This window comes from Kribbella sp. (assembly GCF_035687465.1).
In the GTDB taxonomy this organism is placed as follows: domain Bacteria; phylum Actinomycetota; class Actinomycetes; order Propionibacteriales; family Kribbellaceae; genus Kribbella.
The window spans coordinates 1-51,811 of the sequence record NZ_DASRXP010000704.1 but is presented as its reverse complement, the minus strand read 5'-3'; the positions used below and the strand labels follow the sequence as shown (position 1 = coordinate 51,811).

Below are 51,811 nucleotides of genomic sequence, written 5' to 3'. Positions count from 1 at the left end.
CACGCCAGTTTTGACCCCACATGGCTGGGTACCAATCAAGGACCTAGTCCGTGGTTGTCAGGTAATCGGCAGAGACGGGCGGCCGACCACGGTCACAGGCGTCTATCCACAAGGACAACGGCCCGCGTACCGGCTGCACATCAGTGATGGCACGTCGATCCTGTGCGATCCAGATCATCTGTGGACTGTTCGTCCGAAGATCAGGGCGGATAAGAAACACCCCGAGATGTGGCGGACCTGGACAACGCAGCAGATGCGAGACCGCGGGCTCACACGGGCGAGCGGAGGTGCCAAGTATTACCTACCTCTTGTCGAGCCGGTGCGGTTCGAAGGGGTACTCCCGCCGGGTCGGGCAACTGACTCGACAACGGTCGCCGATGGCTTGGATACCAAACTCAGTGGACCAGTAGACCCATTGCCCATTGATCCGTATCTGCTGGGCGTACTTCTCGGCGACGGGTGCATCCGTCGAGGATCAATTGTCGTAACGACTGCCGAGCCGAGGGATCTCTTTCGGCTTCTTCGCCCTCTTCTGCCCGATGGTGTCGAGCCAAGGCAGAAGAGTGGCAGAGAATACGACTGGTACTTGACATCAGGGCTATCTGGTCCACGCAATCCACTTCCGGCACTGCTTCGCCGCATCGGACTGATGGGCTGTTCGTCTCTGACCAAGTTCGTCCCGGCGGAGTATTTGCTGGCGGACGTTGCATCACGTCGATCCCTTCTTGCAGGGCTACTTGACACTGATGGGTCCATCGACGCGAAGGGCATTGTCGAGTTCTCCAGCTCATCGCCTCAGCTGTCCGATGACTTCCGGTTCCTAGTGCAGTCCCTGGGTGGCACCGTCACCACCACACGGCGCGAGACGCTGCATGCGCCGTCGTACCGGTCCAACGTCCGTATGCCGGTCGAGGCGCCAGGGCCATTCCGGCTACCTCGCAAGAGTCAGCGGTGGGAAGATGCAGTGCTGCGAAGGCGCAGCGCCAGACCCGTCCGCGCCATCAAGGCGATCGAGCCGGAAGGTGAGATGGAGATGGTCTGCATCTCGGTTGCAGCAGCTGATGGACTGTTTGTCACCGACGAGTTCATCGTTACTCACAACACGACGTCTCGTGCGGTGCCCGCGATCTTGGATGCGCCGGGGGCGGTGATTGCTACTTCTAATAAGCGGGACATTGTGGATGCCACGCGGGATCCGCGGGCGGCGTACGGGCCGGTTTGGGTGTTTGACCCGCAGGAGGTCTGCGATGAGGAGCCGGAGTGGTGGTGGAACCCGCTCAGCTACGTCATTGATGAGGTGAAGGCGCGGCAGTTGGCTGAGCACTTCGTTGCGTCGCAGCGGTCCGAGGGTGCTCGCACGGATGCCTTTTTCGATGCCGCCGGCACCGATCTGCTGGCTGGTCTGCTGCTTGCCGCCGCGGTGGCTAAGCGCCCGATCACGCAGGTCTACAGCTGGTTGGCCGACCAACGGAACGACGAGCCCGAACGGATCCTGCGGAACACCCCTGGTCTCCAGCTGTCCGCGGACGCCCTGGCCGGTGTCATCAATGCGCCGGACAAGCAGCGGGCCGGCGTCTACGGCACCGCGCAGCAGAGCGCGCAGTTCCTGATCAACCGCAAGGTCACCCGCTGGGTCACCCCGCAGGCGCAGAACGACAACCGACCGCAGTTCAATCCGCACAAGTTCGTCCGCGAGGGCGGCACGCTGTACAGCCTGTCCAAGGAGGGCGCCGGTACTGCGGGCCCGCTGGTCACCGCTTTGACGGTGGCCGTGGTCGAAGCGGCCGAGGACTACGCGAGGACCTGCCCGCTCGGGCGGATGCCGAGCCCACTCGTCGGCGTACTGGACGAGGCGGCGAACGTCTGCCGCTGGAAGGACCTGCCGGACCTCTACAGCCACTTCGGCTCGCGCGGCATCGTGCTGATGACGATCCTGCAGTCGTGGGCCCAGGGGATGGAGTGCTGGGGCGAGCGCGGGATGGAGAAGCTCTGGTCCGCGGCGAACATCCGCGTGTACGGCGGTGGCGTGTCCGACGCGAACTTCCTCGAGCGGCTGAGCAAGCTGATCGGCGACTACGACATCACCTCGAACTCGGTGTCGTACAACAAGGGCGAGCGCGGTACCAGCAAGCAGACCCAGCGGCACCACATCATGGAGGTCTCGGACCTCGCCGCGCTGCCGCCCGGCAGGGCGGTCATCTTCCCGTCCGGCATCCCTGCGACGATGATCAAGACCGTGCCGTGGATGGCTCGCCCGGATGCGCACACGGTGAAGGCATCCTTCGCGCGGCACGATCCAGGGGCCGCCCAGTCGACCACGCCGCAAGGCGCGAACGCCTGGATCGCGGCCGGCCGGCCGCAGCCCGGCGTCCCGCCGGCACCGCCTCAGACCACCCCGGTCTGGGAGCAGAACAACAACGAGGAGCAACGTCGTGGATGGTGAGCAGGAGCTGTTCTATCCGCACGTCGCGGCCTTCGTCGAGGACCGGCTGGTCTACCTGTACAGCCGGCGCATCGGGCAGCAGTTCGTCTGGTGCCCGGAGTGGTACCGGCACGCCGAGGCGCTCAGCCGGCTCGACTCGATCTGGCGCGCCTGGGAGCACCTGCGGCTCGATCCCGCGACGGGGATGTCGGTCTGGTGGCGCGACCACGCGGACCCGCACATGATGGCGCTGCTCGATCCGGACGGGACGTTCGCGGCCTGCCGCGGGCAGCACAGTGAGTACCCCATCCCGCCGCTGCCGGTGGAGGAACCACCGTCCGGCCTCTTCTTCGACCAACGCCAGCCCAACCTCCGCGGAATCTGATCCGCCTACTTCGGTGCCTGGAAGCCGCCGATCTTCTGCTCGAGCAGTTCGGCCAGCCGCAGCGGGGTGCGGTCCTCGAACATCGGACCGATGAGCTGTACCCCCACCGGCAGGCCCTCGGGGGACCGACCCGCGGGTATGGCGGTGGCGGGCAGGCCGGGCATGGTGGCCAGGCCGGCCCAGACGAGCTGGTCGAGGTACGGGTACTCGACGCCGTCGATGTCGATGCGCCGTTCCATCAGATTGGGGTGGTGGTCGTGCGGGAACGCGGGCGTTGGCGTGATCGGGCACACCACGGCGTCGAACTCGGCGAACAGCTGCCGCCAGCCGTGGCGGTGGAGTTCGCGACGGTTGTTCGTCTCCATCCATTCCCCGTGGCTGAACACCATGGCGCGCAGCCGCGCAGCGTCCAGGCTCTGGTCGTCCGCGCGCAGTCCAGCGACGCGGTTCCGCAGCTGCTCGTGCGATTCGATCGGAAAACGCGCAGGGGTGCTCGAGATCAGCAGTTGCGTGTAGAGCGTCGCGGCCTCGGTCAGGTCGGGCAGCAGCCGACTGTGCCGTTCGACGCGGGCGCCGCCGTCGACAAGCGCGGCGGCCACCCGGTTCACGCCCGCCCGCACGGCGGACCCGGTCGGAATGAGCGGATGCTCGTCGAGGACCAAGACCCGGAAGTCGCGGAGCCGCTCGTGGCGCGCGGGAGGCAGCGTCACGTCGTACGCGACGCCGAGCGTCAGCGGGTCCGGCCCGGCCATGACGTCGAGCAGGAGCGTGAGGTCGCGGGCGGTGCGCGCCATCGGACCGACGACGGCGAGGTCGAGGTCGGACGGCAGTGCCGGCGCGGTCGGCGGGACCATGCCGCGGTTGGCCGCCAGCCCGAGGGTCGGCTTGTGTGCGTAGACGCCGCAGAAATGCGCGGGGGTGCGCAGCGAGCTGGCGATGTCGGTACCGATGGACAGCGCGCCGAACCCGCACGCCAGGGCCGCCGCCGACCCGCCGGAGGACCCGCCCGCCGTGCGGCCGTGATCCCACGGGTTGTTGGTGGTGCCGTAGATCTCGTTGAAGCTCTGGATATCTTGCAGCCCCAACGGCACATTGGTCTTACCGAGCACCACCGCGCCGGCAGCCTTGAGCCGCGACACCTGTACCGCGTCCTCGGGCGGCACATAGTTCCGGTACTGCGGCATGCCCCAGGTCGTGGGCAGCCTGGCAATGTTGTAGGACTCCTTGACCGTCACCGGAATACCGAGCAGAGGCCGGTCCTCGCCGCGGGCGCGCGCCTGGTCGGCACGGTGTGCGGCGGCCCGCGCACGGTCGAAGTCCGGCACACAGATCGCGTTGATCACCTTGTCGTCCCGCTCGATACGAGCGATCGCCTCGTCGGTCAGTTCCACCGAGGTCACTTCACCGGCACGCAACGCGGTCGCAAGCTCTTCGGCCGTCTGAAACTCTCTCTCCATGAACATGAATCCGACGCTATCGGCCTGCCTCAGAGGACATAAAATGCCGTTGCGCACAACGGGAAAGTCGAACGTGCCACCTTCATTGGCAAAGTCACTCGGCCTGCAAGCTCAGGAGACCTTCATCGGACGCCCGCGCGTACTTCGCGAGGCGCGTGGCTAGTGCCCCGTTGGAATCCGTTGGGGTTGCGCGCACTAGTCGCCGAGGCCGTAGTCCCTTAGTTCCTTGGTCTTGCGGCGTCGGAAGCGGAGGTTCTTCCGAGCGCGGGGCGCTGGCTTGGGAGGATTAAGCACCGCCTCGACGGCAGGCGGCTGTTCGGGTTCTTGAACCTGGGCGGCCTCCAGCCGGCGCTCGCGGGCGTCGGCGCTGTAGGTGTCGGCGGTGGCGTCGTCACGGTTCGCCCGATTGGTCTCGATGATCGCGGACGCCCGGTAGCGGTCGGCCTTGTTGCGGTCCGCGTCCGCCGCCGGGTCGTCCCGGCCGGCGGTTCCGGCGCGCAGTCTCACCTCGCGCGCAGTGTCTTGCCGCGAGAGCTGGGCTTCGCGCCGCGCTTCGCCCCGGTAACGGGCCCGGGTCTGGTCATCCGCGTGGGCCAACCGCAAGGCCTCCGCGACCTCAGCATCGGCGAGGTTCACGTCGTGGCGGCGGCGGGTGTCCTGGCGCTCCCGCTCGGCAAGGGCGTCCTGCTCGAGTTCGCCGCGGACGCGCAGTTCCTCCTCGGCCTCACGGATCGCCTCGTCGTTGGTGTCGGCCATGCCGCTCCTTCCGGTCGCGCTCAACCATGCCGCAAAACTGGGTCATTGCCGAGAGCCGGCCGCGGTCTCAGCGGACGGCGCCGGTGACCAGCCAATCGTCGCGGCGTTCCCGGGTCAGTAGGGTCAGCAGCCGCAGCAGCATGAACCCGCCGAACGCCCACCAGAGCGCGACCACCCCGCCATCGAACCACAGCACGCTGAGCGCCAGCGGCACGTACAGCACCAATGCGATCACGCCCGCGACCGCCAGGTACGGCCCGTCACCCGCGCCGATCAGTACGCCGTCCAGCACGAACACCACACCGTTGACGGGCTGCCAGATCGCAGCGATCAGCAGTACTGCGGCCAGCGTGCTGCGCACCTCTGGGTCAGTGGTGAACAAGGGCACGTAGAGATCCCGCAGACCCCACAATGCGAGCCCTCCAACGAATCCCGAGACCAGGCCCCACCACATCATCCGCCGGGTGATCGCCCTGGTCCCCTCTACATCACCCGCACCCAGCGCGCGACCCGTCAACGCCTGTGCGGCAATGGCGATCGCGTCCAGCGCAAGGGCGAGGAACGACCAGAGGGTGAAGGCGACCTGGTGCGCCGCGACGGACGTAGTACCGAGGGAGGTGGCTACGAAGGTCGCGAGAATGATTGCCACGCGCAACGTCAGGGTGCGGACGACCAGCGGTATGCCGGACTGTGCCGAGGCAAGGATGCCCGGGCGGTCGGGGCGCAGCTTGGCACCGTCTCGCCTTGCGCCGCGAACCACTACGACGACCAGGGCGATACCTGCTGCTGTCTGGGCGAGCACAGTGCCCAGTGCGGAGCCGGCGATGTTCAGATCGAGGCCGTAGACCAGGAAGAGGTTCAGCGCGATGTTGACCAGGTTCGCGGAGATCGCCACCACCATGGGGGTCTTGGTGTCCTGCAGACCACGCAGTACGCCGGTAGCCGCCAGCAGTAGGAGCATCGACGGGATGCCGAGGCAGGAGATGCGCAGGTAGGTGACGGCATAGTCCGCAACGTCCGGCGACGGGTCGAACGCGGCAATAGCCTGCGGAGCCAGTAGTAACCCGGCAATAGCCAGTACTACGCCCAGCAGCAGAGCCAGCCAGAGTCCGTCGATGCCCTGCGCGAGTGCTCCCCTGTGGTCACCAGCACCGATTCGCCGGGCCACGGCAGAGGTCGTCCCGTACGCCAGGAACACGCAGATCCCCACCAGCGTCTGCAGGATGGTCCCGGCGACCCCGAGCGCGGCTAGTTGCGGCGTACCGAGGTGGCCGACGATCGCCGAGTCGGCCAGCAGCATCAACGGCTCGGACACGAGCGCGAAGAACGCCGGCACCGCGAGCCGGAGAATCTCCCGGTCTTGCGCGTACCGGTCCCGGCCGCTCACGCGGCGGTTGTCGCCAGGTGAGGGCGCGGTCTGGCGCGGAGGCCGGGCGCCGGCCGGCTGGTCCTGAGCATGGGCCTCATTGTGCCTGGCAACCCCTGTGCACAGTCCACCGGACCTGGGGGTATCGAATCTTTTTCTTCTCCACAGTTGTGCGTAGACAAAACCGCAGGTCAGAGCGGGGTTGTGGAAGTTGGTCCACAGATATCCACAGGGATATACCCAACCTGTGCACACCCGATCACGGGGTTTCCCACAGGTGGTCCACACCCCCTGTGGACGACCGGCTACCGGGGTTCGGCGGGAGGGGCGTACGGTCGCGTGACTGACACCGTCCGCCCGCAGTCTCGGGGGCGAGTCCGCCTGCGGATGCTGCCAGCGAGAACTGTCGGTGAGTCCGTTTACGCTTCGAACAGGTGTTCGAACGCGGCCGGGGTCAGCGGTTGCGGGTGAATGCTGGTCAGCGGCGGACGAGGGAGGTCGGACGAGTGAGCGTTGCGGAGTTCCGCGGGGGGCAGGGCGGCGGCAACGAAGAGCGCAACCCGGAGATGGGCTTCGACCGCACGCCACCGCAGGATCTGGCGGCCGAGCAGTGTGTGCTCGGCGCGATGATGCTCAGCAAGGACGCGATCGCGGACGTCATCGAGACCCTGCGGGCCACGGACTTCTACCGGCCGGCGCACGAGGTCGTCTTCGACGCGATCACCGATCTGTACGCCCGCGGTGAGCCCGCCGACGCGATCACGGTCGCGGCCGAGCTCACCAAGCGTGGCGAGATGGCGCGGATCGGCGGCGCGCCGTACGTGCACACCCTGGTCGCCTCCGTCCCGCTGGCGGCGAACGCCGGGTACTACGCGCACATCGTCCGGGAGAAGGCGATCCTGCGCCGCCTGGTCGAGGCCGGCACCAAGATCGTCCAGATCGGCTACGCCGGCGAAGGCGACGTCGACGACGTGGTCGACCAGGCCCAGGCCGAGATCTACCAGGTCACCGAGAAGCGCGCCACCGAGGACTACGCCCCCCTGAAAGACATTATGGAGGGCGCCCTCGACGAGATCGAGGCCATCGACTCCCGCGGCGACGCCATGGTCGGCGTCCCCACCGGCTTCACCGACCTAGACGAACTGACCAACGGCCTCCACCCCGGCCAAATGATCATCATCGCGGCCAGGCCGGCTATGGGAAAGTCGACGCTGGGGCTGGATTTTGCTCGGTCGGCTTCGATCAAGCATGGGTTGACTTCTTGCATCTTCTCGCTGGAGATGAGCCGGAACGAGATCACCATGCGGTTGTTGTCGGCCGAGGCGAAGGTGCCGCTGCACCACATGCGCAACGGCAAGATGACGGACGAGGACTGGGCCCGGTTGGCCCGCAAGATGGGCGAGGTGTCGGAGGCACCGCTGTTCATCGACGACTCACCGAACCTCACCATGATGGAGATCCGAGCGAAGGCCCGCCGCCTCAAGCAGCGCCACGACCTCCGGCTGATCGTGATCGACTACCTCCAGCTGATGACGTCAGGCAAGAAGGTCGAATCCCGCCAACTCGAGGTCTCCGAGTTCTCCCGCTCCATCAAACTCCTCGCCAAAGAACTAGAGCTCCCCGTAGTAGCCATCTGCCAGCTGAACCGAGGCTCCGAACAACGCTCCGACAAACGCCCGATGGCCTCAGACCTTCGCGAATCGGGCTCGCTGGAGCAAGATGCTGACGTTGTTTTGCTGTTGCATCGGGAGGATGCGTACGAGCGGGAGTCGACTCGGCCGGGGGAGGCGGACTTCATTGTGGCCAAGCACCGCAACGGTCCTACGGCCGACGTGGTTGTTGCGTTCCAGGGGCATTACTCGCGGTTTGTTGACATGGCACATGACGGGTGAGTTGGTAGCCGCCGGCGGTCAGCTGAGAAGTCGCCTCTCGTCGAGGACAGAAGGTGGCCGCGGGTGTTCGTAGGTTGACCGCGCAGGTTCAACCGACGTTCATCGGAGGAAGCATGGAACATCGCCCGTTCTCGATCGAGCTGCCCCAGCGGGATCTCGACGATCTCAGGGGTCGGCTGGGCAGCACGCGGTGGCCGAACGAGCTGAAGCCGCGCGGCTGGGCGAGTGGGACCGAGCTGGGGTTCATGCAGGAGTTGACGCGCTACTGGCTCGACGAGTACGACTGGCGCGCGGTCGAGAAGAACCTGAATCGGTTCTCGCATTTCATCGCGAAGGCCCAGGGTCTCGACCTCCATTTCCTGCAGGAGAAGGCGGCGGGCGAGGGTGCGGTGCCGATCGTTCTGCTGCACGGCTGGTCGGACTCGTTCTACCGTTACGCGCATCTGATCGAGCGTCTGACCACCGGTACGGACGACGGCGGGGTCGTGTTCGATGTGGTCGTCCCGTCGTTGCCGGGATTCGACTTTTCGGCGCAACCGGGCGAAGGCCAGATCAGTGCGGGGTTCGCTGCCGCGAGCATCGCCGAGCTGATGGCGAGCCTCGGCTACGAGCGGTACCTTGTGCACGGTGGCGACTGGGGAAGCGCGGTGGCGCAGGAGATCGCCCGGAACCATCCGGACCGGGTGATGGGTCTGCACCTGACCGATGTGCCCTTCGGCAACATGTTCACGATCGACAAGGCCGAGGCGTCCGAGGCCGAGGTTGCGTTTATCGACGCGGTGGAGGCGTGGAGCAGCAAGGATGCCGCGTATGTCGCCATCCAGTCCACCAAACCGTTGACGTTGTCGTACGGGTTGAGCGACTCGCCGGTCGGTTTGGCCGCTTGGCTGATCGAGCACTTCGAGCGGTTGTCGGAGCGGCTGCCGGCGAGGGAGGACCTGGTCACGAACGTGATGCTCTACTGGTTCGGCAACACCATCCGCTCGTCGATCCGCTATTACAGCGAGGGCATGGACGGCGACTGGAGCGCGGGCGACGACGCGGACTGGGATGGGGCCGGCGATGCCGGTTCAACCGATGGCGACGGTACGGCGTGGGACGCGGCGGGTGCCGAGTGGCAGCAGCAGATCGCCGTGCCGACGGCATTCGCCTTGTTTCCCAAGGACATCGCGACTCCGCCGCGTGAGTACGCCGAACGGTTCTTCACCGTCACCAGGTTCACCGAGCTGGAGCACGGCGGCCACTTCGCGGCGCTCGAGGTTCCCGACCTGCTGGCTGCCGATCTGCGCGCCTTCGCGGCCGGGCTGAACTAGTCTGCAAGGTTCCCGCGGCCGGCCGGCCGCGGGAACCTGATCGAGTCCGCCCGCCACCGAGAGGACGCCGGAGTAGATGCCGATCATCGCCAGTCGCGCGCTCGGACGCGCCACCCTGGCTCGTCAGTCGTTGTTGGAGCGAGTCGCCACGGGACCCACGGAGATGGTCACCCAGCTGGTCGGACTGCAGGGGCAGGATCCCGATCCGCCCTACATCGGCCTCTGGAACCGGCTGGAAGGATTCCGGATCGAGGATCTGCAGGAGCGGCTGAACGACCGGACCATTGTCCGGGCGACCTTGTTCCGGGGCACCCAGCATCTGGTCACCGCGGCCGATTACCAGTGGCTGCACCCAGTACTACGCCCGATGCTGGAGCGGTGGCAGCGAACCAGTTTCGGGCGGGCGATTCCCGGCGTGGACGCCGCCGAGCTGGCGGCGACGGCCGAGGCGCTGCTGCGGGACAAGACCGTGACCCGGCCGGAGTTGGGGCGAGCCCTCGCCGAGAAATGGCCGCAAGGTGAGGTGGTCGCCCTGGCTCGTGCCGTCCAGGGCTTGGTGCCGGTGGTTCATCCGCCCCCTGATGGGCTGTGGCGCCGGCACGGGCCGTCCCATCTGAGGCTGGCCGGCGACTGGATCGGGTACTCAGGGCAACCTTCCGCGGGTGCGGACACCCTGTTGGTGCGGTACCTCGCCGCGTTCGGACCCGCTTCGGGTCGCGACCTCCAGGCCTGGAGTGGGCTGACCCGGCTGCGCGAGGTCGTCGACGGCCTTCGAGCCGAGCTGGTGTCGTTCACCAGCGCCGGCGGTGAGGAACTGTTCGACCTGCCCGACGCACCGCGTCCGGGCCCGGATGTCCCTTCCCCCGTGAGGTTTCTGCCGCCACTCGACAACGTGGTTCTCGCACACGTCGACCGCTCCCGGTTTGTCGAGGATCGGCTGCGGGGACGCCTTGTCACGGATGCACCCGTGCTGGTCGACGGCCTCATCCGGGGATTCTGGAAGGCGAAACGTCAGCAGAACCGGGTATGCCTGACGGTCGATGCTCCTGGCCGGTTCACCTCGGCTGAAAAGGAGCTGGTCGTGGCGGAGGGGGAGCGGCTGCTCGGCTTCACCGATCCCGAGGCGGAGAGTCAGGCCGTCGAGCTTCGTCTGTCCAGAGACTGATTGGCTGACCGCCGGTTGCGCGGGCGAGTCGGCCCGCGAGGACTCTGGCCCGTTCGATCAGTTCGGGTGGCTCGTGGATCGTGAACTCGAACCCGAAGGCCGCGATCCAGACGGCGAGATGGTCCAGGTCGTCCGAGCCGATCCACAGCCGGCAGGTTGAGTCGTCGATGGCCTCGACCCGTCCCAGCGAGGGCGGTACCTCGGCGACGACGTCCTCGGCCGTACCGACCATGGTCAGGACCGCCGCGTACCGGAACGAGCCGGATCCGACCCGGCGGCCGACGTACGCCGCGATGTCGTCGGACGGCAGCGGACGCGCCACGAATCGTTGCCCGATGACCCTTTCTGTGCCGATCCGGTCGGCCCGGAAGGTCCGCCAGTCCTGCCGCGCCAGATCCCAGCCCAGCAAGTACCAGCGGCGTCCACGATGGATCAGCCGGTAGGGCTCGACCTCACGCCGGGACTCGGTGCCGTCGACGACGTACCCGAAGCGGAGCCGGCGGAGATCGCGGATCGCGCCGGCGATCTCGGCCAGAGCCGCCGGGTCCACCGTCGGACCTGGGACCGGCGCGGACACGACGGCGTCGAAGGGCCGGAGCCGGTGCCGTAGTCGTGAGGGCATCAGCTGGTCGAGTTTGGCCAAGGCCCGCAGCGCTGTTTCGGCGATGTCGGTGGTGGCCGAGGCGGTCGCCGTCCGGAGGCTGATGGCCACGGCGACGGCTTCGTCGTCGTCCAGCAGCATCGGGGGAACGGTCGAGCAGGCGGCCAGGAGGTAGCCGCCACCGAGGCCGCCGAACGACTCGATCCGGTAGTCCAGCGTGCGGAGCTTGTCGATGTCACGCCGCAACGTCCGTGGGCTCACGCCCAGCTTGGCGGCGAGTTCGGTCCCAGGCCATCCGCGCCCCGACTGCAGCAACCCCAGCAGCCGAAGGAGCCGCGCCGAGGTTTCCAACATGCCGCCACCCTGGCAGGAGTCGCGGTCAGCTGCTGACCGCGACCTCTCTGCGGATCCGGCTCACCTTGGCTGCATCTCGACATTGGTGTAGAACACCGCCGCTGTTCATGTCGGCTCACTCTCGTCGGAGGTTAGAAGCTGTCGGCCGTGGAGCCAGAAGAGCAGCAGGAACGACGGCGTCACCACGACGAAGGCGAACACCGCCAGCACGACCAACGTGTCGAGCGTCGCGGTCGGTGCGCCGTTGCTGATGGTGAGGCTGGTTCCGGGAAGCATCGTCGGGTACTGCGCTATGCCCCATCCCCACACAACGGCGGCGACTCCGAGCCAGGCGACCTCACGCAGTCCGCGCAAACGCCGGGTGATGAGCATGCCAAGGGCAAGCACTCCGCAGACTCCGGCCAGGATCACCAGCGGCAGCGCTCGTCCGGTCAACCTATCGAACAGCAAACCGTTCGCGTCGCGCAGATGAACCAGCGTGGCCACGGAGACCAGGCCCGTGGCGGTGCCGGCGACCTGAGCCCGGTGGACGAAGTAGGTCTGGAGTTCCAGGTCGTGCCGCCGCCCGGCCTCCCAGACCAAGTAGACGGCCGCAAGGTAAGCACAAGCCCCGACAAACAAGATTCCGCAGAGAATCGACGTGGCACTGGTCCAGCTAGCCGGGTCGGAGCTAGTCGCATCGGCCTGTACTGCGCCCGTCGCGATACCGCCAACGACACATCCCATGAAGAACGGCGTCAGCACAGAACTCAAGGCGAAGGTCGCTCCCAGCGCCCGGCGCCCGCCCAGACCGAGCGTCTCCTTGGAGAAGGCGAACGCGGCTCCCCGGAGCACGATGCCGAGAGCGGCGAGCCACAGCGGCACGGCATCGGCCGACATGACCGCGGAGAAGGCCTTCGGGTACCCGGTCCAGAAGAGGACCAGCGCGAAGATCAGCCAGACGTGATTCGACTCCCAGACAGGGGTGATGGAGTCTTCGATCAGTTTCCGCGGCCGTTGTCCCGCGACATCACCGCCGGCCAGGAGATTCCAGAATCCGGCGCCGAAGTCCGCGCCGCCGAAGGTCGCGTAGGCCGTGATGACCGCCAGCAGTACACAGCCCACCACAGTCGCGATCATCGGCGTCGCCTCCAGACCGGTTGAAGGGCTCGCTCAGCCACCGGACCGCGGATGTCGGGGCTGTCCGCAGCTCTCCACCGCCGGGACATCGCACGCAGCAGCATGATCGCGCCGATGCCCAGGCCGGCGTAGACGATCACGATCGCGGTGAGAGCCGGCGTGACGTTGTTGGCGGTCACCGCGTCCGCGGTCTTCAAGTACCCGTAGACGACCCAGGGTTGGCGCCCGATCTCCGTGACGATCCAGCCGCATTCCATCGCGAGTACTGCGGCCGGCCCGCCAAGTAGTCCGAGCCGCCAGAAGAGCCGGGTGTTCGGCAGTGTTCGACGGCGCCAGTACGCCACGAGAAACCACAGAGCCAGTAGCAACAACAGACTCCCGATCCCGACCATGGCGTCGAAGCAGAGATGGAGCAGCGTCACCGCCGGTGGACGGAGCTCGGCCGGAACACTCTCCCAGCCGATCACCTTGGTGCCCGGCGAGAATCCGACCAGCAACGAGTCCATGCTCGGGATCCGGAGAGCTCCGTACACGTGGCCGTTGACGTAGATGCCACCCAGGTACTCCGGTACGTGGGTGCCGGTGGTCTCGACGTACTCGATGGCGGCGAACTTCGTCGGCTGGTCAGCGGCAACCGCCCGGGCGGCTGTGTCACCGACGATCAGTTGCACAGGAGTGAGGACCGCCGCCACGGCGAAGGGGATCGCGAAGCCGGTGAAGTGGTAGCGGTCCCGCCGTCCCCGCAGGATGCCCGCCGCATAGATCGAGGCCGCGAGGAACCCGGAGACCATGTAGGCGGCGAGAATCATGTGCGGGGTCTCGTACGCCGAGGCGTGGTTGAAGAAGACCTGCCACGGTTCGATCTGTGTGACCTGGCCATTGACGACCTGGAAGCCTTCCGGCTGGTTCATCCAGGCGTTGACGGCGACGACCGACATCGCGCCACCGATGCCACTGACCGCGATCGGTACGCCGGTCCAGAAGTGCTTCCAGCCGCTGAGGCGTCCCCAGCCGTAGATGTAGATCGCGGTGAACACCGCCTCCAGCAGGAAGAAGACACCCTCGAACCCGAACGGCATCCCGAGGACGGCGCCGTACTCGCGCATCAGACCGGGCCACAGCAGCCCCATCTCGAAGGACAGCACGGTGCCGGTGACCGTCCCGACCGCGACGAGGACGCCGAGTGCCCGGGACCACCGCTGGGCAAGTAGCAAGGCCACAGAGTTGTGCCGCTTCAAGCCGATGTACTCCGCGAGCAACACGATCGTCGGCATCGCGATCCCGATGCAGGCGAGGATGATGTGGAAGCCGAGCGTCGCGCCCATCTGCACCCGCGCGGGTGCATCACCCCCGGACGCAGTCAGCAGCGCCGAGCCCGCGACACTCACGTCTACTGGTCCGGGGAGGTCGGCCTGACCGGCGCCATTTCCTCCAGTACCCGATAGAGGACTGCGATGTCGCGGTGTTCGTACCCCGCGGCGCGGGCGGCATCGAGCAGGTGGTCGGCGAGAGTTGTTGAGGGCAACGGCGACCGCAGTTCGGTCCCGAGATCGAGGGCGAGCCGGAGATCCTTCTGCATCAGGCCGACGTCGAACCAGGCCTCGTCCGGCAGGTCAAGGACGAACTGTTCGCGGGCCTTCAGTGCCGGGGAGCCGATCCCGCTCTGCACCATCAGATCCGCTGCGAGCTTCTGGTCGATGCCGGCGCGGGCTGCCAGCTGCAGGCCCTCGGAGAACGCCACGAGCTGCGCGGCCAGGTTGATGTTGATCGCGAGTTTGAGTGCCAGTCCCAGCCCGTGGTCGCCGACGTAGGCCGGGGTGCCGAACTCACGCAGTACTGCGTCGACGTGGGCGAAGGCGCTCTCGTCACCGCCGACCAGGATCATCAGCGTTCCCGCCTGTGCCTGCGGAAAGCTGCCGGAGACCGGAGCATCGAGCATGGCCGCTTCCAGTGCCTCCGCCTGGGCAGCGAGCCGGCGGTTCACCCGCGGGCTGACCGTGCTCATCTCGATCCAGATCTTCCCGGCGCCGAGCCCGGCCAGGATCCCGTCGGGACCTGAGGCGATCTCGTTGAGGACGTCGTCATCGGGGACGGAGGTGATGACGATCTCGCTGGCTTCGGCAACCTCCCTCGGCGTCTGGTGCCAGGGCAGACCGTCGAGGGCGTCCGAACGCGCGCGCTCCTTGTTCCTGGCCAGGCCGTGGACGTGATGTCCGGCATCGAGCAGACGGGCTGCCATCGGGCCACCCATGTGCCCAAGGCCGATGAAGCCGATCTTCTTCCTTGTCGTGGCCGCCATCTCGTCTCCTCATTTCGGACTGCTCAGGTCAGGGGGCGCTGACGGCACGCATCAGGTCGAGGGCGCGGGTCAGGTCGTTGAGGCCGATCCGGCCGTCGACGGAGGTGGTGCGGGCCCAGAACTCGAGGTCCGCGGCGGCCGCGATAACAGCCATCCGGCTGGCCAGCTCCGGGGTCAACTCCTGCTCGGCGTCCATGGTGCTGATCCTTCGTAGAGGGGTTCAGGTAGGAGTCCAGCGTCGCGCGCCGCGCAGGGACAGACATCGCTGGTAGTGGTGGTCCTGCCCGGCGGCTGACTGCAGGCAGAGATACCTGCTGGCAGGGTGGCGGAGCGCGAAACCCCGGTCGGCGCATCGGCCTCATCACTGCCTGACCAGTACTACGAACGCGGCCGGCCCGGGTCGATCCGCGGGTACCCGGTGGTCCGGAGTACCTCGGTGATGTCGTAGAGCGACGTCGGCCCGGCGTCGGCGTACCCGGAGAGATCGAGCTGGTTGCTGCGGGCCCCTAATGTGGCAGCCAGTGCGTCCCGGACGGGGAGCGGGCTCGGCATCCAAGCGGCGACCGCGTTCCAGCGGCGGAATCCGGGCCCGAACTCGACTGCCTTCTCGAGAATCCCCAGCACGTCCTGCACCGCGATCGTGGCCAGGCTGCAGAACGGAACGTCGATCCGGCCAAGCGCTTCCGCGGAGACGGATGGGGTTCCTTCGGGCACGACGACGCCGAGGCGGAGTACCGTCATCGCGAGGTCGGGATCGAGTCGCTGGAGGTAGGCGCAGACCTCCTCCATCATGGCCTTCGACAGCCCGTACGCGTCGCGGGCGTCGCACGGATGGTCGGCCGGGATCGGGAGTTGCCGCGGTACGAACTCAGGTGACAGGCATCCGGTCGCCGCGATCGAACTGGCGACGACGAACCGCCTCACCCCGCGGTCCACGAGGTACCGCAGCAGCCGCCGCGTACCGACCACATTCACAGCCAGCCCGGCCTCCTCCGTGGTCCCACCGGTCACGGCAGCCAGATGCACGACGGCATCGATCGGATACCCGTCCAACCGCGCAAGGTCGTCGACCGAGGTGAAGTCGCCCTGGACCTCCGAAATCCCAGGCAATGCATCACCACTCGGCGCTCGCCGGGCAAGGGCGATCACCTTGTGCTGCTCGGAGAGCCGACGGATCAGGCGTGATCCGACGAACCCTGAAGCGCCGGTGACCAGAATGGCCGCCATCTCAGCTCCCGTCGTCCGTCAGCTTGAAGACTAGCCATGTGATCTAGCCCTCACCCGGTGGTCTGCCGCAGTGCGACGACACAGGGTGGAGCCATGAACAAGGAACACCTCGCCCTGTGCTCTTCCGAAGGATGGATGACCTATCTCGGCACCCAGGTGGTGCCCTGGGCGATGGAACGGGTACCGCTCGGAGGTGAGCTGCTCGAGGTCGGTCCCGGTCCGGGCGCCGCGACCCGGGTACTGCGCGACCACTTCAGCGTGACCGCGATCGAGTACGACCCGGATCTCGCCGCGAAACTGATGGACGCGTACGCCGGCGACCCCGCAGTACGGGTCCGGCAAGGGGATGCGACGCAGCTCGACGAACCGGATGCGAAGTACGACGCGGCGGCGTGTTTCACGATGCTGCACCACATCCCGTCGCAGGCCGAGCAGGATCAGGTGTTCGCCGAGGTGGCTCGCGTACTGCGGCCGGGTGGCGTCTTCTTCGGCGTCGACAGCCTCGCCGGACCGGGGTTCTACCGCCTGCACGAGGGTGACATCTGCGTACCGGTCGACCCCGCGACCCTGGCCGAACGCCTGGAGGCAGCGGGTTTCGTCGATGTGGAGATCGCCGTCCGTGCCGAGGGGGTGCACTGGGTCTGCTCGACGCCGGAGCCGAACGGCGCGCGGGTGCAGGTGAAGCAGCCGTTCCTCAACACCTATGACACCGACGACTTCCGGCAGGGCATCGTCAACGACTGGGTTCCGCAACTGCTCGAGGTGACCGGGCTCGGGGACGATCCGCTGCACCTCGACGCCGGACCGACCGATGCCGCGGCGCCTTTGCGTGCTGCGGCCCCCCGGTTGACCATCGCGCAGTTCGACCCGACGTTCACGCCGGAGATCGCCGCGCGCTTCGCGGACAACGCCGCGGTCGAGGTGCTCGATGTCGATCCGACCTACCTGCCGTTCCCGGACGACCGCTTCAGCGCGGCGACGATCTTTCTCTCCTTGATGCACCTGCGCTCCACCCGCACCCAGGACGCCGTACTGCGTGAGTTGGTGCGCGTGCTCCGGCCAGGTGCGACCTTCGTCGGGCTGAATGCGATCGACGGCGGTCACTTCCGCGGCATGAACGCCCACGACCGGGCGGTCCCGATCGACCCGCTCACCTTCGCCGCCCGGCTGGAGCGGGCCGGCTTCGTCAACCCACGGATCGACTACTGGTCGTTCCCCCGCTTCTCAGCGCAAGCCCCACTCACAAGGCAGCGGTGACATCGATCTCCACGAGCTGCCCGGGAAAGCCGAGCTGCGCGACCCCGAGCAACGTACTGGCGGTCGTGAAGGCCGGTGCTAGCGGCGACTCGTTCAACTGCGTCCAGACCGCACTGAGCTCCTCGCGATCAGCGCTCACCACATAGATGACAGTCCGCACCACGTCCTCCGGCCGAGCCTGAGCCGATCCCAGCGCGACCAGGATGTTCCGGATCACCTGACTGGTCTGCCCCTCCAGCCCTCCAGCAGCCAGGTCCCCAGCCGAATCCAGCGGACATTGCCCGGCAAGAAAAACCAACTGATCGAAGGCCTCGACCTTCGTCACATGGTGATACCCAGGCGTCTCATGCAAACTCGAAGGATTACTACGCTCAACAATCACCCCCCGAGCCAACGCCACCACCGCACCCGGGTCAATCGGGTTTCTCGTTGTTCCACATCCGGAAGAGGATGCAGCGGCCGCTCTGGTCGAACGTCACCGTCCACAGGTTGGTGAACGTGCCGAGCTCCTTGTAGACACCGGTACCGCCGATCGCCGCGGTGTCGCCGGTGATCATCAGGATCGACCAGTCGAAGTCCCAGCCGCCCTGCTGCCAGTCCTGCCGGCTGAGCCAGCCCTCGACGATCGCGTCCCGCCCGATCCAGTCGGTCCGGTAAGGCCACTCGTGGTACTCGGCCTTGGGTGCGAACAGCGGCTTGATGTCCTTCGCCGCACCGGTCCGCCAAGCGTGCACGTAGCCCTCGACCCATTCCTTGACCTGCTGCTCGGTGACCATGCCGCTCACCCCTGCACCGTCGGACGGATCACGATCTCGTTCACGTCGACCTCCAGCGGCTGGGTGATCGCGTAGTTGATCGCGTCGGCGATGGCCTCCGGCGGGATCGCCACCTTCATCTGTTCCTCGACCGCCGCTCGGACGTCAGGGTCGCTGATGCCATCGCTCAGCTCGCTGCGGGTCAGCCCCGGGGTCACCACCGTGACCCGCAGGTCGCGGCTCTCCTGCCGGAGTCCCTCGGAGAGTGCGCGGACGGCGAACTTGGTGGCGCTGTAGACGGCCGCGGTCGGATCGACCCGCAGCCCGGACACGGACGAGATGTTCACGATGTGACCCGCGCCCTGCTGCCGCATGATCGGCAGCACCGCCGCGATCCCGTACAGCACGCCGCGCAGGTTCACGTCGATCATCTGGTTCCACTCGTCGACCTTCAGATCCCCTAGCGGCGACAGCGGCATCACGCCCGCGTTGTTGACCAGCACATCGACCCGCCCGTACTGCGCGTGCGCTGCCGCGACGAAGTCGGTCATGCTCTCCAGGCTCGTCACATCCAGCACCTGGTGGCCGGTACCGAGTTCCTTGCCGAGGGCAGCGATCCGGTCGATCCGCCGGGCACCGAGGAAGACCTGGTGGCCCGCAGCGGTCAGCCGGCGGGCCGTTGCTTCACCGATCCCGCTGCTCGCGCCGGTGATCAAGACAACCTTGTTGTTCATGACACCGAGCATGCTGCGCCGCCCTCCGCTGTGGCAGGCCGAGTCTTCCTGGGTGCAGCACACCTAGGATCAAAGGGTTCTTCCTAGGGTTGCGGCACCTAGGATCGATGATGTGACTGATGAGCTGGGCGAGTTCCTGAGGGCGCGGCGGTCGCAGCTGAGCCCGGGGGAGGTGGGCATCCGGAGTGCGGGTGCGCGCCGGGTGACCGGACTGCGCCGCGAAGAGGTCGCCGTACTCGCCGGGGTCAGCGTGGACTACTACACCCGCCTCGAGCAGGGCCGGGAGCGGAATCCGTCGGGCCAGGTCGTCGACGCGATCGCGCGGGCCCTCCAGTTCGACGACGACGCTCGTTTGCACGCCTACCGTCTCGCCGGGCTGTTGCCCAAGCCGATAGCCGCGAAGGATGAGATCGACCCTGCTCTGCTGCAGTTGATGGACGCCTTCCCCACAGCCGTTGCCTACGTCATCAACCGACGCCTCGAGGTACTGGCCGCGAACCCGCTGGCGGACGCGCTGCTCTCCTCACTCGTGGATCCACGCAACATGCTGCAGACGCTCTTCCATGATCCCGCCGCTCGGGAACTGTTCGCGGACTGGCCGGACGTAGCCCGTGATTCGGTCGAGGCGTTGCGGCTGGCCTCGGGGGAGGACCCGGACGTCACCGCGATGGTCGAGGAACTCCTTGCCAGCAGCAAGGAATTCGCCGACCTCTGGCAGCAGCACGGGGTCAGCAACCTGGGCAGCCGGTCGAAGACCTTCAACCACCCGGAGGTCGGCCGGATCACCCTGACCTACCAGAACTTCGACGTCCAGGGCACCCCCGGCCAGTACCTCCTGGTCGGAACCGCGGCTCCCGGCAGTACTGATGCGGATTCTCTTGCCCTCCTGGGATCCCTGCACGCGCAAGGTGTGAAGCGAAGTACCTGAAGAACCACCGCGGCCCTGGGACGAAGGATCGTCTCAGGGCCGGGTGCGCAGTACGCGTCGAGCCGCGTGGCCGTACTGCGGGTAGTGCACGACAGGTGCGTCGTACGGGTCAGGCGACGAGTCGCTCCTCCGTGGAGGTGGAGAAGAGGTGGAGCTTGTCCGCGTCGGGGGCGAGATGCACGACCCCGCCCTTCTCGCTGTGCAGCCGGGTGCCGATCCGGGCGATGATCTGCTGGTTCACGCTCGTGTGCTCCGCGTTGCCGTAGAGATAGGCATCGGAACCGAGTTCCTCGATCACGGAGACCTTGACCGGCAGGCCTTCGTCGGCCAGGTGGAACGCCTCTGGCCGGATGCCGAGCATGAGGGTGTTGTCGTCGCCCGCCTTGGCGAGGATGTCACGCGCGATCGGCACCACGTAGTCGCCGATCTTGGCGCCACCGTCGACGATCTCCGCCTCGATCAGGTTCATCGCCGGTGAGCCGATGAAGCCGGCCACGAACAGGTTCTTCGGGCCGTCGTACAGATTCAGCGGGGTGTCGACCTGCTGCAGCAGACCGTCCTTCAGCACGGCGACCCGGTCGCCCATCGTCATGGCCTCGATCTGGTCGTGCGTGACATAGACCGTGGTGACGCCCAGCCGGTGCTGCAGCTCGGCGATCTGGGTGCGGGTCTGGACCCGGAGCTTGGCGTCGAGGTTCGACAGTGGTTCGTCCATCAGGAAGACCTGCGGGTCACGGACGATCGCGCGGCCCATCGCGACGCGCTGACGCTGACCACCGGACAGCGCCTTCGGCTTGCGGTCGAGGTACTCCTCGAGACCGAGCAGCTTGGCGGCGTCCTGGACGCGCTTGGCCCGCTCTTCCTTGTGCAGTCCCTGCATCTTCAGTGCGAAGCCCATGTTGTCCGCGACCGACATGTGCGGGTAGAGGGCGTAGTTCTGGAACACCATCGCGATGTCGCGCTCTTTCGGCGGACGGTGCGTGACGTCCTTCTCACCGATGTAGATGGATCCCTCGTTGACCTCTTCGAGGCCGGCCAGCATCCGCAGCGCGGTCGACTTGCCGGAGCCCGACGGGCCGACCAGCACCATGAACTCGCCGTCTTCGATGTCCAGGTCGAGCTTGTCGACAGCTGGCGCCTCGGTTCCGGGATACACCCGGGTGGCTCCCTTGAACGAAACAGTGGCCATCTCGTACTCCCTTTCCTCCGCCGGCAGGAACGTGCCGGACGATCCGTAGCAAAGGCTCCCAGGGTTTGGGTGTCTGGACCGATCGTACTTCGCTTTGGTGATGCATCAACAAAGGTTGCCGTGGCAGCAATCGGCCCGCACTAGTAATAGGCGCCGTCGGCGTGGATGGCATCCATCATCAGGTCGAGCAGGGCTGACACCGCCCGGCTCGGCAGCTTGCCACTCAAGGTGATCGCGGACAGCGTCCAGGTCAGCTCGGGACTGGTGAGCCGCAACGTGGTCACGCCCTCCAGCTTCTGCTCATCCAGCGTCGGTACTACGGCAACGCCCAACCCCGCGCGAACGTAGTCCGGCACTGTGGGCAGATCGGGGACCTCCACCTGCACCCGGCGTGGTTTCCCGGCGTTGTCGAAAGCGCGATCCACCTCGGTCCGGTTGCCGAATCCGCGCAGCAGGTCCACGAACCTCTCCCCGGCCAACTCGGTCAGCCTGACCTCTGACCGCCCGGCCAGTCGATGGTTCGACGGCACCATCACGACGAACGGCACGCTCGCGAGTTCCCTCGCCTCCAGGCCGCTCAGCTCTCCCCGGCTCAGCCCGACGAGAGCCACGTCGAGCCGGCCGTGCCGGACATCGTCCGCCAGCCCGCTCGACCCGGTCGGCGACGTGGTCACCTGGACCTCGACCAATGGGTACCGCTGGTGGAACGCACCGACCAGTACAGCCAGATCCAGCAGACCGAGCCGTGCCAGGGTGCCGATCCGCAGATTGCCGCGCAGGCCGGTCGAGGTCTCCTCGACCACGGCCCGGGCCCGGTCGAGCGCCTCGAGGGCGGCCTTCGCCTCGGGCAGGAGAGCTTCCCCGGCGGCGGACAGACTCACCTGGCGGGTGGACCGGTCGAACAGTGTCGTTTTCAGATCCGCCTCCAGGGCCCGGATCGCGGCCGAGATGGTCGACTGGACGGTGAACATCCGCTGGGCCGCGCGGGTGAAGCTCAGCTCCTCGGCCACCGCGACGAAGTACTCCAGCTGTCTCGTGTCCATGGCGGCAATTATCGATCCTCTCGATAAGACAACTCAAGAACATTCGTTGGACTCGATGGATCTCCACAGCCAAGCTGGACGTATGACAACAGCGACGGAGCTTCGGACAGTCCAGGCCGCCGGCTCCCGGGTACGGTTCACGCACGGCGCGGGCTTCTGGGTGATCGCCGCGGCCTTCCTCATCACGATGGCGTTCTCCACCGTGCCGACCCCGCTCTACGCGCTCTATCAGCAGCGCGACGGTTTCTCGGCGTTCATGATCACGGTCGTCTTCGCCACCTACGCGGTCGGCGTGATGGCCAGCCTGTACCTCGCGGGCCACATCAGCGACTGGCTCGGCCGTCGCCGGGTCGCCTTGCTAGCAGTGCTCGTTGAGGCGATCTCTGCGGTGATCTTCCTGGTCTGGAAGGACATCCCCGGGCTGCTGCTGGCGCGCTTCGTCTGTGGTGTCGGGATCGGCATGCTGACCGCGACCGCGACGGCTCACCTCTCCGAGTTGCGGCGGATCGCCCGGCCCGCGGAGGACGGCAGCCGGTCCGCGCTCATCTCGAGCATGGTGAACCTCGGTGGGCTCGCGTTCGGACCACTTGTCGGCGGGTTGCTGGCGCAGTACGGATCGCTGCCGTTGGATCGGCCGTACGAGGTGTTCCTGGTGCTGTTGCTGCTGAGCGCGATCGGGATCGCGCTGGTGCCGGAGACTGTGGAGCGCGCCGAGGAGCGTCCGGCGTACCGGCCGCAGCGAGTCGCGCTGCCGGCTGCCGCCAAGCCACTGTTCTTCGCCTCCGCCGGCGGCGCGTTTGGCGCCTTCGCGATCTTCGGTCTGTTCACTTCGCTGGCTCCGACGTTCCTGGCCGGCACGCTGCACGAGACGTCGCGGTTGGTTGCCGGGGTGGTGACGTTCGTGGTGTTCGCCGCAGGTGCGGTGAGCCAGGCGCTGTTCGTGCGCCTGAGTCGACAGCGCCAGTTGGGGCTTGGCATCGCGCTGATGTCGGTCGGTCTGGTCGCAGTAGCTGTCGGCGGCCTGCTGCCGAACCTGTGGTTGTTCGTCCTTGGTGGGGTGGCGGCGGGGGCCGGCGTCGGTCTGGTCTTCCGTGCCGCTGTCGCGACCGTCGCTTCCCTGGCCGACGCCGGTTCGCGAGGCGAGGTGCTCGCCGCACTCTTCCTCACCGCGTACGCCGGACTCGCGGTACCGGTCCTCGCCATCGGAGTCGGGATCATCCTGATCCCGGACCAGCTGGCGCTGCTCATCTTCTCCGCCATCATCCTGGTCCTGGTCAACATCGCCGGCTTCCGGATGCTGCACGCAAACGCCCGCTAGGCCGGCGAGGCGGGCGCGGCCATGCACCTCGAGGTCGGACCGTACTCCGGGGTGTGGGCGTGCGAGGGCGGGCGGCTCTACTTCGACAGCACCTCGGGGTGCTACTGGGCGATCGACCGCAATCACCCGCCGGGCTGGTACTTCATCATCTACTCGTAGGCGACCCGCGCGGGTTAGGCGGCCGCGGCGCGGCGGTGGGCGGTGGGGCTGGTGCCGCGGACTCGTTTGAAGGCGACGCTGAGGGCGAAGGCGTTCGCGTAGCCGACCCGGCGGGCGATCGTCTCGACCGTGTCGGTGGTCTCGCGGAGCAGGTCCGCCGCCAGAGTGATCCGCCAACCGGTGAGGTACGACATCGGGGCTTCGCCAACCAGGGCAGTGAAGCGGCGGGCCAGGCTTGCTCGCGATACCCGGGTGCGATCGGCCAGTTCGACAACGCTCCACGGATGCGCCGGATCTTCGTGCAGCAGGCGCAATGCGAGACCGACGACCGGATCACTCTGTGCCTGGTACCAGCCCGGGGCGTGCGACTCGGGCCGGGCGAACCAGGCGCGCAACGTGGTGATCAGCGCCAGGTCGAGCCACCGGTCGAGCACGCTCTGCTGGCCCGGCTCGTCGCGCTGGATCTCCCCCAGCACGATCTCCATCACCGGCCCGGCCACGTCCGCAGCCGGCACCACCAGCACCGGGGGCAATGCTGTCAGCAGTCGCCGGCTGACGTCGCCCTCCAGCTGATAGGTGCCGCTGACAACCATCGCCTCACCGTCCGGACGGGCGCCATAGGTGCGGACGCCGAGCCGGGCGCTGTAGTCGATAGGCGCCCCAGGCAACGGTTCGCAGATGCCGCCAGGGTGGATCCGCAAAATGGGTTCGGTTCCCGGTGCGTCCGCGACGACGTACGGCTCGGCTCCGCGGAGGACGGCGACGTCACCCTGCTCCATCCGGGCCGGCTCGAGGCCGTCCCGGAGGATCCACGCGGAGCCGCGGACCAGGGTCGCGAGCGCCAGCGGCGCCTCGTCGACGATGTGCACGCCCCAGGGCGGATCCAGGATGGTCAGGTTGAACACGCCGCCACGCGCGCGGGTGCCGGCCAGCAGGTCATCGAGGACGTCCATATCCGTCACTCTACCCCGGTGAGACGTTCGAACATGGAACTGCGGCGGACAACCATGGTTTGTCTCATTCGTTCACGGTGAACTAGAGCCATGACAACGACACCGATTCTCATCCTGGGTGGTAAGGGCAAGACCGGACGCCGAGTGGTCGAGCAGCTCGACGCTCGCGGGATCCCGGTCCGGCTGGCTTCGCGATCGAGCGAGCAGCGATTCGACTGGTACGACGAGGGCAGCTGGGACGGCGCGGTCGCCGGGATCGACACGGCGTACCTGGCTCCGCCGGTCGGACCGACCGGACTCGAGCAGGCCGGCAAGTTCATCAAGCAGGCGGCGGCTGAGGGTCTTCGCCGGGTGGTCCTGCTGTCCGGCCGCGGCGTCGGCAGCCCGGACCGCGAGTTCGCCGTCTACGAGAGCAGCGTCGCGCTGGAGCACGCGGTCCAGGACAGCGGCGCCGACTGGACCATCATCCGGCCCGCGTGGTTCATGCAGGGATTCAGCGAGGACTGGCTCCACGACCACGTCATGGCCGGCGAGCTCCGCTTGTCCGCCGCTGACGGCGGCGAGGCCTGGATCGACACCAACGACATCGGCGACGTGATGACAGCCGCACTGCTGGACGAGAAGCACACCGGCGAGATCTACTCGCTCTCCGGCCCGCGCCTGCTGACCCTGTCCGATGTCGCCGACGAACTCTCGGCCGTCACCGGCCGCCCGATCCGGTACGTCGACCTCGAGCCCGAGCAGCACGTCGCCGAGTTGGTCGAGTACGGCCAGACTCTGGAGGACTCGGAATCCGTCCGGGACCTGTTCGCGGTGATCCGCAACCACAAGTCGGAGTACCTGTCCGACGGCATCCACCAGGTCCTCGGCCGGGAGCCCCGCGACTTCAGCGACTGGGCTCGCGCGACGGCGAAGACCGGGGTGTGGTCGGCATGACGCTCACCAGAGTCCTCGTTTTCGCCGGCCTGACCGGCACCGCGCTGATGGGTGGCGTGTGTTTCGCCTTCGGCACCGCGGTGATGAGCGCTCTGGAGCGGATGTCACCCGGTCAGGGTGCGACCGCGATGAACCTCATCAACGTCCGGATCCAGAACCCGCTCTTCCTGCTGCTCTTCGTGGGGACAGCCCTGGTCTGTCTGACGCTGGCGGTGCTGGTGTTCGTCCAGGACACTTCAGGCAAGTGGTGGGTGCTGGCCGGTTCGCTGCTCTACCTCGTCGGCATGGTGGTCGTGAGCTTCGCGATCAACATCCCGCTGAATGACCAGCTCGCCACACTCGACCCGAACTCCGCGGCAGGCGCCGCCGAGTGGCAGAACTACCTGGCCAGGTGGACTCCGGCGAACAACCTCCGGGCGGCAGCCTGTGCCCTGGGCGTGATCGCCTTCGGCCTCGGCCTTGCCAGTGGATCCGCCTCCGCGGCCCATGCGAAGAACCAGCCCCCGGTTCCGACGTACCAGGCAGCCGTCTTCCACGGCACCCCGCAGAGGTGACCGTGAGAGGGCTCCGTCAGGCACTCGCCTGGCGGAGCCCTTGACGACGGTTACCGTGTCGTTTCCGCGAACTGAAGGGTCACCGTGATGGAGCAGATGGTGAAGGTGAACGGGGTCGAGTTGTGTGTGGAGACCTTCGGGGATCCCGCGGCGCCGCCGATCCTGCTGATCCACGGGGCGTCCGCGTCGATGGACTACTGGGAAACCCCGTTCTGCGAACGTCTCGCCGCCGGGCCGCGCTCTGTGATCCGGTACGACCACCGCGACACCGGCCGGTCGGTCCACTACGAGGCCGGCAAACCGGAGTACAGCGGGGACGAGCTGGTCAGCGATCCGCTCGGGATCCTGGACGCGCTCGGCATCGAACGGGCACACCTCGTCGGACTCTCGATGGGCGGGGGGATCGCGCAATCACTGGTGCTCGACCACCCCGACCGGGTCGCGTCCGTCACCCTCGCCGCCACCAGCCCGGGCGGACCCGGCGGCCCGTCGAATCCCGATCTGCCGCCGGCGTCCGACCGCCTCAAGGCCGCCTTCTCCACGGACGCACCGCCGACCGACTGGTCCGACCCAGTGGCTGCCCTGGACGCGCTGGTCGCGGACGAACGGCTCTTCGCCGGCACTCTCCCGTACGACGCCGAGGCGCGGCGCGCGTTCATCCTGGCCGTGATGAACCGGACGAACGACCTCGCGGCGGCGATGACGAATCACTGGATCCTCGACAGTTCCGGTGCACCGACCAGGCCGCGGCTGGGGCAGATCGCAGTACCGGCGCTGGTCCTGCACGGGACCGAGGATCCGCTGTTCCCGCCCGGGCACGCGGAGGCGATGGCGCGGGAGGTTCCGGGTGCGCGGCTCGTGCTGCTGGAAGGCGCCGGCCACGAGTTGCCCGAGCCGACCTGGGACGTGGTGATCCCCGAGATCCTCGCGATCACCAGCGCCTGAGTTTCCTCGATCGGACCCTGTCCGCCCGGTACGGTGGCCAAGGTGATCACCATCGAGCGTGTAGTCACCGTGGACCGACCCGTCGAGACCGTTTTCGCCTACTTGTCCGACTTCGAGACCACGGTCGAATGGGAGCCTGGCACCGTCTCGACGGTGAAGGTGTCGGGTGACGGGGGCGTGGGCACGAAGTACGCGAACACCTCGTCGCTCGCCGGGCGGCAGACGGAACTCGAGTACGTCGTACAGCGGTTCGAGCCGGCGCAGCTCTTCCAGGTGCGCGGCGAGAACAGGTCGGTGAACGCGCTCGGCACCTTGACGCTCCGGCCGACCGGAGACGGCACCGAGGTGACCTACCGGGCCGAGGTCGAGTTCAAGGGCGTGACCAGGCTGCTCGAACCGCTGTTGAAGCCCCAGCTCAAGAAGCTCGCCGACGACACTCAGCAGGGCATGCACAAGGCGCTGCAGAATCTCTGAAGGCTCTTGGTAGAGCAGGCTCTACTGCAGGGCCGGGCCACAGCAGGATGGTCCGGGAGTTCGGATCCGGAAAGGGTAGGAATCACCTGATTCCGACCTTCCCGGAGGATCTCGATGAAACGCCACGGTCGGCTCCCCGCCGCCTTGATCACCACGGCCGCCCTCGCCGCCGCAGCCCTCTTCACCGTGCCCCACTCTGCTGCCGCAGCTCCTCCCGCCCCGCAGGCAACGGTTGCTGTGAGCAAGGATCCGGTGCCGGCGCTGACCCGGGCCGCCTCTCCGTTGCGGTCGACCGAACCTGGTGGCGATCTTCGGGATCTGCGGCCGCTTGCGTCGATGGTTGGCGCCGCCTCTGTGGTCGGGGTGGGGGAGGCGACCCACAACTCGCATGACTTCTTCACGCTGAAGCACCGGATCTTCCAGGCGCTCGTCGAGCAGAAGGGCTTCACCACCTTCGCGCTCGAGGCGAGCTGGAGCACCGGCCTCAGCCTCGACCGGTACGTGGTCAGCGGCGTCGGCGATCCGCGCGAGATCATGCGGCGCGAGTTCCAGGACTCCTACCTGTTCTGGAACGTGCAGGAGTACCTCGACCTGATCGAGTGGATGCGCAGTTACAACCAGACCCACGCACGCAAGCTGCACTTCGTCGGTGACGACCTCGGCTACGTCGGGCCCGAGACGATCGGCCGCGTGACGGACTACGTCCGCAAGACCCGGCCGGCACTGCTGCCCGGGATCACCCGCCTGTACTCCGGGATTCCCGTCGAAACCGAGGTGGCTCCCTGGACCGCCGCCTACTTTGCGAAGGGGGTGCCCGAGCGGCTGAAGATCGAGGCGGCCGCGCGACAGGCCGTAGTACTGGTGGAGTCGTTGCCTGCGAGTCCGGAGCGGACGTGGGCGTTGCAGCATGCGCGGGCCGTCTGGCAGGTGGCGAAGCTGTACTCCTTCGATGTCGAGGACCCGGCGGCGGTGTTGCCCCAGGCGATGCTGTTCCGCGACCAGGTGATGGCGGAGAACGTCACGTGGTGGACCAGAACAACCGGGGGCAAGGTCGTGCTGTCCGCGCACAACGGGCATGTCACGGTGAAGTCGACGATGCCGGCGGAGTATCCGAAAGCGCAGGGCGAGTTCCTGCGTGAGGAACTCGGCCGGCGCTACGTGAGTGTCGGGCTGAGCTTCGACCACGGCTCCTTCAACGCGCGCGACACCGAGGATCCGCAGGGCGCGACGCGGACGTTCACGCTCGGCCCGGCGGCGGAGGGGAACAACGAGTACACGCTGGACAAGGTGCCCTACGACGACTACCTGGTCGACCTCCGCACCCTGCCCCGCAGTACGCGCTCGTGGTTGCAGGTCGCTCGTTCCACTCGCGACATCGGCACCGGCTACCCCATGCCGGATATCCCGGTCGCCCTCGCCACGTCGTACGACCTCCTCATCCACCTCAACCACGTCACAGCCGCCGACCTCCTCTCCTGACAACGCGTTGCGTCCGAAGAACTGGAGGGACGTCGCTCCAGTTCTTCGGACGCAAGCAGTCAGGTCAGCGGGAGAGTCAGTCGGCGGAGCGGAGCATGGTGCGGATGCCGACGAAGAGGCCGAGGGCGGCGGTGACGAAGGCGGCCACCCAGCCCCACAGCACCGCGCTCGACACCACCTCGCCGGCGAACAGCGTGCGCTCGGCCTCGACCAGGTACGACAGCGGGTTGAACTTCGAGGCGACCTGCATCCAGTCGGGACCGGTCTCCAGCGGCAGCAGCATCCCCGACAGGATCATCAGCGGGAACAGGAACGTCTGCTGCACCATCCAGAACATCCAGTCCTGCTTGCGTACCGCGATCGCCAGCGCGTAGCTGAACGATCCGAGCCCGACCCCGAAGACAGCGAGCAGCGCCAGCCCGATGATCGCGCCGTCGAGATGCAGATCGAAGCCGAACGGCGTCATCACCGCGATCACGACCACCGCCTGCCCGAACAGCGGCACCATCTCCTTCAGCGCCCGCCCGATCAGCAATGACGAGCGGGACAGCGGCGTAACCATCATCCGTTCGTGCGCGCCGGTCTGGAACTCGAACAGCAGGTTCGACCCGGTCGCCGAGGTACCGAACAACGTCGTCATCACCAGGATCGCCGGCACGAACCACTGCCAGACCCCACCGTCGAGCGACCCGCCCATCGACCCGGCGAGCAACGGCCCGAACAGCGCCAGGAAGAACAGCGGCTGGATCATCCCGAACAACAGCGAGAACGGATCCCGCAGTACCGGCTTGAGCTCCCGGGTCATCACGATGCCGACATCGCGGACCAGGCTGCGCCGCGCGGTCGCGGGTGCGTCGATCTGGATCTGGGAAACAGTCAGGGTGGTCATGCTGCGGCCTTTCCGTTGGCGTCGGCCTCGCGCAGGCTGCGGCCGGTCAGATTGAGGAACACGTCGTCGAGGGTCGGTCGATGCACCTGCGCGGCAGCCACCGGTACGCCGTACTGGTGTGCCGCGCCGAGCAGGATCGGCAGGGCCGCGGGTCCATCCGTGACCCGCACGGTCAGGCGGTCGCCGCCGGTCTCCAGATCCTTTGCCCCGGGCAACTTCTCCGCCAGCTCGCGGAGCCGGGCCTGGTTGCCAGGAGCAACGGTGAGGATCAGCTGATCGCCGGCCAGCTTCTTCTTCAGGGCGTCGGCGGTGTCGTCCGCGATCACCTCGCCGTGGTCGACCACGACCACCCGCTCGGCCATCGAGTCGGCCTCGTCCAGGTAGTGGGTGGTGAGCACGATCGTCATCGAGTACTGCTCGCGCATCCGCAGGATGTGGTCCCACAGGTTCGCCCGGTTCTGCGGATCCAGGCCGGTCGAGGGCTCGTCCAGGAACAGCAGTCCCGGCGCGTGCACCAGGCCCATCGCGACATCGAGGCGGCGACGCTGGCCGCCGGACAGATCGGAGACCTTGCGCTGGGCCAGGTCCTTCAGTTCGAGCGACTCCAGCAGTTCGTCGGTCCGTCGCCGCGCGGAGCGCCGGTCGAGGCCGTAGATGACGCCCTGGCCGAACAATTCGTCGCTGACCCGCTGGGAATGCCCGGCGCCGTTGCCCTGACCGACGTACCCGATCTCGCGGCGGACCCGGCTCGGGGCGGTGCTGACGTCGTACCCGGCGACCGTCGCGGTCCCGGAGGTCGGGGCGATCAGGGTGGTGAGCATCCGCAGCGTGGTGGTCTTGCCGGCGCCGTTCGGGCCGAGGACGGCGACGAGTTCGCCCGGTTCGACGTCCAGGCTGATGCCGCGGACCGCGTGCACGGTCTCGGTACGGCTCACCACGAAGTCCTTGGTGAGCTCTCGGGTGCTGATCACGGGCTGTCTCCTTCTCCTTGAGCCTGGTTCGGCTGGTGAGGTCGACATTTCCAGCAATAGAGGACAGGTTCTGGCCGTTACTCGTGGCAATCTGAAGTCATGTCCGAAACCTCGGCTCGACTCCTCTCGTTGCTGTCCCTGCTCCAGGCGCGCCGCGACTGGCCGGGTGCCCTGCTGGCCGATCGGCTGGAGGTGAGCCCGCGCACGGTCCGCCGCGACGTGGACCGGCTCCGCGACCTCGGCTACCCGGTCCGCGCGACCAAGGGCCCGGACGGTGGCTACCGCCTGGACGCGGGCGCGGACCTGCCGCCGCTGCTCTTCGACGACGATCAGGCGATCGCGGTCGCCGTCGCCCTCCAGACCGCGACCACCACGGTCACCGGTATCGAGGAAGGCGCCTTGCGCGCGCTCGCCACGGTCCGCCAGGTGATGCCGGCGCGACTCCGCCAGCGGGTCGACGCTCTCCAGGTCACCACGGTCGACAAGTACGCCGACACCCGCCGTACGAAGGTGGACTCCGAACACCTGATCGCGATCGGTACTGCGCTGCGCGCCTGCGAGGTGCTTCGTTTCGACTACGCGTCACCCGGTGCGTCGACGGACGAGTGGGTGCCGCCCCGCCGGGTGGAACCGCATCACCTGGTCACGTGGGGCGGCCGGTGGTACCTGGTCGCGTTCGACCTCGAGCGGAACGACTGGCGTACGTTCCGGGTGGACCGGATGCTGCCGAAGACCCCGACCGGTCCGCGCTTCACCCCGCGCGAACTCCCCGCGCCCGACGTCGCGACGTACATCTCGTCCAAGTTCAAGAGCCAGGACCAGTGGCCGTGCCGCGGCGAGGCGATCCTGCAGGCGAAGGCCGCCGACATCGCCCGCTGGGCCGGCCGCGACGCGATCGTCGAGGAGATCACCCCGACCAGTTGCCGCCTGATCCTGCGCGCCTGGTCCTGGAACGGCCTGGCCGCCACCTTCGGCATGTTCGAGTGCGACCTGGAATTCGTAGGCCCCGCCGAACTGAAAACCGCCGCCACGCACCTAGCCACCCGCTACACCAGGGCTGCCTCGTGAACTCCCAACAGATGAACGAGCACATCGCGTGCGAGGCCGGCGCGTGGCGTGAATGGCTGAGCACCAACCATGACCGCATCGACGGGGTCTGGCTCGTGCTGGCCAAGAAGGGGGTGACTTCACCGACCAGCCTCAGCTATGACGAGGCTCTGGAAGAAGCCCTCTGCCACGGCTGGATCGACGGTCAGCGGATGGCCAGGGACGAGACCACGTTCTGCCAGCGGTTCACGCCGCGCCGGTCCCGGAGCAACTGGTCCCTGCGCAACGTCGGCATCATCGACCGACTCCAACGCGAGGGCCGAATGCATCCGGCCGGCACGGCGGAGGTGCGCCGTGCCCAGGCAGACGGCCGGTGGAACGCGGCGTACGGCGGATCCGCGCTGCGGGAGGTGCCGGAGGATCTGGCGGCTGCGCTGGCCGCGGAGCCGCGGGCCAAGGCGATGTTCGACATCCTCACCAGCAGGAACCGGTCAGCCATCCTCGTGCGCCTCTACGCCACCAAACGAGCCGAGACGCGGTCCCGCTGGATCGAGCGGTACGTCGACCAACTTGCCCGCGGCGAAACCGTGGTTCCCCAGAAACGACAGCTGCCGGACTGAGGCCCGCTGGCGATGACAGGCGTCAACTGCGGGGAGTGGTGAGGGAGAGGAACCCGCCCCGAACGCGAGAAGTCAGGAGGAGTACAGAACGGGGTTCAACGGTGACGAGACCAGCTCGCCGGCCGCGTTGCCCGGCATCCAGGTGGCGAGATCGGTCTCCTGGAACGTGTTCACCGGCGGCGCGATCTGCATCTCCGCGTCGACGTAGATGATCGTCATCACGCGTCGCGGTACGCCGGTCCGGTTGGCCGCCGCATGGTGAAACGTCCAGCCGAGGTGGTAGCTGACCTCGCCCAACTCGTAAGGCTCGACCACTTCCGGGAACGCCTGCTCGCCCAGAGCGTCCTGCAGCACGCGCTCCGATTCGTCACTGATCGGCAGATTCCGCCCGTGCTCGAACGTATGGCTGCCCGCGGCGAACGCCAGCGGACCCATCTCCATCGGCGTCTCCTGCAGCGGGATCCACACGGTCACGCACCGGTCGGTCGCGAACGGCCAGTAGTACTGGTCCGCGTGCCAGGGCGTCACCCCGCCGCCGGACTCCTTGTAGAGGGCCTGGTCGTGGTAGAGCCGGACCGACATGACCCCGAGCAGTGCTGCCGCGATCTTCGCCAGTCGCGGCGACGACACGAACTCCAGCACCTGCTCGCTGTCCTGCCACAGGTTCATCACCTGCAGGAACGCCTTGCCGTAGGTATCGCGCTCCTCGATCGGCAGGTGCTGGGTGTTCAGCTCGATCACCTTGCCGGTGATCTCAGGCTCGTACTGCGCGATCGTGGCCGGGCTCAGCACGTTCTTCAGCTTCACGAACCCGTGCTCCGCGAACTGCGCGGCCGCGGTACGGGCCAGTGGGTAGTCCAGCTCGAGCTCAGTCCCGGCAAGCGTCATCCCACCAGGGTCGCGGCGGTCCCTAGCCTTGTAAAGGTGGATGAGCGATCAACTTTCGCCCACCCCTAGCGCCTAGTTCGCGAACCGGTCAAGGGCCTGCAGCACCAGATCCGTGCCCGTTCCGTGGCCCCCGTCCTCGACCAGGTGCAACTCGGCATCCGGCCAGGCCTGAGCCATCTTCCAGGGGATGTCGGCCGGACTGCTGAGGTCCAGCCGGCCGTGGATCAGCACCCCGGGGATTCCCGCCAGCTTGCCGGCGTCCCGCAGCAGCGCGCCATCCTCGATCCAGGCCGCATGACCCCAGTAGTGCGTCACCAGTCGCGCGAACCTCAACCGGAAGACCGGATCCTGGTACCGCGGATCCGGCTTGTAGGCGGGATGAGTCGCGATATGCGTGTCCTCCCAGTCGCACCAGTCCCGGGCAGCCTTCTCGCGCACCGCCGGGTCCGGATCATGCAGCAGCCGGCTGTACGCAAGAGCCAGATTCCCGTCCCGCTCACTCGCCGGTACGCCGTCGCGGAAGCGGGCCCATTCCTCCGGGAAGACGCGACCCATGTCCCGCGTGACCCACTCGACCTCGCGGGCGGTGGTGTTCGTGACGCTGAACAGCACGATCTCCGACACCGATCCGGGGTGCTGCTCCGCATAGGCGAATCCCAGCGTCGCTCCCCACGATGCACCGAGCAGCAGCCACTTCTCGATGCCGAGGTGTTCCCGGAGTTTCTCCATGTCCGCGACCAGGTGCCAGGTGGTGTTGGTGCTCAGATCCACCTCGGCTCCGGCGGCGTCCGGCGTACTCCGACCGCAGCCGCGCTGGTCGAACAGCACCACCTTGTACTGCGCTGGGTCGAAGAACCGTCGCCACGACGGACCGGCCCCGGAGCCCGGTCCACCGTGCACCACGACCGCGGGTTTCCCGTCGGGATTGCCGCAGACCTCCCAGTAGACGAGCTGCCCGTCGCCGACCTCGAGCATCCCGTGGTCGTACGGCTCGGTCTCCGGATACATCGGGCCCTCCCTCACGCACCGATATAACAGTGCTGTTAGAGTTCTACCATGGACGGCGCGCTCGGTACTCAACTGCGCCACGTGCTCGAACTGCTCGACGGGGACGTGGCCAAGGTCTACCTGGAGCTCGGACTGCCGGAGTACCGGCCGCGGTTCTCGCCGATCGTCCGCACACTCGTTGCCGAAGGCCCCTTGTCGATCCGGGAACTGGCGAGCGCGGTGGGAGTGACGCACTCGGCCGCGAGCCAGACGGTCGCTCAACTGGCGAAAGCGGGGTTCGTGAGTCAGGAGCCGGGTGCGGACGCCAGGCAGCGAATCGTCCACCTCACCGACAAGACCCGCGAACTGCTGCCCACCATCGAGGCCGAATGGCAGGCAACCACGGCCGCGATGACAGCACTCGACCAGGAACTCTCCGCCCCGCTGTCCGTCATCCTCAGCGAGATCATCGCCGCCATCGAACGCCGCCCCTTCCGCGCCCGCATCGCCGACCACACCTGACTCAGAGGACGCCGGTGTAGGTGAGGGCGAAGGTTGCGCAGGGGAGGAGGAAGAGGGAGGCCAGGATGATCACGCTTCTGAACGGCCGGCCGGGTCCGATGAAACGCCGGTACGCCGCGACGAGCACGGGGACCATCACGATCTCCAGGGCGAGCATGCTCCGGGGTATCACGTCGCCGAGCGCGGCGAGTAGTACAGACAGCCCGGCGGCCGCGATCCACGCGATGAAACCTAGCCGGTACGTCGTACTGGCGCCGAGGCGGACCGCGATCGTCTGACGGCCGGCCGCACGGTCGGCCTCCAGATCGGCGAGCGTCGTCGGCAGGTAGAGCCCGATCGCGGCCAGCGTCCCTTGCAATGCCATCACCCACGGGAAGTCGCTGAGGTCAGGGGAGACCGCGGCCCAGCCGGCCAGTGGTCCAAAGGTGCCCAGGGCAAGGGAATTTACCGCGACGTCGAACCCGGCGCGGGTCTTCAGTCTGACCGGCGGCACGCTGTAGGCCCAGCCGAGGATCAACGCCAGCAGGACGCCGAGCGTGAAGACCCAGCCGACATAGAGGCCTGCGGCAAGGGATGCGAGGCCGGCAACGACCGAGATTCGCTTGGCGGTCTCCACCGACACCCGACCGTCGAGCAACGGCGACTTCGACTTGCGCGGATTCAGCAGATCGCCGGGCAGGTCGTACGCGTCGTTGATCGCCAACACGGCCAGCCACAGCAAGGGACCCATCACCACAGCACCGACGGCAAGCCGCGGCCAATCCTCGACCGGCGGCACCAGCCGATGCGTGGCCAACAGGATCCCGACGTAATACGGGACCACCGAGACAACCCAGAACGCCGGCCGCCCAACCGCCAGCACATCCCGAACCCGCCCAGCCGCACTTCGTTCGACTCTCGGCACCAGCAGTGTGGTCACGTGAACCACACTGCTCCTACCGAGCCCCGGCGGCATCCCTCCACCGGGTGAGCCCTCTCACTCCCAGGCGTGGATGTGCGCAAGAACACCGATCTCGAGCGCGACCCAGACGCCACCGTCGGGTGCGACAGCCAGGCCGTGCGGCTCTGACTCGGCGCCGAGATCAACCTCGGCCACGACCGAGCCGTCGCGGTCCAGGCGCGCCACCGATCCGGATCCCCACAAAGTGACCCAGCATCCACCGTCGGGCGTCGCCGCCACAGCGTGCGGTTTCGACGAGCGGTCTGGCAACGGGAACTCGGTCAGCACACCGTCCTGATCGATCCGCCCCACCTGGCCCGCGAGCAGTTCGACGAACCAGACGGCATCCGGGCCGACGCTGATCCCCACCGGCCCGGCCTGCCCTGTCGGCAAGGGGTACGTCGTCACCTCGCCGTCCAGCGACATCCTCGCGATCGCGTTCGCCTGGTTCAGAGTGAACCAGAGCTCGGGTCGCTCCGGGGTGGCGGCGATGTGAGCGGGGAACCCGCCGGCGACACCGATCGCGAACTCCGTGACCGACCCGTCCAGGCTGATCCGCCCGATCTTGTCCGCGCCCATCAGCGTGAACCACAGTGCGTCGTCCGGGCCGATACACAGCCCGTACGGCGATCCGCCGTCGCTAAGCACCGGGTACGACGAGACCACGCCGCTCGAGTCGATTCGGCCGATCTGGTTGTCACCGTTGCGGGTGAACCAGACGGCGTCGTCCGGGCCCGTCACGATCACGCTGGGACGGCTGCCACTCGCGTCCAGGTCGAACCGCTCCACCTCATTGCCCTCGGCAACGCGCGTGACCACACCGGTGTGCACCAACGTTGTCCACACCTCCGGCGCGGAACCACCCGGGCGCAACGCCACGCCGTACGGACCTTCGTTGCTGTCAGCAACCTTCAGTTCAGTGACCGGCAAGGGTGCTCTCTCCTTCAGGCTGGCGAGGTTCGGACGCCGCCCAGAGAATCACGACCGCCTTTCCCAAGTCCACCTGTACTAGTGTCCCGTGTCGGAGCACTAGGCTGCAGTAGGGATGAAGGAGGCCGCGGTGGCTGGACGGTTGACGGATGAGATTGTGCTGATCACCGGGGCTGCCCGGGGGATCGGGCGTGCGATTGCCGCGAAGGCCGTCGAGGAAGGCGCCGCGGTCGGGTTGCTCGACGTACTGGCCGATGAGCTCGCCGCGACCACCGAGAACCTGCGGAAGACCGGCGCGCGGGTCTTCTCCGCCGTCGGCGATATCACCGACGAGACCTCCGTACGCCGGGTCGTGGATCAGGTGGTCGCCGAGCTCGGACCGGTTACGATCCTCGTCAACAACGCCGGCAAGAACTCGTACGCCGACGCGACCACGATGACGGTCGAGGAGTGGGACTCCGTCTTCGACGTGGACCTCAAAGGCGCCTGGCTGATGGCGCGCGCCGTTCTGCCCGGGATGATCGAGTCCCGGCAAGGCTCGATCGTCAACATCGCCTCGATCCACTCGCACCTCACCACCGCGGGCATGTTCCCGTACGCCGCGGCCAAGTCCGGCCTGGTCGGGATGACCCGCAGCCTGGCGCTCGACGTGGCACCGCACAACATCCGGGTGAACGCGGTCAGCCCCGGCTTCATCGCCACCGAAGGCCTCGAGCAGTTCTTCGAAACCATGCCAGGCGCCCGCGAAGCCGCCCTCCAGGTCCACCCCCTCGGCCGCATCGGCACCCCCGAAGAAGTCGCCGAGGTCGTCTGCTTCCTCGCCTCCCAAGCAGCCACCTTCGTCACCGCCGCCAACTGGTCCATAGACGGCGGCCTAACCGCCCGCTACGCCTGACCCCACCGAGCTTCCCCATCCCGAACGCCGCCACCGCTTTCCACTGACCAGCCGAAAGGGCGCAACGTACTGCCTGAACGGTCGAAGAAGTGGGTCTCTAACAGGGCTCTAACGGGGGTTTATGGAACTGGTCCCGTGGGCTCTAACGGGTTTCTGACTGGCGTGTTTTGTCGTGCATTCTGGGGCGCGTGACCTCCACTGAAGCGCTCGCAGTCCCCGCCTCCGTCGATGGGCCCGGCAAGCAGGCTCCCGTGGCCCGGGGCGCCAGAGGGTGGCTGCTGAAGCACCGTGTCCAGCCCGTCGGACCCGAGGCCGGTGAAGGTCACGCGACGCCGCACTCGTGGTGGAAGGTGATGTGCCTGACCGGCGTCGACTACTTTTCGACGCTCTCCTATCTGCCCGGTATCGCGGCCCTTGCCGCAGGTGCCTTATCCCCGCTGGCGACGCTGCTGATCGTGGCGCTGACCCTGCTGGGGATGCTGCCGATGTATCGACGGGTGGCCAAGGAGAGCCCGCACGGTCAGGGCTCGATCGCGATGCTGGAGAACCTGCTGCCATTCTGGCGCGGCAAGCTGTTCGTGCTGGTACTGCTCGGATTCGTCGCGACCTCATGGATCATCACCATCACGCTGTCATCGGCCGACGCGACCGTGCACCTGGTCGAGAACCCCATCGCGCCCGACTTCCTGCATGGCCAGGAGGTCCTGATCACCGTCGTACTGCTGCTGATCCTGGGCGGCGTGTTCCTGCTCGGTTTCAGCGAGGCGGTCGGCGTCGCCATCCCGCTGGTGGCGATCTTCCTCGTCCTGAACGCGGTGGTGGTAGCCGTCGGCCTGTACGACGTGATCGCGGAGCCGGGCGCATTCTCCGCCTGGGTCGACGCGCTGACCGAGGGACGGAACGGATTCGGCGGGGTCATCGGGCCGGCTGTCGTCGCGTTCCCGCTGCTGGTGCTCGGCATGTCCGGCTTCGAGACCGGCGTCAGCATGATGCCGCTGGTCGCCGCCGACGGCCAGACAGCCGAGGAGCGGTTGGCCAGCCGGATCCGCAACACCAAGAAGCTGCTGACGGCCGCCGCGCTGATCATGAGCGTCTACCTGCTGGCCACGAGCTTCATCACCACCGTGCTGATCCCGGCCGACGAGTTCGAACCAGGCGGTGAAGCGAGCGGTCGCGCGATGGCGTACCTCGCCCATGAACACCTCGGCGAGGTGTTCGGTACGGCCTACGACCTCAGCAGCGTGCTGATCCTGTGGTTCGCGGGTGCCTCGGCGATGGCCGGCCTGATCAACATCGTGCCGCGGTATCTGCCGGCGTACGGGATGGCGCCGGAATGGGGCCGGGCCGTGCGTCCCGTCGTCCTGGTCTACACGGCCATCAGCGTGGCGATCACCATCGCGTTCGGGGCCGACGTAGACGCCCAGGCCGGTGCGTACGCGACCGGGATCCTGGTGATGATGGTGTCCGGCGCCATCGCCGTCACCATCTCCGCAGGCCGTCGCGGGCAGCGTCGCCAGACGCTCGCCTTCACGGTCCTCACCCTGGTCCTGCTGTACGCGCTGGTCGAGAACATCATCGAGAAGCCCGACGGCATCGCGATCTCCGGGCTCTTCATCGCCGGCATCGTCGTCGTCTCGCTGATCTCCCGGGTGTCGCGCACCACCGAACTGCGCGCCGACCGGATCGAGTTCGACGAGACGGCACGCCGGTTCCTGACCGACTCGATCAACACCGACGGCACCCTCAACCTGATCGCCAACAAGCGTCAGGCCGGCGACGAGGCGGAGTACTCGGCCAAGGAGGCGGAGGTTCGGGCGATGGACCCCGTGCCCGGACACACCGACATCCTGTTCCTCGAGATCGACGTGGTCGACCCGTCCACCTTCAGCGACGTACTTCGCGTCGAGGGCGTCGAGGTGGACGGCTACCGGATCCTGCGAGCCCAGAGTCCGGCGGCGCCGAACGCGATCGCCGCGATCCTGCTCACGCTGCGCGACACCACCGGAATCCGGCCGCACTGCCACTTCGAATGGTCCGAGGGCAACCCGCTGAGTCACCTGCTCCAGTACCTCATCCTCGGCCGCGGCGACACGGCCCCGGTGGTCCGCGAGATCATCCGCCAGCACGAACCCACCCCCGCCAACCGCCCAGCCATCCACGTCGGCTGAGCCCACTATCCTCACGACGTGACCGACCTCAAAACGGCACTCTGGGCCCACCTGCGCGGCAGCCGGTCGACAATGCTGGCGAAGGTCGACGGCCTGTCGGAGTACGACCTGCGCCGGCCGCTGACGCCGACCGGAACGAATCTGCTCGGCCTGGTCAAGCATCTGGCCGGTGAGGAGTACGGGTATCTCGGGGAGTCGTTCGGCCGGTCGCCGGCCGAACGACCGTCCTGGTTCCGGGACGACCCCTTCACCGAGATCGACCTGTGGGCGACGCCGGATGAGTCGAGCGACTACATCTTCAGCGTCTACCGGCAGGCCTGTGCTCATGCCGACGCAACGATCGGCGAGCTCGAGCTGGACAGTCCGGGTCAGGTGGCGCACTGGTCGGAGGAGACCCGGGAGACGACGCTAGGGGTGTTATTGATCCGGATGGCAGGCGAGACCGCGCAGCACGCGGGCCATGCCGACATCATTCGCGAACTGATCGACGGCCGGATCGGCACCGATGGGTCCGTCGCCGCGGATCCGGAGTTCTGGGCGGACCGGCGACTCGAAGTACAAGCAGTCGCCGATCTCTTTCGGTGACGGACGTCAGCCGGGTGGGCCGGGGTTGTAGGCGCAGGAGTCTGCGAGGTCGGCCGCGGCGGTCGTCGTCGAGGTGGGCCGGTCGGTCGGCTTGACCACGGGCGTGGAGGTAGGCGTCGGCGTGGACGGGCGGGCGGCGGGGTGTAGGGCTTGGTTGACGATCTGGCGCATGCCGGCGTAGTTCGGGTTGCGGCCGTTGGGGAAGTTCTTCTTCTTGTTCAGGTCGATGTTGGTGATCTTGGCCGACTTCACCTTCTGCCCCAGGGTGACGAAGTTGCCGAGCATCGTCTGCGGTACGTCGGTGCGGATCAACTGCTCGCCGGCCGCGGCGATCTCGCGGTAGTGCGTCAGGACGTTCTGCGGCGTTGCGCGTTCCACGATCGCCTTGATCGTGCACCGTTGCCGCGCCTGCCGGGCGAGGTCCGCGGTCGGCACCTTGTAGCGCCCCCGCGCGAACCACAGCGCGTCGAACCCGTTCAGCCGCTGGTCCGCCCCCGGCTGCAGGTACCGCCCGGGCTCGATCCCCTTGTCGTCATCACCACCGACCGGTACCGGGTAGTTGATGTTCACCGTGATTCCGCCGAGCGCCTCCACCATCTGCTCGAACCCGGACAGGTTGACCTGCAGGTAGTAGTGCAGCTTCAGCCCGAGCGCCTCGCCGACCGACTGCTTCAGCGCATCGGCTCCCTGGTTGTCCGACTCAAGTACGCCGTCGTGGTACCGCGGGATATTCCGGTACATCGCGTCCAGGTAGAACTCCGACTGCTCCACATCGCCCTTCCGCGGATCCCAGTATCCGGTCGGATAGAACTTGTAGAGCGGCGAGTCCTTCGGGAACGGCATCCGCATGAAGTTCCGCGTCATCGAGATCAGCGCGGTATCTCCGGTCCTCGTATCGATGCTCGCGACCATCACCGTATCCGCGCGAGCACCCTCCCGCCCGTCGCCCTCGTCTGCGCCGAGCAACAGCAGGTTGAGCCGGGGGAGCGACGCCCACGGATCCTTCTTGTCGAGCTGCGGCCGGGTCGCGCTCTTCGAGTTGCCACCCGCGAACACCTTCGTCACCAGGCTGCGTTGCGCGACGAGATTCTGCGCGCCCAGCGCCGAACCCGACACGACCGAGAAGCACACCAACCCGACCACCAACGCGCCGAACATCCGCGCCGCCAACCCGGATTGCAGCGGCCGCAACATCTTGTACGACGTGACGAGCACCACGACCACGACGAGTCCCAGTACCGCGACCCCGGCGGTCATCCCGAGCAGGATGTCCGGGTCGAGCGCCCACTTGATCACGTCCTCCCGCCGGACCATCCCGAGATAGACGGCTCCACCGAGCAGCGTGAGGCTGATCCCGGTGACCAGGGTTCCGACGCGGGCCCGCCCGGCCACCAGGTACGCCGTACCGGGTAGAAGTGCACCGAAGACCGCGATCAGAAGGGCAGCTAGCGCGGACCGTTGCCGGGCCGATCTGGGCTTGGCTCGCCGGGCGCTCGAGCTTCTCTTCTGACGCGGGGACATGGGCTCCACTCGGTGGCCGGGATCAGGACGCCTGGACGCATCCCCTGTTTGCGTCCAGCCCGTTCGACTCGCTGACCGCGCAGAAAGTTCGGCACAATCTCCGGGTGACAGAAATCCAGGTACGCCGGGCCAAACCGGACGACGCCGAGGCCCTCGTCCGACTGCGAGCACTGATGCTCGAGGCGATGGGCAACGACACGGGATCCGCGGACGCACCGTGGCGTCGCGTGGCGGTGCGTTACTTCGCCGAGCAACTGGCTTTGCCGGAGACCTTCGCCGCGTTCGTGGTCGACGACCCGGAGGTCGGGGTGGTGGCAGGTGCCGTCGGCAATCTCAACGCGCACCCGCCGGGCCCGAAGGACCTGAGCACCGTCCGGGGGCACGTCTACAACGTCAGCACCGAGCCCGCCTTCCGGCGGCGGGGGCTGGCGCGGGCCTGCGTGGTCGCGCTGCTCGACTGGTTCCGGGACGAGACCGACACCGGCCAGGTCGAGCTTCACGCCACGCAGTACGGCGACGGCCTCTACCGCTCTCTCGGCTTCGTCCAGAGCACCTACCCGTCCCAACGCCTCCGCATCACCAGACCCTGACGCCTACCTCCACCATGTGTCAGTGGTGGAGGTAGCACGGAGGGCCTTGATCCGCTCGTCCGCCGAGTCGTTGCACGCGGCAAACTTCTTGCCCACGGCCGGCCCGATCGCCTCCAGCTCACTCGCCGAGACCTTGCACTGCCGCTCGTCGTCATCCACAGTCGGCAGGAAGATCGCCCCGCGCCCCGGTGTCCATGCATCCTCGCGCCCTTCGTCAGCCTCCGAAACCGCCCCGTCCCGATTCACATCGGCACCCGGTTCCGGCGCATCCCCGCCTTCTCCCCAGGCGACCAGAGCGGGCGACGTACCCGTCGGCAAACCCACAGCGACCGCTCCCACTGACTCAGCCCTGGAGCACCGACAGGATGTTGCCGGCTGGGTCCTTGAACCACGCGATCAGCGGTCCGTCGCCTCGCGCGATGCCCAGTTCGTCATGGTCGTCGCCGTACCGCTCGAAGCTGATGCCGCGGGCGGTCAGTTCCTTCACGGTGGCTTCGATGTCGTCCACCGGGAAGTTGAGGATGGTGAACGCGGCCGGGGTGTGATCCGCCTTCGGATAGACCAGCACCGGAATGCCGCCGGCGATCTCGAGCCCGAGCATCCCGTTCTGCTCGCTGACCTCGAGTCCCAGCGTCTCGCCGTAGAACTTCTTCGCCGCGGGAATGTCGTCGACCGAGAACCCGCTGAATGCCTTCGTCTTCGTGAACATCCGCACACCTGACGTCACCGGCGCGCTGTTCGCGCCTCTCATCCGGTACGTCGACGCGGGCACGCCGCCTTCGACATGCCCAGGTCGCTAGTTGTGCAGGATCTGGGGGACCGGCTGCGGCACGGCGCTCGCGCCCGCCGACTCGAGGCCGTCGGCCACGGTGTGCAGGAGGCGGACCAGGTGGGCGGCGTCGGTCGGGCCGAGGATGCCGGTGATGACGTCGAGGACGCGAACTGTGAGTCCGTCGAGCTGGGACAGCCGGGCCTGACCCATCCCCGTCACAGCCAACTGTGGGCTGGTCCGGACCAAACCCAGACCGATGAGTTCGGTGATGGCCAGTTCGGCCTCGCCCGTGGTGGTGCCGACCTGCTCGGCGACCTCGGCCGCGCTGTCGCGGCCCTGCGAGATGGCGCTCAGCACCATCGCGGCCGGCATCCGCATCCCGACCGCGTCCTGCAGGCCGAGGATCAACGGATGGGCGTGCCCGCGGACCCGCTCGACGGCATCCAGGAGGCGGAGCGCGTCGCCTGCATCTCCGATCAGGTGCTCGGTCTGGACGGTAGCGATCCCCAGTGGTTGTACGACCCGGTCGGGAAGGGCCAGAGCCTTCGTTCCAACGTCTTCGATGGTCACGCGTCCAGCCTACGGAGTCTGCAAGCGGGCTCGGCGTGTCGTAGCTGAGGAAACGCTATGAATTGCCGATGAATTCATATTCGGACACCTGTTCGAAGAATGTTCCGATCCGAATTCGGATTTCTTGACGATTGCCCAGATTTCAGCGTGACCTAGCGGCGGAGTCGTCCGTTGGATCTGACGTGACGGTGAACACACGGCAAACCGTCACCGCGCTCGCTCCGCGTTCCGGCCGACCACCGCACGAACTGCCAGGAGGACCAGTGACAACCGCCACCGCCACCCAGACGTCTGAGCGCCGACGCGTACGAGTCTGGTTCGGTGAGCACGTGATCGCCGACTACAACGCCGAGCCGGCGTTGGCCGAGCGGTACGCACACGCCATGAGCCGTCGCTTCGCCGGACTGCGGGTCACCAACGACCCGATGCCGGCGGTCGACCGACTCCCCGACCCCTTGCCCGGCGAGCGCATGTGGGACGTAGCCCCCCGCTAGTCCATAGGTTGGCGGCAAGCGAGCGTGGGCGCTCTGCCCCTCGCTTGCCGCCCTCTCTCTTCCGAATGCGCCTGACTCCCTACCCAACCCTGCGAAACATCTCCCGTCCGCACCGTGACCTGGCAAGGTCCTCCGGTGCGGACGTTTTTTGTGCGACCACCCAGCCATGTCGAATGCGCCGACCCGGGTCCGACGTACCGGCTGTGAGCTGAAATCGGCAGCTCCCCGATCCGAGGAGAACCCATGGCGCGGCCCGTTCTGAACAGCATGTTGCTCGGCAGTACCGACCCCGACCGGCTGAAGTCCTGGTACCGCGACGGCTTCCACGCCGAGGTGGACGGCTACGGCAACCTGAACCTCGGCGGCTTCGGCCTGGTGATCGAGAAGCGGGACGACGTCGCCGCCGGCACCGCCGAGCCCGGCCGGTTCATCGTCAACTTCGCCGTCGACGACATCGACGAGGCGGCCGCCCACCTGCGCACCCTCGCCGTCGACTGGCTGGTCGAGCCCGAGGACCGCGGCATCGGCTGGTTCGCCACCGTCATCGACCCCGACGGCAACTACGTCCAACTGATCCAGATGAAGCCCGAGTACTACGCCCAACTCTGATCACCAGGAACGCCTGACATCTACCGTGGTCGGATGATCGAGGACTTCCGGATCGAGATTCCGCAGGATGCGGTGGACGACCTGCGCGATCGGCTGGAACGGGTGCGCTGGCCGCGGTCCCTCCCGGCGGACGGCTGGGATCGCGGCGTGCCGGTCGCCTACTTTCAGCGGGTGGTCGCCGACTGGTTGTCCTACGACTGGCGGCTCTGGGAGGCGAGGCTCAACGAGTTTCCCCAGTTCACCACCAGGATCGACGACCAGACGATCCACTTCCTGCACGTGCGATCACCCGAGCCGGACGCACTCCCGCTGATCCTGACGCACGGCTGGCCCGGCTCGGTCGCCGAGTTCCTGGACATCCTCGGCCCACTGACCGATCCCCGCTCCCACGGCGCCGACCCGCGCGACGCCTTTCACGTCGTCGCACCGTCCGTACCGGGCCACGGCTTCTCGGTCCCGTTGGAGCAGCCCGGCTGGAACCACCTGAGAATCGCCCGCGCCTGGTCCACGCTCATGAGCACACTGGGCTACACCCAGTACGGCGCTCAGGGCGGCGACACCGGTTCGGTCGTGTCCCCGCTGCTCGGACGGATCGACCCGGACCACGTGGTCGGCGTACACATCAATGGTGGTCTCGCCTATCCGGCAGCCCGGCCCGGGGACTTCGACAACCTGACCGACACCGACCAGGCGAAGCTGGCAGCGGCCAAGGAGATCCTTGCCACTGGCACCGGTTATGCGGAGGTGCAGTCGACGAAGCCGCAGACGGTGTCGTTCGGCCTGAGTGATTCGCCGGTCGGCCAACTCGCCTGGATCCTGGAGAAGTTCCACGACTGGACGGATCCGGCTCGCGAGCTGCCCGAGGATGCCGTTGCCCTCGGCCACATCCTGACCGACGTCTCGATCTACTGGTTCACCAACACCAGCGCGACCTCGGCCAACCTGTACTACGAGAACCGGCAGGCGCCGGACGAGTCGCATCCGTCCACCGTGCCGACCGCCGTGGCTATCTTTCCAACCGATCCCGCGATGCGCCACATAGTTGCCCGTGACCACAACATCACGCAGTGGCACGAGTACCCGCGCGGCGGTCATTTCGCCGCGCTCGAAGTTTCAGACCTCCTGGTCGACGACATTCGGGCCTTCTTCCGCTCAATTCGCTAGGGCAAATGCGACATCGTCGCAAAACAAGGGATTCCCGGCGATCTGGTTCACCGAATGCCCCCCAGAACAACACCTTCACGTCATCAAGAAAGGCGATGATCCCGCCGGATTCCGCCGTCCGAGAGGAAGCACGATGGGACACTCCCACGACCACACCCCTGACCACAGCGATGGTCATGGGCACGGCCACGGTCACGGCCATGGGCACGACCACGATCATCACCACCCGAACACCGAACTGGACGCCGCGACGCTGGCCGCGCTGGACGAGTCGATCCCGGACCAGGACCTCTCGCCGAGCGAGGTGAGCCGCCGCTCGCTGCTCCGCTCGGCCGGCATCCTCGGTGGTACCGCCGCGCTCGCCGTCACCGGTGTGCAGGCCGCGGCCGCCGCCACCCCGAAGAACGTGCCGGGCTGGATCTTCCAGCAGGGCAAGCGCCCGAACGTCTGGCTGGCCGGTGACCACCACATCCACACCCAGCTGAGCTCGGACGGCATGTACCGGGTGATCGACCAGGCCCGCCACGCCACGGCGTACGGGCTCGACTGGCTCGTCATCACCGACCACGGCGGCGCCACCCACGCCCGGATCGGTGTTGACCTGGTGAACCCGCAGATCAAGGCGGCCCGGTCCGAGCTGAAGAACACGCTGATCTTCCAGGGGTTCGAGTGGAACATCCCGGCGGCTGAGCACGGCACGATCTTCGTCGCGCCCGGTTCGCGCGAGGTCGAGATCCTGAAGCAGTTCGAGACCAACTACGACGGCGGCGTCAAGAACGCCGGCGCGAACACCCCGGTGAACGAGCAGCTCGCCGTCTCCGGCATCCAGTGGCTCGGTCAGCAGGTCGACCGTCGGCGGGTCCAGGACGCGCTGTTCCTGGCGAACCACCCCGCGCGCAACGGCATCGACAGCCCGCACGAGATCCGCAACTGGCGCGACGCCGACCCGCGTATCGCCGTCGGCTTCGAGGGCGCGCCGGGTCACCAGGCGGCCGGTCTGCCGGCCGGCATCGGTGGTGCACAGGCTCGTGGGTACTACGGCAACGCGCCGGGCGCCAACTCGTTCCCGGGCTACCCGGCCGAGAGCTACCGCACCTGGGGCGGCTTCGACTGGATGACCGCGACCGTCGGCGGTCTGTGGGACAGCTTGCTTGCCGAGGGCAAGCCTTGGTGGATCAGCGCCAACTCCGATTCGCACGTGAACTGGAACGAGACCTCGCGTCGTCCCGACGGGTCGGACCAGGCCCAGTTCGACCGCGACGGCCGCTACATGGACCCGGTCTACGGCAACACCGTGAACCGCACCGCCGGCGACTTCTGGCCCGGCTACTACAGCCGTACCCACGTCGGCGCGGACCGTCGCGACTACCTGTCGGTGATGGAGGGTCTGCGCAACGGCCGGATGTGGGTCGACCACGGCGCCCTCGTGAAGGGTGTCGAGGTCGAGGTCCGCGAGGTCGGCAAGAAGTACGGCGAACCGCTCGGTGGCGCATTGCTGGTCCGTGAGGGTCGCCAGGTTGAGCTGGTCGTCCGGATCACCACGCAGACGATGCCGAACTGGTCGAACTTCGTACCGCTGCTGAACCGGGTCGACGTGATCAAGGGGGCGGTGAAGGGCACGGTCAGCGATCGGGACACCTTCAAGGCACCCGACACCAAGATCGTCCGGCAGTGGGACACCTCGGGCAAGCGCGGCACCTTCGAGCTGGTCCAGCCGCTGGGCCGGGCGGAGGCGCCGTTCTACGTCCGGGTCCGCGGTACCGACGGGAACCGCAGCCAGCCGGGGTACCTCGGCGCGGCGATCGACCCGCAGGGACCGCAGCTCGACGTCGTCGGCGACGCCGACCCGTGGGCCGACCTCTGGTTCTACACGAACCCGATCTGGGTCCTGCCGAAGAAGTGATCATCGCCGTAGACGCGGACAGCCGGGACGCCGTGGAGGCCGAGCACGTCCTGCTCGAGCTCCTCGGCTCCCTGTCTGCTCGAGGTCCGGTCGTCGCCTGCACCCACGTGGTGTCGGGCGGCGACCGGCCGCACCTGGCCGTCTCGATCTCCAGTACGACGGACCTCGGCGAATGGAACTCGCACGACGTCGGGTCGGCCATCATCCGAGCGGGCGCGGACGAACCACTCGTCGCCGGCCCGAGCACCCTCGTCCGCGGTGCCTACGTCGCCGCGGTCGAAACAGCCCTCGGTACTGCGGGTCGTCTGGTCAGGTGGCCCGGCCAGGACCAGGCGCACGGCGTCCTGACGGCGGCCGAACTCCGCGATCGCTGCGGGATCGACCAGGTCGAGGCACTGGGCGGCATCCCGGTCGAGGACGACACCGTGGTCGACACGCTCGACTTCCTCCGCCCGATCCGCCGCAACGGCCAGGTGGTCCTCCAGGTCCAGCCGGCCGCCGGCGGAGTACTGATCCCCTTCGAACTAGAACACCAACAGAAATGCTGCGCCGACCACTAGAACCCGCCGCCATAGCCGTGGTCATTGAGTGAGATCCTGTCGCGCGTGGTGCCGCAGCGTAGACACAGCTCATAGCGCTGGCCTTCTTCGTTGTGCTCGGTTCTCCATCTGTGTAAGCCGAGAAGACACTGAAGTGGCTTCTTCATCTTCTGACGGTAGGCCTGCGACCCCGGCAGGGAAAGCGGTCAGAGCCGGGCGTCCCAGGCGTCGGTGTCGCGGAGTACCTCGGGTAGCGGGCCGATCACGCCGAGGCGCTGGGTGCAGCGGGTCAGGGCGACATAGAGGTCGCGCATTCCCCGAGGCGACTCGATCATGATGCCGTCGGGATCGACCACCAGGACCGAGTCGAACTCGAGCCCCTTCGCGCCCGACACCGTCAGCACTGTCACCTCCGGCAGTCCGCCGAGTGCCTCCTGGACCAGCTCCAGCCGCTGCCGCGAGGTGATCACCCCGACCTGCCCGTGCTGGACCTCCTCGCCGGCCACCTTGCTCACGTACGCCGCCTGCTCCCCGGGCGCGACCTCCTGATACCAGGGCTTCACCCCGGTCGACCGGACAGAACGAGGAGCCTGAGCCGTCGGATCCACCTCGCGCAGTACGTGGGCGGCCAACTCCATCACCTCGGCCGGCGTCCGGTAGTTCATGGTCAGCTCGGCGAGCCGCCAGCGATCACCGAAGCTCGGTGCGAGCGCCTGCCGCCAACTGGTACTGCCGCCGGCCGCACCGGTCTGGGCGACATCCCCGACCAGCGTCATCGAGCGCAGCGGGCAACGCCGGGCGATCGCCCGCCACGCCATCGGTGAGAGCTCCTGCGCCTCGTCCACGATCACGTGCCCGTAGGTCCACCGGCGATCGGCTGCCGCCCGGTCGGACAGAGTGCGATCGTCGTCAGCCTCGTACCGCGCGGCGAGTGCCTCGGCGTCCAGAATGTCCTTCGCGGACAGGACTTCTGCCTCGTCGTCCTCGTCGAAGTCGGTCGAGGCGGAACCGGAGAGCACGTCCAGCGAGCCTTGCGCATAGGCGATCGCCCGGGCCCGCTCGGCCTTCTGCCGGGCCGCGTCCTGCCCGTCATCGCCGAGGAGCTCGGCTGCCTCATCAAGCAGGGGGACATCGGCCGGGCCCCAGTCGTCGCCGTACCGGAGCAGGTGTTCGCGGTCGAGTGCGCTGAGCTGGGGTGCGGCGGACGCGAGCCGGTCCTCGTCGCCGTACAGGTCGATGAGGAGTTGCTGCGGGCTGAGGTTCGGCCAGAGTTGGTGGAGCAACGCCTGCACCGCGGGATCGGCGACGACCTCTTTGCGCAGTTCCTCCAGGTCGTACTCGTCCAGGAGGTTCTCGCCGCCGAGCGGATCGGCGCCGATGATGTCGGCGTACTGGCTCGTGAGGGTGTCGATCAGGTCCTTCAGGAAGAACGGCCGGGCCTGGTTGTGCGTCAGCCGGCGGGCGCGAGCCCTGGCACGGGCGTCCGCGATCACGGACGGATCCAGCCGCAGTACGGTCCGGTCGACGGTGATCTCGACCGGCCGCTCCGGCACGAACTGCCGATCGGCGACGGCCTTCTCGATCACCTCGGCCAGCACCGCGCGGCCCTTGACCTCCGCGACCTCGGCCGGCTCGGGCCGGGTCGCGGTCAGACCCGGATACAGCTCGGCGATGGTGACCAGGCGAACGCCGTCCTCACCCAATGACGGCAACACCTGGCCGATGAACTTCAGGAACGTCGGATTCGGCCCGACGACGAGAATTCCGCGCTTTTCCAGCTGGGCGCGATGGGTGTACAGGAGAAAGGCCGCCCGGTGCAGCGCGATCGCTGTCTTGCCGGTGCCGGGACCGCCCTGAACGACCAGGATTCCGGCCAGATCCGAACGGATGATCCGGTCCTGATCGGCCTGGATCGTCTGCACGATCGACTCCATCGTGCCGGTCCGCCTCGCCTCCAGGGCGCTGAGCAGGACGGCCTCGCCGATCACGCCGGTGCCCGGTTGCGACAGTCCGGCCGCCTGCCGGTCCAGGTCGAGTTGCTCGTCCTGGACGTCGACCACCTTGCGGAGCCGGGACTGGATGTGGCGGCGACGGACGACGCCGTGGTTCGCCACCGCGGTCGCGATGTAGAACGGCCTCGCCGCGGGCGCACGCCAGTCGACCAGCAGGGGTTCGTAATCCTCGTCGTGCAGCCCGAGCCGGCCGATGTGCAGGACCTCGCCGTCGGCGTCGTCGAGCCGGCCGAAGCACAGCCCTTCCTCGGCGGCGTTCAGCCGGGCCAGCCGGGCGTTCAGGTCGCGGATCCGGCCGTCGCGCTGGTGCAGCGCCTGGGCATTGCGGGTACCGGCGACCTGGTCGTCGCTCCGACGGGCCTCGGTACGTGCCCGCTCACGGTCGAGCGTTGTGTAGAAAGTGGTCAGGTGAACCTGTTCATCCTCGACCGGATTCTGGACCGGATTCTGCAATTCAAACCCCTTGTGATAAACTGCGCTTCGCAGGTTCCCAGAGACCCGGTGAATGACGCGGCTGGTATTTCTCTGGTGGTAGCCACAAATCCTTGAGTTTACTGCATTCGGCCCTTTTGCGCGCCTGCCTGATTCACCCGGGGGTTGACCTCAAGTCAACTTCAGGTACTACGTTCGCCGCCGTGACTGTTCACCCTCTGCGGCTGGCACTGCTCGTCCGCACCACCGAGCCCGGAAGCTTCGGCACCGTCGTCGCCGACTGGTTCCGCCGGCAGATCGAGCAGCGCGACGACTTCAAACTCGACCTGGTCGACCTGGCCCGTACTCCGCTGGAGTCGCTGGCCCCGCGGATCGCCGAAGCGGACGCGGTCGTGGTGATCAGCCCCGAGTACAACCACGCCTACCCCGGCGAGATCAAGCTCGCCATCGATGCCGTCCGCGAGCCCTGGTACGCGAAACCCGTCGCCTTCATCGTCTACGGCGGCCGCTCAGGTGGTCTCCGTGCGGCCGAACAACTGCGCCTGGTCTTCGCCGAACTGCACGCGGTCACCATCCGCGAAACCCTCAGCTTCCACCAGGCTCCCCACTGCTTCACGCCCACCGGCGAGCCGGTAGACCCAGCCACCTTTCTGGCCGCCGCGACCCTCCTCAACCACCTCTCT

Annotated in this window: 53 protein-coding genes and 1 pseudogene; 28 read left to right on the top strand and 26 right to left on the bottom strand. The window is 67.4% G+C overall.

The genetic code is table 11. The features are described 5' to 3' along the window. Positions 1–226: 226 nt before the first annotated feature. The 3 genes and pseudogenes from VFG33_RS41345 to VFG33_RS38450 form a co-directional block, all read left to right on the top strand. Positions 227–850, top strand: a pseudogene (locus VFG33_RS41345) (LAGLIDADG family homing endonuclease); the annotation flags it as partial. Positions 851–964: 114 nt separating this feature from the next. After that, a complete protein-coding gene (locus VFG33_RS38455) occupies positions 965–2,443 on the top strand; it encodes a type IV secretory system conjugative DNA transfer family protein (protein ID WP_325057963.1) in 1,479 nt (492 codons plus the stop codon). Then, positions 2,433–2,807 (top strand): DUF4913 domain-containing protein, encoded by a 375-nt coding sequence (locus VFG33_RS38450; protein WP_325057962.1) that lies wholly within the window; start codon positions 2,433–2,435, stop codon positions 2,805–2,807. Before VFG33_RS38455 ends, VFG33_RS38450 begins: the two co-directional genes overlap by 11 nt. A 5-nt stretch (positions 2,808–2,812) precedes the next feature. Here VFG33_RS38450 and VFG33_RS38445 read toward each other — a convergent pair whose 3' ends face one another. The 3 genes from VFG33_RS38445 to VFG33_RS38435 form a co-directional block, all read right to left on the bottom strand. Beyond that, positions 2,813–4,270, bottom strand: coding sequence for an amidase (locus tag VFG33_RS38445; RefSeq protein ID WP_325057961.1), 1,458 nt, complete (start codon positions 4,268–4,270; stop codon positions 2,813–2,815). 189 nt (positions 4,271–4,459) lie between these two features. Beyond that, entirely contained in the window at positions 4,460–5,020 is a 561-nt protein-coding gene (locus VFG33_RS38440; protein WP_325057960.1) for a hypothetical protein, read from the bottom strand. 67 nt (positions 5,021–5,087) lie between these two features. Beyond that, complete coding sequence (locus VFG33_RS38435) at positions 5,088–6,407, bottom strand: MATE family efflux transporter (RefSeq protein ID WP_325057959.1); 1,320 nt, start codon at positions 6,405–6,407, stop codon at positions 5,088–5,090. 545 nt (positions 6,408–6,952) lie between these two features. Between VFG33_RS38435 and dnaB the strand changes: the two genes are divergently transcribed. The 3 genes from dnaB to VFG33_RS38420 all read left to right on the top strand — a co-directional run bounded on the left by dnaB (position 6,953) and on the right by VFG33_RS38420 (position 10,756). Continuing rightward, on the top strand, positions 6,953–8,278 hold the full coding sequence (dnaB, locus tag VFG33_RS38430) for a replicative DNA helicase (RefSeq protein WP_325057965.1): 1,326 nt from the start codon (positions 6,953–6,955) through the stop codon (positions 8,276–8,278). Between the two features lie 113 nt (positions 8,279–8,391). Next, positions 8,392–9,591: an epoxide hydrolase family protein gene (locus VFG33_RS38425; protein WP_325057958.1), complete on the top strand. Its 1,200-nt coding sequence runs from the start codon at positions 8,392–8,394 to the stop codon at positions 9,589–9,591. Positions 9,592–9,667: 76 nt separating this feature from the next. Continuing rightward, positions 9,668–10,756: a winged helix DNA-binding domain-containing protein gene (locus VFG33_RS38420; protein ID WP_325057957.1), complete on the top strand. Its 1,089-nt coding sequence runs from the start codon at positions 9,668–9,670 to the stop codon at positions 10,754–10,756. Here VFG33_RS38420 and VFG33_RS38415 read toward each other — a convergent pair. From VFG33_RS38415 to VFG33_RS38390, 6 genes are all read right to left on the bottom strand, one after another. Next, entirely contained in the window at positions 10,701–11,711 is a 1,011-nt protein-coding gene (locus VFG33_RS38415) for a helix-turn-helix transcriptional regulator (RefSeq protein WP_325057956.1), read from the bottom strand. The two genes, VFG33_RS38420 and VFG33_RS38415, sit on opposite strands and share 56 nt — an antisense overlap. 105 nt (positions 11,712–11,816) lie before the next feature. Continuing rightward, complete coding sequence (locus tag VFG33_RS38410) at positions 11,817–12,830, bottom strand: cytochrome d ubiquinol oxidase subunit II (protein ID WP_325057955.1); 1,014 nt, start codon at positions 12,828–12,830, stop codon at positions 11,817–11,819. Continuing rightward, the gene (locus VFG33_RS38405; protein ID WP_325057954.1) at positions 12,827–14,218 is read right to left on the bottom strand and encodes a cytochrome ubiquinol oxidase subunit I; all 1,392 of its coding nucleotides are present in this window, start codon (positions 14,216–14,218) and stop codon (positions 12,827–12,829) included. The genes VFG33_RS38410 and VFG33_RS38405 overlap by 4 nt, the downstream gene beginning before the upstream one ends. A 2-nt stretch (positions 14,219–14,220) precedes the next feature. Further along, positions 14,221–15,129 (bottom strand): NAD(P)-dependent oxidoreductase, encoded by a 909-nt coding sequence (locus VFG33_RS38400; protein WP_325057953.1) that lies wholly within the window; start codon positions 15,127–15,129, stop codon positions 14,221–14,223. A gap of 28 nt (positions 15,130–15,157) precedes the next feature. After that, positions 15,158–15,325, bottom strand: coding sequence for a hypothetical protein (locus VFG33_RS38395; RefSeq protein WP_325057952.1), 168 nt, complete (start codon positions 15,323–15,325; stop codon positions 15,158–15,160). Positions 15,326–15,507: 182 nt separating this feature from the next. Further along, on the bottom strand, positions 15,508–16,356 hold the full coding sequence (locus tag VFG33_RS38390; protein ID WP_325057951.1) for an NAD-dependent epimerase/dehydratase family protein: 849 nt from the start codon (positions 16,354–16,356) through the stop codon (positions 15,508–15,510). A gap of 93 nt (positions 16,357–16,449) precedes the next feature. Here VFG33_RS38390 and VFG33_RS38385 point away from each other — a divergent pair, with 93 nt between their 5' ends. Beyond that, positions 16,450–17,613, top strand: coding sequence for a class I SAM-dependent methyltransferase (locus VFG33_RS38385; RefSeq protein ID WP_325057950.1), 1,164 nt, complete (start codon positions 16,450–16,452; stop codon positions 17,611–17,613). Here VFG33_RS38385 and VFG33_RS38380 read toward each other — a convergent pair. The 3 genes from VFG33_RS38380 to VFG33_RS38370 form a co-directional block, all read right to left on the bottom strand. Then, a complete protein-coding gene (locus VFG33_RS38380; protein ID WP_325057949.1) occupies positions 17,597–17,965 on the bottom strand; it encodes a RidA family protein in 369 nt (122 codons plus the stop codon). The two genes, VFG33_RS38385 and VFG33_RS38380, sit on opposite strands and share 17 nt — an antisense overlap. 61 nt (positions 17,966–18,026) lie before the next feature. Then, complete coding sequence (locus tag VFG33_RS38375) at positions 18,027–18,389, bottom strand: nuclear transport factor 2 family protein (RefSeq protein ID WP_325057964.1); 363 nt, start codon at positions 18,387–18,389, stop codon at positions 18,027–18,029. A 5-nt stretch (positions 18,390–18,394) separates the two neighbouring features. Next, entirely contained in the window at positions 18,395–19,102 is a 708-nt protein-coding gene (locus VFG33_RS38370; RefSeq protein WP_325057948.1) for an SDR family oxidoreductase, read from the bottom strand. A gap of 112 nt (positions 19,103–19,214) precedes the next feature. On the opposite strand from VFG33_RS38370, the gene VFG33_RS38365 reads away from it, so the two are divergent. Beyond that, a complete protein-coding gene (locus VFG33_RS38365) occupies positions 19,215–20,030 on the top strand; it encodes a helix-turn-helix transcriptional regulator (RefSeq protein WP_325057947.1) in 816 nt (271 codons plus the stop codon). A gap of 109 nt (positions 20,031–20,139) precedes the next feature. Here VFG33_RS38365 and VFG33_RS38360 read toward each other — a convergent pair whose 3' ends face one another. Continuing rightward, positions 20,140–21,219, bottom strand: a complete 1,080-nt coding sequence (locus VFG33_RS38360) for an ABC transporter ATP-binding protein (RefSeq protein WP_325057946.1) — start codon at positions 21,217–21,219, stop codon at positions 20,140–20,142. A 140-nt stretch (positions 21,220–21,359) separates the two neighbouring features. After that, positions 21,360–22,262: a LysR family transcriptional regulator gene (locus VFG33_RS38355; protein WP_325057945.1), complete on the bottom strand. Its 903-nt coding sequence runs from the start codon at positions 22,260–22,262 to the stop codon at positions 21,360–21,362. 82 nt (positions 22,263–22,344) lie between these two features. Here VFG33_RS38355 and VFG33_RS38350 point away from each other — a divergent pair, with 82 nt between their 5' ends. Both VFG33_RS38350 and VFG33_RS38345 read left to right on the top strand, forming a co-directional pair. Continuing rightward, complete coding sequence (locus tag VFG33_RS38350) at positions 22,345–23,580, top strand: MFS transporter (RefSeq protein ID WP_325057944.1); 1,236 nt, start codon at positions 22,345–22,347, stop codon at positions 23,578–23,580. Positions 23,581–23,601: 21 nt separating this feature from the next. Next, positions 23,602–23,739 (top strand): hypothetical protein, encoded by a 138-nt coding sequence (locus VFG33_RS38345; RefSeq protein ID WP_325057943.1) that lies wholly within the window; start codon positions 23,602–23,604, stop codon positions 23,737–23,739. 14 nt (positions 23,740–23,753) lie between these two features. On the opposite strand, the gene VFG33_RS38340 is transcribed toward VFG33_RS38345, so the two are convergent. Further along, positions 23,754–24,692, bottom strand: a complete 939-nt coding sequence (locus VFG33_RS38340; protein ID WP_325057942.1) for an AraC family transcriptional regulator — start codon at positions 24,690–24,692, stop codon at positions 23,754–23,756. Between the two features lie 90 nt (positions 24,693–24,782). Here VFG33_RS38340 and VFG33_RS38335 point away from each other — a divergent pair, with 90 nt between their 5' ends. The 5 genes from VFG33_RS38335 (at position 24,783) to VFG33_RS38315 (ending at position 29,080) form a co-directional block, all read left to right on the top strand. Then, positions 24,783–25,628: an NAD(P)H-binding protein gene (locus VFG33_RS38335; protein ID WP_325057941.1), complete on the top strand. Its 846-nt coding sequence runs from the start codon at positions 24,783–24,785 to the stop codon at positions 25,626–25,628. Then, entirely contained in the window at positions 25,625–26,182 is a 558-nt protein-coding gene (locus tag VFG33_RS38330) for an anthrone oxygenase family protein (RefSeq protein ID WP_325057940.1), read from the top strand. The genes VFG33_RS38335 and VFG33_RS38330 overlap by 4 nt, the downstream gene beginning before the upstream one ends. Before the next feature lie 87 nt (positions 26,183–26,269). Next, positions 26,270–27,127 carry an alpha/beta fold hydrolase gene (locus tag VFG33_RS38325; RefSeq protein WP_325057939.1) on the top strand — a complete coding sequence of 286 codons (858 nt, stop codon included), beginning with the start codon at positions 26,270–26,272 and terminating at the stop codon, positions 27,125–27,127. Between the two features lie 42 nt (positions 27,128–27,169). After that, positions 27,170–27,601: an SRPBCC family protein gene (locus tag VFG33_RS38320; RefSeq protein WP_325057938.1), complete on the top strand. Its 432-nt coding sequence runs from the start codon at positions 27,170–27,172 to the stop codon at positions 27,599–27,601. Between the two features lie 114 nt (positions 27,602–27,715). After that, positions 27,716–29,080: an erythromycin esterase family protein gene (locus VFG33_RS38315; RefSeq protein ID WP_325057937.1), complete on the top strand. Its 1,365-nt coding sequence runs from the start codon at positions 27,716–27,718 to the stop codon at positions 29,078–29,080. A 76-nt stretch (positions 29,081–29,156) separates the two neighbouring features. On the opposite strand, the gene VFG33_RS38310 is transcribed toward VFG33_RS38315, so the two are convergent. Then, entirely contained in the window at positions 29,157–29,969 is an 813-nt protein-coding gene (locus VFG33_RS38310) for an ABC transporter permease (protein ID WP_325057936.1), read from the bottom strand. After that, positions 29,966–30,940: an ATP-binding cassette domain-containing protein gene (locus VFG33_RS38305; protein WP_325057935.1), complete on the bottom strand. Its 975-nt coding sequence runs from the start codon at positions 30,938–30,940 to the stop codon at positions 29,966–29,968. Before VFG33_RS38305 ends, VFG33_RS38310 begins: the two co-directional genes overlap by 4 nt. A gap of 99 nt (positions 30,941–31,039) precedes the next feature. On the opposite strand from VFG33_RS38305, the gene VFG33_RS38300 reads away from it, so the two are divergent. Together VFG33_RS38300 and VFG33_RS38295 are read left to right on the top strand one after the other, a co-directional pair. Further along, positions 31,040–32,008, top strand: coding sequence for a helix-turn-helix transcriptional regulator (locus VFG33_RS38300; RefSeq protein ID WP_325057934.1), 969 nt, complete (start codon positions 31,040–31,042; stop codon positions 32,006–32,008). An 11-nt stretch (positions 32,009–32,019) separates the two neighbouring features. Next, positions 32,020–32,607, top strand: coding sequence for a YdeI/OmpD-associated family protein (locus tag VFG33_RS38295; protein ID WP_325057933.1), 588 nt, complete (start codon positions 32,020–32,022; stop codon positions 32,605–32,607). 72 nt (positions 32,608–32,679) lie between these two features. Here the strand turns inward: VFG33_RS38295 and VFG33_RS38290 are convergent, their stop codons facing one another. Both VFG33_RS38290 and pip read right to left on the bottom strand, forming a co-directional pair. Continuing rightward, on the bottom strand, positions 32,680–33,495 hold the full coding sequence (locus VFG33_RS38290) for a phytanoyl-CoA dioxygenase family protein (protein WP_325057932.1): 816 nt from the start codon (positions 33,493–33,495) through the stop codon (positions 32,680–32,682). 72 nt (positions 33,496–33,567) lie between these two features. Continuing rightward, a complete protein-coding gene (gene pip, locus VFG33_RS38285) occupies positions 33,568–34,503 on the bottom strand; it encodes a prolyl aminopeptidase (RefSeq protein ID WP_325057931.1) in 936 nt (311 codons plus the stop codon). A 48-nt stretch (positions 34,504–34,551) separates the two neighbouring features. Here pip and VFG33_RS38280 point away from each other — a divergent pair, with 48 nt between their 5' ends. Beyond that, complete coding sequence (locus tag VFG33_RS38280; protein WP_325057930.1) at positions 34,552–35,004, top strand: MarR family winged helix-turn-helix transcriptional regulator; 453 nt, start codon at positions 34,552–34,554, stop codon at positions 35,002–35,004. A gap of 1 nt (position 35,005) precedes the next feature. Here VFG33_RS38280 and VFG33_RS38275 read toward each other — a convergent pair whose 3' ends face one another. Further along, complete coding sequence (locus VFG33_RS38275) at positions 35,006–35,923, bottom strand: UbiA prenyltransferase family protein (protein WP_325057929.1); 918 nt, start codon at positions 35,921–35,923, stop codon at positions 35,006–35,008. Between the two features lie 57 nt (positions 35,924–35,980). Beyond that, positions 35,981–36,874, bottom strand: a complete 894-nt coding sequence (locus VFG33_RS38270) for a Vgb family protein (RefSeq protein ID WP_325057928.1) — start codon at positions 36,872–36,874, stop codon at positions 35,981–35,983. A gap of 130 nt (positions 36,875–37,004) precedes the next feature. On the opposite strand from VFG33_RS38270, the gene VFG33_RS38265 reads away from it, so the two are divergent. The 3 genes from VFG33_RS38265 to VFG33_RS38255 all read left to right on the top strand — a co-directional run bounded on the left by VFG33_RS38265 (position 37,005) and on the right by VFG33_RS38255 (position 40,522). Further along, complete coding sequence (locus VFG33_RS38265; protein WP_325057927.1) at positions 37,005–37,769, top strand: SDR family NAD(P)-dependent oxidoreductase; 765 nt, start codon at positions 37,005–37,007, stop codon at positions 37,767–37,769. Between the two features lie 188 nt (positions 37,770–37,957). Then, the gene (locus tag VFG33_RS38260; RefSeq protein WP_325057926.1) at positions 37,958–39,937 is read left to right on the top strand and encodes an APC family permease; all 1,980 of its coding nucleotides are present in this window, start codon (positions 37,958–37,960) and stop codon (positions 39,935–39,937) included. Between the two features lie 18 nt (positions 39,938–39,955). Then, positions 39,956–40,522, top strand: coding sequence for a DinB family protein (locus VFG33_RS38255; RefSeq protein ID WP_325057925.1), 567 nt, complete (start codon positions 39,956–39,958; stop codon positions 40,520–40,522). 6 nt (positions 40,523–40,528) lie between these two features. Here VFG33_RS38255 and VFG33_RS38250 read toward each other — a convergent pair whose 3' ends face one another. Further along, positions 40,529–42,043: an LCP family protein gene (locus tag VFG33_RS38250; protein ID WP_325057924.1), complete on the bottom strand. Its 1,515-nt coding sequence runs from the start codon at positions 42,041–42,043 to the stop codon at positions 40,529–40,531. Positions 42,044–42,147: 104 nt separating this feature from the next. Between VFG33_RS38250 and VFG33_RS38245 the strand changes: the two genes are divergently transcribed. Next, positions 42,148–42,633, top strand: a complete 486-nt coding sequence (locus VFG33_RS38245) for a GNAT family N-acetyltransferase (protein ID WP_325057923.1) — start codon at positions 42,148–42,150, stop codon at positions 42,631–42,633. A 3-nt stretch (positions 42,634–42,636) separates the two neighbouring features. On the opposite strand, the gene VFG33_RS38240 is transcribed toward VFG33_RS38245, so the two are convergent. The 3 genes from VFG33_RS38240 to VFG33_RS38230 all read right to left on the bottom strand — a co-directional run bounded on the left by VFG33_RS38240 (position 42,637) and on the right by VFG33_RS38230 (position 43,975). Then, a complete protein-coding gene (locus VFG33_RS38240) occupies positions 42,637–42,957 on the bottom strand; it encodes a hypothetical protein (protein WP_325057922.1) in 321 nt (106 codons plus the stop codon). A gap of 19 nt (positions 42,958–42,976) precedes the next feature. Continuing rightward, the gene (locus tag VFG33_RS38235; protein WP_325057921.1) at positions 42,977–43,342 is read right to left on the bottom strand and encodes a VOC family protein; all 366 of its coding nucleotides are present in this window, start codon (positions 43,340–43,342) and stop codon (positions 42,977–42,979) included. Between the two features lie 87 nt (positions 43,343–43,429). After that, complete coding sequence (locus VFG33_RS38230) at positions 43,430–43,975, bottom strand: winged helix DNA-binding protein (protein WP_325057920.1); 546 nt, start codon at positions 43,973–43,975, stop codon at positions 43,430–43,432. Positions 43,976–44,238: 263 nt separating this feature from the next. Here VFG33_RS38230 and VFG33_RS38225 point away from each other — a divergent pair, with 263 nt between their 5' ends. From VFG33_RS38225 to VFG33_RS38205, 5 genes are all read left to right on the top strand, one after another. Further along, positions 44,239–44,469 (top strand): hypothetical protein, encoded by a 231-nt coding sequence (locus VFG33_RS38225; RefSeq protein WP_012924486.1) that lies wholly within the window; start codon positions 44,239–44,241, stop codon positions 44,467–44,469. 243 nt (positions 44,470–44,712) lie between these two features. Beyond that, positions 44,713–45,078: a VOC family protein gene (locus VFG33_RS38220; protein WP_325057919.1), complete on the top strand. Its 366-nt coding sequence runs from the start codon at positions 44,713–44,715 to the stop codon at positions 45,076–45,078. 33 nt (positions 45,079–45,111) lie between these two features. Continuing rightward, entirely contained in the window at positions 45,112–46,242 is a 1,131-nt protein-coding gene (locus tag VFG33_RS38215) for an epoxide hydrolase family protein (protein WP_325057918.1), read from the top strand. A 133-nt stretch (positions 46,243–46,375) separates the two neighbouring features. After that, positions 46,376–48,145 carry a histidinol-phosphatase gene (locus tag VFG33_RS38210; protein WP_325057917.1) on the top strand — a complete coding sequence of 590 codons (1,770 nt, stop codon included), beginning with the start codon at positions 46,376–46,378 and terminating at the stop codon, positions 48,143–48,145. After that, positions 48,142–48,705, top strand: a complete 564-nt coding sequence (locus tag VFG33_RS38205) for a hypothetical protein (protein WP_325057916.1) — start codon at positions 48,142–48,144, stop codon at positions 48,703–48,705. The genes VFG33_RS38210 and VFG33_RS38205 overlap by 4 nt, the downstream gene beginning before the upstream one ends. Before the next feature lie 185 nt (positions 48,706–48,890). Here VFG33_RS38205 and VFG33_RS38200 read toward each other — a convergent pair whose 3' ends face one another. Then, a complete protein-coding gene (locus tag VFG33_RS38200; RefSeq protein WP_325057915.1) occupies positions 48,891–51,149 on the bottom strand; it encodes a HelD family protein in 2,259 nt (752 codons plus the stop codon). A gap of 182 nt (positions 51,150–51,331) precedes the next feature. Here VFG33_RS38200 and VFG33_RS38195 point away from each other — a divergent pair. Next, positions 51,332–51,811 (top strand): NADPH-dependent FMN reductase (locus tag VFG33_RS38195; protein ID WP_325057914.1); only part of this gene is annotated, 480 nt, incomplete at its 3' end.

Bases quoted from the DNA above. Each gene is read 5' to 3' on its own strand.
- VFG33_RS38315 (WP_325057937.1), top strand. From the start codon at position 27,716: ATGAAACGCCACGGTCGGCTCCCCGCCGCCTTGATCACCACGGCCGCC.
- VFG33_RS38215 (WP_325057918.1), top strand. From the start codon at position 45,112: ATGATCGAGGACTTCCGGATCGAGATTCCGCAGGATGCGGTGGACGAC.
- VFG33_RS38420 (WP_325057957.1), top strand. From the start codon at position 9,668: ATGCCGATCATCGCCAGTCGCGCGCTCGGACGCGCCACCCTGGCTCGT.
- VFG33_RS38220 (WP_325057919.1), top strand. From the start codon at position 44,713: ATGGCGCGGCCCGTTCTGAACAGCATGTTGCTCGGCAGTACCGACCCC.
- VFG33_RS38350 (WP_325057944.1), top strand. From the start codon at position 22,345: ATGACAACAGCGACGGAGCTTCGGACAGTCCAGGCCGCCGGCTCCCGG.
- VFG33_RS38440 (WP_325057960.1), bottom strand. From the start codon at position 5,020: ATGGCCGACACCAACGACGAGGCGATCCGTGAGGCCGAGGAGGAACTG.
- VFG33_RS38415 (WP_325057956.1), bottom strand. From the start codon at position 11,711: ATGTTGGAAACCTCGGCGCGGCTCCTTCGGCTGCTGGGGTTGCTGCAG.
- VFG33_RS38235 (WP_325057921.1), bottom strand. From the start codon at position 43,342: ATGTTCACGAAGACGAAGGCATTCAGCGGGTTCTCGGTCGACGACATT.
- VFG33_RS38335 (WP_325057941.1), top strand. From the start codon at position 24,783: ATGACAACGACACCGATTCTCATCCTGGGTGGTAAGGGCAAGACCGGA.
- VFG33_RS38390 (WP_325057951.1), bottom strand. From the start codon at position 16,356: ATGGCGGCCATTCTGGTCACCGGCGCTTCAGGGTTCGTCGGATCACGC.
- VFG33_RS38425 (WP_325057958.1), top strand. From the start codon at position 8,392: ATGGAACATCGCCCGTTCTCGATCGAGCTGCCCCAGCGGGATCTCGAC.
- VFG33_RS38340 (WP_325057942.1), bottom strand. From the start codon at position 24,692: ATGGACGTCCTCGATGACCTGCTGGCCGGCACCCGCGCGCGTGGCGGC.
- VFG33_RS38410 (WP_325057955.1), bottom strand. From the start codon at position 12,830: ATGATCGCGACTGTGGTGGGCTGTGTACTGCTGGCGGTCATCACGGCC.
- VFG33_RS38355 (WP_325057945.1), bottom strand. From the start codon at position 22,262: ATGGACACGAGACAGCTGGAGTACTTCGTCGCGGTGGCCGAGGAGCTG.
- VFG33_RS38290 (WP_325057932.1), bottom strand. From the start codon at position 33,495: ATGACGCTTGCCGGGACTGAGCTCGAGCTGGACTACCCACTGGCCCGT.
- VFG33_RS38295 (WP_325057933.1), top strand. From the start codon at position 32,020: ATGAACGAGCACATCGCGTGCGAGGCCGGCGCGTGGCGTGAATGGCTG.
- VFG33_RS38310 (WP_325057936.1), bottom strand. From the start codon at position 29,969: ATGACCACCCTGACTGTTTCCCAGATCCAGATCGACGCACCCGCGACC.
- VFG33_RS38330 (WP_325057940.1), top strand. From the start codon at position 25,625: ATGACGCTCACCAGAGTCCTCGTTTTCGCCGGCCTGACCGGCACCGCG.
- VFG33_RS38400 (WP_325057953.1), bottom strand. From the start codon at position 15,129: ATGGCGGCCACGACAAGGAAGAAGATCGGCTTCATCGGCCTTGGGCAC.
- VFG33_RS38375 (WP_325057964.1), bottom strand. From the start codon at position 18,389: ATGGTCACCGAGCAGCAGGTCAAGGAATGGGTCGAGGGCTACGTGCAC.
- VFG33_RS38370 (WP_325057948.1), bottom strand. From the start codon at position 19,102: ATGAACAACAAGGTTGTCTTGATCACCGGCGCGAGCAGCGGGATCGGT.
- pip (WP_325057931.1), bottom strand. From the start codon at position 34,503: ATGTATCCGGAGACCGAGCCGTACGACCACGGGATGCTCGAGGTCGGC.
- VFG33_RS38300 (WP_325057934.1), top strand. From the start codon at position 31,040: ATGTCCGAAACCTCGGCTCGACTCCTCTCGTTGCTGTCCCTGCTCCAG.
- VFG33_RS38345 (WP_325057943.1), top strand. From the start codon at position 23,602: ATGCACCTCGAGGTCGGACCGTACTCCGGGGTGTGGGCGTGCGAGGGC.
- VFG33_RS38385 (WP_325057950.1), top strand. From the start codon at position 16,450: ATGAACAAGGAACACCTCGCCCTGTGCTCTTCCGAAGGATGGATGACC.
- VFG33_RS38360 (WP_325057946.1), bottom strand. From the start codon at position 21,219: ATGGCCACTGTTTCGTTCAAGGGAGCCACCCGGGTGTATCCCGGAACC.
- VFG33_RS38210 (WP_325057917.1), top strand. From the start codon at position 46,376: ATGGGACACTCCCACGACCACACCCCTGACCACAGCGATGGTCATGGG.
- VFG33_RS38445 (WP_325057961.1), bottom strand. From the start codon at position 4,270: ATGTTCATGGAGAGAGAGTTTCAGACGGCCGAAGAGCTTGCGACCGCG.
- dnaB (WP_325057965.1), top strand. From the start codon at position 6,953: ATGGGCTTCGACCGCACGCCACCGCAGGATCTGGCGGCCGAGCAGTGT.
- VFG33_RS38250 (WP_325057924.1), bottom strand. From the start codon at position 42,043: ATGTCCCCGCGTCAGAAGAGAAGCTCGAGCGCCCGGCGAGCCAAGCCC.
- VFG33_RS38395 (WP_325057952.1), bottom strand. From the start codon at position 15,325: ATGGACGCCGAGCAGGAGTTGACCCCGGAGCTGGCCAGCCGGATGGCT.
- VFG33_RS38325 (WP_325057939.1), top strand. From the start codon at position 26,270: ATGGAGCAGATGGTGAAGGTGAACGGGGTCGAGTTGTGTGTGGAGACC.
- VFG33_RS38280 (WP_325057930.1), top strand. From the start codon at position 34,552: ATGGACGGCGCGCTCGGTACTCAACTGCGCCACGTGCTCGAACTGCTC.